Consider the following 56735-nt stretch of genomic DNA (forward strand, 5'->3'; position numbering starts at 1 on the left):
GCGCATGCGCTCCGCTCGCGGACTCGCTGCGCGGATGCTCCGGCGCCACCGTGCACGCCCACGCTCACCCTGCCCCCCGCGCCGCAGCATCCGCCGAGCGAGTCTTCGAGCGAAAGCGCATGCGGAGGCGAGGCGGCCCCCCGCCGCCCGGGCGTCAGCCCGCAAGCGAGTCTTCGAGCGCCTCAAGAAAACTACCTTTGGTCGAGCCCCGGCGCAGCGTCCCGTCTTCGGGGCGCTCCGCCGGGGCGTCGAACTTCGGCGCACCCCCACAGCACGGTGCGCCCAACCCACCGCGCCCCCAGCGCAGCACGAAGGGCGCACCCATGCGCGCCCCTCGCACCACACGCGACGTCGGTGACCGGGCGTCTACGACGCCTCGCTCTCCACCGCCGGCCCCTGGGCGATGATGGTCGCCTGCTGTGCTTCGCTCTGGTTGCCCGCCCCGTAGCGGACCGTGAAGCTGGCGGCCAGGCCGTCCTTGGTGGTCGTCTGCGCCGTCACGCGGTAGGCGATCACCGTGCTGGTGCCAAGGAAGGTCGAGTCCTCGAACTCGCGCTTCTTGGCGTTGAGCAGGAACTCGAAGGGCCCCTGGGGATCCTGCTGGCGCTCGACCTTGTAGGTCACCGCCTTGACCCCCGCGGGGTGGTCGCAGGTGAAGGTGAAGCGCAGGCCCCCGCCGTCGAGCAGCTGGCGCGTAAAGCCCTCGGGCGTGCCGGGGGCGGGGCTGGGGCCGGGGTCGGCCGGCAGGGGGATCTGCGCGGTGGTGAAGATCGAGTCCGGGTTGCCCTTGCTGCGGGCGAAGCCGCGGATCTGGGTGACCTGGCCCGAGGCCTTGGCGCGCATGGCCTTGACCCCCGCGCGGTAGTCGGCGCCCTTGGCGTCGGCCAGGGCCTGGGCGGTGAGCCACTGCGTCTTGAGGTCCTTGGCCTCCGAGAGCAGGGTGCCCAGGTCGGCCACTTCGAGCGGATCCAGGCCGATGGTCAGCCCCGCGGCCGACCACACGGGCACGCGCGTCTCGACCCAGTCGATGGCTTGCAGTGCGTTGTGCGGCACCGTGCTCATGACACACCTCCTTCACGGGTCGCCTCGGCGGCGGGCCCATGCGCCGCGAGCGCGGCGCGAACATAAGAACGGGTAATGCGGCCACGAGCGCCGCCCGGCGTAACAAGAGCGCTGTTCATCGGAACAACTCCTCGCGAGCGTCGTGGCCCGCTGGACCGGCGGCCACCATGGCCCCGGCGTGGGAACGTCATCGAGCCGTTGCGAACGCGCCTGCACGAAAAAGCATCACAATCCGAAAAATCGTCATCGCCCGCGCACGCCGCACGGTCCCAGAACCGGGCGAACCGCCCCGGCGCGGCCCGGGGCGGGGCCCAGCGTCCGAAAAGCCAGCGCGCACGCGCCGATCACGGTACCGAGATCGTCCATCACGGTACCGAGATCGTCCATCGCGGCACCGGGATGGGCCATCGCGGATGCGTCAAGCGCCAACATGGATGCGAGGTGGGGCGATCGGGATGCGTCTTCGGCCATCACGGATGCGTGCCGGGCGATCGCGGGTGCGCGATCGCCCGATCGGGAGGCGCGATGGGCGGTTGCCGATGGGCGTTGGGACGATCGGGATGCGCATGGGCCGCCACGGATGCGGGACGCGGCGGCCCCGGGCATCCGACGACCCGAGATCCGGCAAAGCAATCTGGGCAATCTGGGGAACGGCTGGCTAAGCTAGCCTGTACGCCGGTCGACAGGGAGGTTCGATGATCAGGACGATCGCCCGACACGCGCTCTGCATCGCCGCCGCGGCCACTGGGATGGCTGCGAGCCCGGGCGTCGCGCAGACCGTCCCCCCAAGCTACGGGTTCGACTTCGTGATGGTGGGCGACCCCGGGAATCGCGGCGCGACCGCCGCCGAAGCGCCCATGTGGAACCGGGATCTCTACGGGCCGCTGGGAGCCGTCGATCACGCCTTCCGCATCACACGCACCGAAGTGACGAACGCGCAATACCTCGAGTTCCTCAACGCGTACAGCGCCACGCCCGGCTACGTCTGGGACCCCAGCATGGTCAGCACGTCGATCGCCATCGAGCGCTTCGGCCCCTCGGGCAACCCCATCTACTACGTGCTCCCGGGCGCCGAGAACTACGGCGCCGACGTCGGCTTCCGATACGCCGCGAGGTTCGCCAACTGGCTGCACAACGACAAGGGCAGCGACCTCGCGGACTTCGAGGCCGGCGTGTACGACACGAGCACGTTCCGCGACGATCCGGTGACGGGCCTCCCCCTCGATCAGGTCGATCGATCCCCCGACGCGAAATTCTTCATCCCTTCGATCCACGAGTGGATGAAGGCGGCCCACTGGGACCCCAACCGCGACGGACCCGGCCAGGGGGGCTTCTGGCAGTACCCCAACGGCGGCGACGAGCCCCTGGTCACCGGCATCCCCGGCGAGCCGGGGTCCGAGACCAGTGCCGGGCTCGCGCTGTTGTTCGGCGAGTACACGCGCATTGACGTCGGCCTATATCCAGACTCGGCCAGCCCGTGGGGCATGCTCGACGCCTCCGGCGGCTTGTCGGAGATGACCGAGTCGGTCTCCGACTTCACACGCTTCAAGTTGTTCCGGCCCGGAACGAGTACCGCGGCGCTGGATCCTGCGCTCGAAGACCGCCTCGATTACTTCTTCTCGCAGACCCGCCCCACAAGCTTGAATGGCTTTCGGATGGCCGGCGTCGTCCCCGCGCCGGGGAGCATTGCGGTCATGCTCGGGTGCGCGATGGTGTGCGGTCGCAGGCGTGCGTGACCGGCTCGTGAAGAGCACCTCCGCGTCCTCTGCGACCTCCGCGTTCGAGCACTTCCTCCGCTCATCCCCTCGCTCGCGCGAGGGGCTCGTGGGTTCTTGGTGCGCGACCTCTTCGCGTCCTTCGCGTCCAATGCCTGACGTGAACCCGCCCTCATCACCCCCCCACCACCCGGCGAGCGTCCATAGCCTTGGGCGATGGCACGGCCCCCGATCGATCCGCAGCACGCCGCCCGCGCCCTGGAGCGCGTCCGCACCGTCTCGAGCTGGATGGACACGCGCTATCGCGTGCCGGGGACGAGCTACAGGTTCGGCTTGGATCCTATCATCAGCCTGCTGCCGGTGGTTGGCGACACGGCGTCGCTGCTGATCAGCGTGTACCCGATCCTGGAGGCCAAGCGGGCGGGCGTGCGGCGGCGGACGCTGGCGAAGATGCTGGCGAACCTGGGGCTCGACTGGCTGGTGGGGCTGATCCCGCTGATCGGCGTCATCCCCGACGCGTGGTACAAGGCCAACACGCGGAACCTGAAGCTGCTGGAGAAGGAGCTGGGCGGTCCCAAGGGCGGTCCGGATCGGAGCACTCGGCATACGGTTGGCCCATGAGCACCCACACCGGCAGCACCCCCACCAGCAAGAAGCGCCGCACCTTCATCGGCGGCAACTGGAAGATGAACACGACCAGGGGCCAGGCCCTGGAGCTGGCCGCCGACGTGGGACGGGCGGTGAGCGGCGTGGGGCAGCGTGAGGCGCAGGTCGCCATCTACCCGCCCTTCGTGTGGCTCGAAACCATCCGCTCGAGCGTCGGGGCGACGGGCCTGTTGCTGGGCGCCCAGGACTGCTCGCCCGAGGCCAACGGCGCCCACACCGGCGACGTGTCGCTGGCGATGCTCACCGAGTGCGGCGTGTCGACGGTGCTGGTCGGCCACAGCGAGCGGCGGCACGGGCTCAAGGAAGCCGAGGGGCGCATCGCCGCCAAGCTGCGGGCCGTGCTCGACGCGGGGCTCACTGGCGTCCTGTGCATCGGCGAGACGCTCGAGGAGCGCGAGGCCGGCAAGACCGACGCCGTGAACGAGGCCCAGCTCCGCAGCGCGCTCGAGAGCACCAAGATCGTCCGCCACGACCACCTGGTCGTCGCCTACGAGCCGGTCTGGGCCATCGGCACCGGCAAGACCGCCAGCGCGAGCGACGCCCAGGCGGCGCACGAAAACACCCGCAAGGTCCTGGACGACCTGCTTGGAAGCGACGCCGCCACCGCCATCCGCATCATCTACGGCGGCTCCATGAAGCCCGCCAACGCGAAGGAGTTGATGGCCCAGCCCGACGTCGACGGCGGCCTCATCGGCGGCGCGTCGCTGAAGGCCGAGGACTTCCTGGCCATCGTCGACGCCGCCAGCGCATAAGACAACCGCGTGCCTGAGCACGCGGTCTCGTTCAATCAGTCACCCCACGAAGCCAACGCGTCGGGCTACGCCCGCGCACGGCCCCGCCGGCGAGGCGACAAGATGACTCAATAACGATAGTGATCGGGCTTGTACGGGCCCTCGACGGGAACACCGAGGTACTCGGCCTGGTCCTGGCTCATCTTGGTGAGCTTCACGCCCAGCTTGTCCAGGTGCAGGCGGGCCACCATCTCGTCCAGGTGCTTGGGCAGCACGTACACCTTGTTCTCGTAGTTCTCGTTGTTCTCGTGCAGCTCGATCTGGGCTATCACCTGGTTGGTGAAGCTCGCGCTCATCACGAAGCTGGGGTGGCCGGTGGCGCAGCCGAGGTTCAGCAGGCGGCCCTCGGCGAGCACGAGGATGCTCTTGTCCTGGCTCTTGAAGTAGAACTCGTCGTACTGCGGGCGGATGTTGCGGCGCTCGACGTCCTTGTCGCGCTGCAGCTTCTCCATCTGGATCTCGTTGTCGAAGTGGCCGATGTTGCCGACGATGGCCTTGTCCTTCATCCGCTTCATGTGCTCGTGCGTGATGATGTCCTTGTTGCCGGTCGTCGTGATGAAGATGTCGGCCGTCTCGATGAAGTCCTCGAGGGTCTTGACCTCCAGGCCCTCCATCGACGCCTGGAGCGCGCAGATGGGGTCGATCTCGGTCACGATGACGCGGCAGCCCTGGCCGCGGAGGCTCTGCACGCAGCCCTTGCCCACGTCGCCGTAGCCGCACACGACCGCGACCTTGCCGCTGAGCATGACGTCGGTGGCACGGTTCAGGCCGTCGATCAGGCTGTGGCGGCAGCCGTAGACGTTGTCGAACTTGCTCTTGGTGACCGAGTCGTTGACGTTGATGGCCGGGAAGGGCAGGGCGCCCTTCTCGGCGAACTGGTAGAGGCGGTGCACGCCCGTGGTGGTCTCTTCGCTCACGCCCTTGACGGCGGGGGTGACCTTGCTGAACCAGCCGGGGCTGGTCTCGATGGTCGAGCGGATGGTGTTGAGGATGTGGCGGTACTCCTCGGGGTCCTTGTCCTCGTTGAAGTCCGGGACCTTGCCGGCCTTCTCGAACTCCTGGCCCTTCAGGAGCAGCAGCGTGGCGTCGCCGCCGTCGTCGACGATCTGGTCGGGGCCCGAGCCGTCCGGCCAGGTCAGCATCTGCTTGGTGCACCACCAGTACTCGGCCAGCGTCTCGCCCTTCCAGGCGAAGACGGGCGTGCCGGCGGGGTTCTCGGGGGTGCCACCATCTTCGGGGCGACCGACCACGACCGCGGCGGCGGCGTTGTCGGCGGTGCTGAAGATGTTGCACGAGCACCAGCGGACGTCGGCGCCCAGCTCGACCAGGGTCTCGATGAGCACGGCGGTCTGCACGGTCATGTGCAGGCTGCCGGCGACCTTGATGCCCTTGAGGGGTTTCTTGGCGCCGTACTTCTCGCGCAGCGCCATCAGCCCGGGCATCTCGTCCTCGGCCAGACGGATCTCCTTGCGGCCGCTCTCGGCCAGCGAGAGATCCTTGACTTTGTATTCGAGTTGGCCCCGGCCGGTCTCGGCCACGTCGGTGGTCAGCGTCGTCATGTTTCGTTCCTCTTCCTTGACAGTTGGTTCGTTGTTGCGGTTTCCACACGACCCCCGGCATTGCGGGGCCCGATGCTCACGTTAACTTGGTTTTTTGCGTATGGGCCTGGCCGTCGCGGCAAATACCTCCGGCCCGCGCGCCACGGGTGAACTGCGGAGCACGCGATGGCCGCTGATCTGCAGCCCGGCCGCGGCGGCCCACTCGTTCAACTGGTCCTGCGAGATGCCCAGCCAGCGATGGCCCATCTCCAGGCGAAATTCCTCGCGACCGTGCGGCTGCATATCGACGATGAGCACGCGTCCGCCTGGCTTGAGCACGCGGGCGGCCTCACGCAGCGCCGCCTCGGGGTGCTCCAGGTGATGGAGCACCAGGCCCAGCACGGCCAGATCGATGCTGGCATCCTCGAGCGGCAGCCGCTCGGCGTCGCCCAGCTTCAGTTCGACGTTGTCCGGCGTGCCCAAGCGGTTGCGCGCCGCCTCGAGCATGGTCGGCTCGCGATCGATGCCAATGACTCGGGCCGCGACCGGCGCGAGCATGCCCGCGAACACGCCCGTGCCGCAGCCGATGTCGGCCACGACCATGTCGCCCGGCAGCAGTGACGCGAGCGCTTCGCCAGCGTACCGCTCGCCGAAGAGCTCGCGGCTGACGTCGTCCCACTCGGCGCCCACGCGTCCAAAAAACGCGGCCGAGCCGGGCCTGCGGTCGGCAATCACGGCGCGAAGGCGGCGCGTGTCGGCGTCGAGTTCGGCGCTACCCGTGGCTTCGCGAACCTGGCTCCACACGCCGCGGAGCTCGGGCGGCAGGTCGTCGCTGACGCAGCGGTAGAGCGTTGCCGTTCCGGCCGCACGACGCTGCACCCAACCATGCTCGGCCAGCAGTTTCAGGCGCCGGCTGACGGTCGACTGCGGGAGTTGCAGGACCTGGGCGATCTCACCGACGGCCAGTTCCTCGGCCTCGAGCACTCTGAGCATGCGCAAACGCACGCCATCGGCGATGGCCGAGAGCGCGGCGGCAATGTCATTGAGTGCGTCGACGGTCTTCATCCGTTTACCCGGATGAAGTGTAGAAGGCATCAGGGCGTGAGCCAAACCGATGCCTGAAAATCAGGGATTACCCACGAGGCTCGGGCTCCGGCGGAGCTGCATCCGGCGCCAGGACGCCCTCTTCCACGGCCTCGCGTGGCACGCGGACGAACGTCCGGCCCGGCGTCTCACCCAGGGCCCGAATGCGTTCGGCGATGACCGGATCGGAGTAATCGAACCACAATGCCATCGCGTACCGCTCCAATGCACGCTTGGTGTCGCCGATGCCGTGATAGAACTCGGCGAGTTTCAACTGCGGCTCCCTGCTCATGCCGCGATCGACGCGGGCCGCCGCCAGCAGGGCCCGTTCGGCTTCGTCCGGATCACCGATTTCCTCGGCGTATCGCGCCAGTCGCAGATAATCCTTCACGGTGCCCGGCTGGCGGGTGCGATCACGCAGCAGTGAAATCAGCCGATTGTCCTCGCCGGCGCCCTGCAGCGCGGCAATGAGCAGATTCAGCTTTTCCTCGTCCATCGGGTCGTCGCGGTAGACCCGCTCGAGCGGGATGATCGCATCGCCCGGCCGTTCAAGGGCCAGCAGGGCCTTACCCCGGCCCAGGTCCGATGCCAGCGGCACCGGATAGACCCGGGCGTACTCCTCCCATTCGGCCAGCGCCGTGGCGTAGTCGCCCCGGTCGTACGCGAGGTTTGCCGCCTCGCGGATCTCGCCGGCGGAGCGTTCCTTCGCACACCCGCTGAGCAGCAGGCCGAGCATGGCAAGGATGGACAGGACGGCAACGGTGTGGAATGGCTTGCTGGGCATAGGTCCGATTATCGGCGCTCCAACTCGCCCTTGGCTACCCCCGGGCCCAACGATTCGCACGGCATGCTCGAAACCGACCGCTTTCCAACCGTGCTCCTCCGCCACGACCTGCCCGATGGAACGCACCACTACGACTGGATGCTGGCGACCGACGAGGCAGGTCCGCTGCTCACCTTCCGCCTCGATCGGGACATCAGTCAGGACAACGAACCGTTTGAAGGCCTCCGCCTGCCCCACCACCGACGCCACTACCTGACCTACGAGGGACCGATTTCGGGCAATCGCGGCTCGGTGCGACGCGTCCACTCCGGCTGGTGCCGCGTGCTCGAGGCCAACGAAAGCGACCTCCAGGTCCGCCTCCAACTGGGCATTCGTGACCATGTGCTACGTGGTATCCACGAGGGTTCCGATCGGTTTGTGTTCGGAGAGTGAGCAAATTTTGTTTCGGATTTGATGGTCCTTCGATTAGAATCAATTCAGAACCGCTGGCATGACGCCAAGGTGGGCATCGTGCCGCCCGGCCACGTGGGGTAGTCGGGCCAGTCCGGGGGTATGCCACGGGCGGACGGCAACTCTCGGGAGCATGCACAATGCTCGACCAGAACCACGCGTCGACCGGCCGCGCCGAAGCCGAAGAGAGCAAGCCCAAGATCCGCACGCTGGCCAAGCTCGGCGTGACGCCCGAGGATGATTCCGGCTGGCGCCGGCATTCTCAGCTCACCGGGCAGGGCGCTACGCACGTGAAGAGCTTCCACTGCAAGCTCCAGGGCGATGCGCTGAGCCACCTCGACTCGCAGATCAACGCATGGCTCGAGACCCACGAGGACTGCGAGATCAAGCTGGTGACCACCCAGGTGGGCGAATGGAGCGACACGCTGGGCAAGGCCTGCCATCTGATCGTCCAGGTCTGGGTATAACGACTCGGGCAATTCTCGCCATCGGCTGAGCCTGGCTGCCATGACACGCCGATATCCCCGGCGTGTGTGGTATCGTTGCAATTGCACGCGGCGCGGGCGTGGACATTTCGGTGTCTCGGTCGCAAGCCGTGCGCATGCGGGATGCGCTGGCTCATCGAGGCCCCGACGGCGCTGGGGTGTGGCATGCGCCGGGGGTCTTCCTGGGTCAGCGGCGGCTGGAGGTCATCGCGCCGGGTGAGGCCGGCCGCCAGCCGATGGCGTCCAGCGATGGGCGATGGATGGTGGTGTACAACGGCGAGCTGTACAACGACCCCGAACTGCGCGGCCGATTGGCGCTCGAGGGGCACGCTCCCGACTCGCCCAGCGATACCGCCACGCTCTGCCAGGTGCTTTCGGCATGGGGGCCTCACGGCCTCCGCCGATGCCGGGGCATGTTTGCAATCGTCGCCTACGACACACTCGAAGAGCGTCTGGTCCTGGCGCGCGATCCGCTGGGCATCAAGCCGTTGGTCTACGCATGGGCCCAACCACCCGATGGGAGCGGGCCGGAACTCGTGGTGGCCAGCGAAGTCACCGCCCTGTTCGAACACCCCCACCTTTCTCCAAGGGTCGACCCGCTCGGGCTGGCCGCGTATCTGTGCACGATCCGGCTGAGCACCGAAGGGCGGACGCTGTTCGACGGCGTGTCGATGCTGCCGCCGGGCCACGTGCTGGAGTTTGATCTCCGCGATTGCGCCATGCCGCGTCGGCAATGGCAGCTTCCCATCGAAGGTGAGCCCGCGGACGACCTGCGCAGCATCGTTGAAGATTCGGTCTCCCAGCACCTGCGATCGGACGTGCCCGTGTGCCTCCTGCTGAGCGGTGGATTGGACAGCACCATCATCGCCGCGACGACGCGGGCCCACCGGAGGCGACTGCCCACGTTCGCTGCCGGCGGAGAAGAAGACGGCACCGAGAGCGATACGGCATACGCCGCCCGACTGGCCGAACAGTGGCAACTGCCCCACCACGCCATCCAGATGACGCCCGATCGATTTGTGTCTGGCGTCCGGACGCTCATCGAACGAACCGGCCAGCCCGTCAGCACGCCCAACGAAATCGCGATCCACGCACTGGGCTGCGCCATCCGAGCCGGTGGCTGCAAGGTCGTATTGACCGGTGAGGGAGCCGATGAACTCTTTGGCGGCTATCACGGCCCGCTCATGCAGGCGGCAGCGTACGTTGACGCCGGTGGAGATGATCCGGCCGTCGCGTTCCTGGTGCAGAATGCCTGGGTCCCGCCACAATTGCTGCCAAGGCTGTTGAGTCCGAAGCTCGCGAGGATCGCCGAGTTCGGCGGCTGGCTCGTCCAGGCATATCGCGATGCGTACGAGCACGAGGCGGCGCGACCGGGGCCAACGCTCGGCCCGCGCGACGAGGCGTTGCGTGCGCACATGCGTCTGGTTCGTCGCACCAACCTCACGGGCCTGCTCCAGCGCGTCGACAGCACGCTCTCGCAGTCGGGCGTTGAAGGGCGCACGCCCCTGGCCGATCGCGTCGTCGCCGCCATCGCGGATCAACTGCCGATGGACCAGAAGTTCGATCCCACGCTACCGGCCCATCAGGGCACGAAGGTGGCTCTACGGGCTGCCTTTGCAAACGTTGTTCCGCCGGAGATCCTTCGACGTCCCAAGGCGAGCTTCCCGCTGCCCTTCCAGAACTGGCTCGCACCCTTGCTTGCGGATCTGGCCGATGATCCCCTCGTCGAGGAGTTTTTTGATCGAGCCACGTTCGAGCGTGTGGCGAGCGATCCCGGGGAGCACTGGCAGTTGGCCTGGCCCATGGTGAACGTCGGGCTCTGGGCGAGGCGGTGGTTCGGCTAAGACCAACTAGGAGGCCTGGGCCTTGGTGAGGTCCTCGCAGGCGGCAAAGAGCCCCGCCAATGCGTGCTTCGCGTGATCGCTCAGGTCTACGAATTTGAGGCCGATCTCTCGCGTGAACATCGTGGGGCGCGTCGACCAGGCCAGCGTCACGCGGAGCGGGAGCACCTCGGTCATGCCGTGCAGCTCGACCTCGAACGGTCCATAGGTCTCCAGGGGCGGCCAAGGCTTGCCGCGCACGCGAATGCCCCCCGGCCCGATATCCATGACCCGACCAAGAGTCGTACGCAGGTGGCGGATCTCGATTCGACCGACGCTGCGGCGATCCGAGGCCTTGAGCCAATGGGCATGAGAGCGGTAGACGTCGTGCATGATCCTTGCAGATCGACACGCCGTGGCGGATTCGTCGGTTGACGCGGTGCGCCACCGCCCCCATGGGTGGATTTGAACCGGTTGTGACAGCCGTGCCGGCTTGATCGGCCCCGGCGTGTGGTCTATGACAGGCGATGCCCGATCCGAGCCTGCTCGAAGCCTTCCCAACGCCGGTTGACACGCCCTTCACGGTGGAGCACGTGGCCGAGGAGTTCACATCCCTGTGCCCGAAGACGGGGCATCCCGACTTTGGCGAGGTCGTGGTCGTGTTTCAGCCCGCGGCGGGCAGTTCGGGCGGGCTGTGCGTTGAGTTGAAGAGCTTGAAGATGTACCTGCAGTCGTTCCGCAACGAGGGCATCTTCTACGAAGCCGTCACGAATCGCATCCGGGACGACCTGTCCGAGTTGATGCAGCCGACCTGGTTGCGCGTCACCACCCACTGGCGGGGCCGCGGCGGAATACGTTCAGTGATCAGGGCCGATCACGGCACGGTCCCTCCCAACGTCGCCTGACCGTCCCCCGACCGAAAGCGAGTTTGCATCCCATGAGCGGTACACCCAAGCGAGTCCTCCTCTGCGACGTCTGCGAGGGCGAGCACGTCAGCGGTCCGTTTGCGATCATCAACGCGCAGCTCGGCAAGACGCGCACCGACAAGCTCTACCTCCGCTGCCTGCTCTCTGACAAGTCAGGCACGGCTCCCGGACGCATGTGGTCGATCGATGAGTCGGCGTACAACCGGCTGCCGGCGGAAGGGTTCGTGTGGGTGGAAGGCGATGCCCAAGCCTACCAGGGCGAGATGCAGATCATCATCCAGTCGATCGATCCGTTCGATCCCAACGAGGAGATGATCCGCGAGTTGCTGCCCGCCTCCAAGCGAAACCCAGACGAAATGTTCGCCGAGTTGGGCGCGATATTCGATACCCTCGAACATCCTTCCGCACAGAAGCTGGCGCGGGCGTTCCTCGATGACCAGCCGCTGATGTCGGCGTTCCGCACGGCTCCGGCGGCCAAGGTATTGCACCACGCCTATCTGGGCGGCTTGCTCGAGCACACGCTGCAATTGTGCAAGCTCGCCGACCGCATGCTGCCCTTGTATCCGGACCTCAATCGCGACCTGATCCTGCTCGGACTGTTCCTGCACGACATCGCCAAGACCCGTGAATTGAAGTATGACCGGGCGTTTGACTACTCCGATCGCGGCCTGCTGGTTGGCCACATTGTCGATGGCGTGATCCTGCTGCGCGAGAAGGTGTATCAGGACGGGATCGACATGCCCCCGAACGCCATCATGGTGCTCGAGCACATCATCCTCTCGCATCATGGCGTGCCCGAATACGGCGCAGCGAAGATCCCCTCCACGCCCGAGGCCATCTTCGTATCCAACTTAGACGATCTGGACGCCAAGACGGAAATGGCCCTGGTGGCCGCCAAGAGAGATCGCACCGATGGACCGGACCTGCGCGGGCCCTTCACCGAGAAGCACTGGGCCCTGAATACCCGCGTGTATCGCCCCGATCCGCTGCGCGAATAGTGCGCCCATTGCCGGGGATACCATTGGGTATGAGCGACGAGATCGCCATCCAGGTCAACTTCGGCAAGCCCATGCCGCTCTTCCCGCTGGGCGTCGTGGCCCTCATGCCCCAGCAGGTGGCGCCGTTCCACATCTTCGAGCCGCGCTATCGCCAGATGATCGGCGATGCCCTCGACGGCTCGGGTCAGATCGCCATGGCCACGTACGACACGAGCAACCTGCAATCGTTCGACTACAGCGGCGAATCATTGCCGCTGCGTCCGGCGGTGTGCATCGGGCAGGTGTTCCAGCACGAGAAGCTCCCCGATGGGCACTACAACATCCTGCTCCAGGGCATCTGCCGGGCCAGAATCGTCGACGAGCATCCGCCCGAGGGTGAGCGGCGGTATCGCACCGCATACCTCGAGCCGCTCGACCTGCCGGGCCAGAGCGTCGAGAGCCTTGAAACCGCTCGGCAGAAGCTCACCGAGCACCTGACTGCGTGGCCGCTCCAACAGCTCCGCACGGCCTCCTGGGTGGTGGAGCGACTGGAGAACGAGCAGATCCCCGACTCGGCGGCGTTCGAGCTCGTGTGCTTCTCACTCTTTACGGATCCTGAATTGCGATATCAGCTCTTAGCCGAGCCCGATGCGCAGCGACGCGTTCAACTGGTCGAGCTTGCGCTCCGCGACATGGCTCGGATTATTCGCAACGCCGCGGCACAGCACCCCGAACGCTGGCCCAAGGGCGTGAGCTGGAACTGAGCGTTTCCCCGCAAGCGTCGGAATTACACGTTGAACAGGAAGTGGCAGACGTCACCGTCACGCATGACGTAGTCCTTGCCCTCCACGCGCATCTTGCCCGCTTCCTTGATGGCCTTCTCGCTGCCGTACTGATCGAGCACGTCCACGCTGTAGATGTTGGCGCGGATGAATCCTCGCTCGAAGTCCGTATGGATGACACCGGCCGCCTGTGGGGCCGTCGCACCCTGACGCACCGTCCAGGCCCTGATTTCCTTCTCGCCGGCGGTGTAGAAGCTCTGCAAGCCAAGGAGCCGGTAGGCCTCGCGCGCCAGCTTCGCCAATGCCGGCTCGTCCATCCCGTAATCGGCCAGCATTTCCACCTTGTCGGCTGGATCGAGTTCGGCCAGTTCGCTCTCGATCTTGGCGCAGACGGGTACGAACGCGTTTCCTTCGCTGCGTGCATGCGCCGCGACCAGTTGTGCCATGTCTCCCTGGCCGGCGGCATCGCTTTCGTCGACGTTGGCGATGTACAGGATGGGCTTTGCGGTGATCAGACCCAGGCCCCTCCAGGCCTTTCGCTGCTCGGCATCGATGATGCTTTCGGCAATCACCCGTGCGGGCCTGCCTTCATCCAGGACGGGCTTGATCTTCTGCAGCACCGCGAACCGGGCCACCGCCTCGGGCTCGCGACTCTTGGCGGCGCGCTCGGCCTTGGACAGTGCGCTCTCGACGGCCTGGAGATCGGCCAGCAGCAGTTCGCTGTTGATGGTCGCGATATCGCGCATCGGATCGACCGAGCCATCGACGTGCAGGATTTCCTCACCGCCGGGTGCCTTGGTGAAGCACCGCACGACCTGAGCGATGGCGTCGACCTCGCGGATGTTGCTCAAGAATGCATTGCCCTTGCCCGCGCCCTCGCTCGCCCCGCGCACCAGGCCGGCGATATCCACCAGCCGCATGACGGCGGGAATGACCTTCTGGGTCTTGATGTGCTTTTCGATGCGGGCGAGGTTCGGGTCGGGGATGGGCACGATGCCGACGTTGGGCTCGATAGTGGCAAACGGGTAGTTCGCCGCCAGAGCGCCGGCATTCGTCAATGCGTTGAAGAGGGTCGACTTGCCGACGTTGGGCAGTCCGACGATGCCTGCGTCCATGGGGTGGGGTTCCGGTGCTTGGGGCGTTTCGATCTGAAAGGGGCAAAGGTATGCGCGCCCGCGTCCATCTTGCGGTTATCTGGCGGCCCAATCCGCCCCGCGCCTGGCCCGAGGACCGATCTCGTGGTCTACTTGCCGGTGAGGTCCGGGGTACACTGTCGCCTGAACGCGAGCGCTCGTAGCTCAGCAGGACAGAGCAACGGTTTCCTTCGGCAAGAGGGGCCCGGCCCGGAAACGGGCCGAGGCGAACCGGGTGAACTCGGGGAAACCCCACCCACGATCTGGTCGTGGCGGGCAATCCCGAGCCGAGCCGTCGGCGGGGCCCGGGCACGCTCCGAGAGCGAGTCTGGTGCTGGCGGAAGGTGTAGAGACCAGCAGGTGAGCCGCCCCGGCAATACCCCTGCACCGGCGGTGGTTGATGCCACCAACGGAAGCGCCCGGCGCCCTCCCCGGCACGCAACGACGCGCCGGCGGGCGAAGAGATGGTCCGGTCCGTGGCGAAAGCCTCGGGGTTACCGAAACCGTAGGTCGGAGGTTCGAGTCCTCCCGGGCGCGTTGTACCAGGAAGCCGGCGAATGGAATGCCGGCGACACACCAGGACGGAGCCACAGCCTCTCGCGGAGGCGGGCATGGCGCGGCATCGATTCTTTCTTCTCAGCCTCACGGGGCTTGCGCTCGTGGTCCAGGGCTGCACGGCGACCCGCACCCACCAACGAACGCCCCGGCCGACCTTCGCGCAGGCTGCGCCGGCCTCGAGCACCGAGTCGTGGGCCAGCGTGATGCCCATGCCGGGCGTCGAACAAGACTCGACGGCCCTGGCACGGCGCGACGTGGCGCTCGGCCTCCCGCCTCCGGGGTTCACCAGCGTCTCTGGTTCGTGGCGGCAGAACGAGCGACCATCGATCGATCGGTACTGGCTGGTGCCGTTGCCTCGTTCTCCACGAACGCTCCTGTTCTTCACCAGCCCGGCGCAGCGCGAACGCCGTGCGCCACGGGTCCCCTACGGGGCCCATCCGTGGCACACGGCGTGGTAACGAACGGCGTGTCGGCCTCCCGGTGAGGCCGGCTGGTGAACGCTGGATCAGTCGAACGCGGCGCTGTTGCTGGGCAACTCGACGGTGCGCAGACGCAGCGTGGTCTCGATTCGGAAGTTCGAGCGCGTGTAGTGGCGTTCGGCAAAGAACACCTTCAACTCGTACTCCCCACCGTCTTCCAGGAAGTTCAGGCGGCTCAGGTCGACCGTCTGGCTGACGGCGCCGTGGACGCCGCCGATGTCGATCACCATCTTGCCGTCGATGAACACCCAGACGTCGTCATCGCCGAAGAACGTGAACGTGTTGTCCGCGTCTGCGTCGTAGACGAACTTGGTGGCCAGTTCGTAGGTGAAGTGGTAGTTGTGGCCCCACTGGTCGCCCGCGGGGTTGCCGTACAGCTCACCATCGATGGGGAAGAACCCCTGGATGCCCTCCTGGCCGCTGTCGTCGTGCGCATGGAACACGTACCGGTCGGTGCCCGGCTCGCGCGTCAGCGTGATATCCACCGGCTTGGACAGGTTAACGCCCGGCACGTTGCGGAACCACTGGCTGAAGCTCTCGGCGCTCGTGAAGACGTTACCGCTCTGGGCGTCCAGCGTGCCATAGCTATCGCCCTCGCGGTTCTCCATGTAATCCACGTTGGACGCGAAGGGGAACATGCTGCGGCCCTGCTCGTCCTTGAACGCTCCGCTGATCTTGAAGCCCTTGTTGCCATCGCGCAGGGTGGGCTTGCCGTCCGAGTCCAGCTCGAAGGCGACCCAACCGACGCGCAGGCCGGTGTTGTACCGCTGGAAGTCCGGGTGCCCGCCCTCGGTGCTGGGACGGAAGTCGCGGACCGTGCCGGTCAGGACCAACTCGGTGGGCAGATCGGCGTAGGGATCCGAACTCTGCCCGTCCTGAGCGCTGGCCACGGTTGTGCCGCAGGCCAGAGCGACGATGCCGGCCACGCCGACCGCGCCTGCGGCCCGCACGATCCGGCGAGAAGATTGACCATTTCGCATCGTTGCCTCCATGCCGGAACATCCGGCGTACGTCACGCACCCCCACACGGGGTGCTGGAATCCACGCCTACACCCTCGATTGCGCGCTCGCAGGCGGCCACGCGTCGCACGAAATTCCTGCCTGCGAGTTGGCCGGATGTGCGGGATGGGAAACCCCGCCGGATCGGCCTGGGCCGATTCCAACGTCTGGGGCCGCCAACCGTCGATGTAAACGACAGGCCGTAGCCGTTCCCGGACGCCGTGCTCGCGTAGGCTGGGGCCATCCAATCGGGTCGGTCGAGATACATCGGAGACGCACGCATGGACGCGTTTGTAATCGAGGGCGGCAAGCCCATTTCCGGCAGATTCGAGGTTCACGGCTCGAAGAACGCAGCCCTTCCGATGCTGGCGGCGGCCCTGCTCACGGACGAGCCCGTCGAACTCTCGGACGTCCCCAGGCTCGAAGACATCTCGAACATGCTCCGACTGCTGGCCGAGTTGGGCGTGGACGTTACCGAGCAGGACGGCCCCAGCCGCGGCGGACGCCTGGTCCGCACGGTGGTCACCGATACGAGCCTGAGCCACGCCCGATACGACATCGTCCGCACGATGCGCGCCGGTGTGTGCGTCCTGGGCCCCATGCTGGCGCGTCGCGGCGAGGCTCGCATCTCCATGCCGGGCGGCTGCGCGATCGGTCCTCGCCCCATCGATCTGCACCTGAAGGGCCTGGCGGCCCTGGGAGCGTCGATCAGCCTTTCTAATGGCGATGTCGTTGCCAAGGCCCCTGCGGGCGGCCTGAAGGGCGCCACGGTCTTTCTGGGCGGCCCCTTTGGCTCCACGGTGCTCGGCACGGCGAACATCATGAGCGCCGCCACCCTGGCCCATGGCCGAACCGTGATCGAATCGGCGGCCTGCGAGCCCGAAGTGGTCGATCTGGGCCGGCTGCTCCAGAGCATGGGCGCCCGCATTTCGGGCCTGGGTACGCCCCGCATCGTTATCGATGGGGTCGAGCAATTGGACGGCGCCACCCGGCGGATCATGCCCGATCGCATTGAAGCGGGCACCTATGCGATGGCGGCGGCCATGACGCGGGGCGAACTGACGATCGCCAACTGGCCCGTGGATGCTCTTGTCGGTCCCTTCGAGATGCTCCGGGCAGCGGGCATCGAGCTCGAACTGAGCGAACACGCCCCGCTCGAGACCACCGGGGGTGATTCGATCCGTGCGACCGCGTTCGTTCGTCGGACGGGAGCGCTCAGGCCGGTGGAACTGACTACCCAGCCGTTCCCCGGATTCCCGACGGACCTGCAGGCCCAGGCTCTGGCTCTGCTGACGTTGGCCGATGGAAACTCGATCATCACCGAGAAGATCTTCCCCGAGCGATTCCTGCACGTGGCCGAGTTGCTACGCATGGGCGCCCAGATCATCCGCCACGGCCCCACAGCGGTCATCAGCGGCGTCCCGAAGCTCGTGGGCGCGCCCGTCATGGCGAGCGACCTGCGAGCGTCGGCTGGCCTGGTCCTGGCGGGGCTGGCCGCCCGCGGACGCACGATCGTGCGACGCGTGTACCACCTCGATCGTGGCTACCAGCGCATGGACGAGTACCTCAACGGACTGGGCGCCGACATCCAGCGGGTGAACGAGAAGTCGCTCGAAGAGGTCGCCGTGCCGGTCTAGGCCTGAAGCTTCTCGGCAGCCGAGGGAACGAGGACCGGAATGCCCCCGCGAACCGGGTATCGGAGGGGTTCGCCCACGACGCGGATCCAGCATCCGTCCGGCTCGAGCTGCAAGGGCTTCCCCGTGACGGGGCAGCGAAGTTGCTCGGGTAGCTGCGCTTGGTCGGCGTGGTCTTGAGGTTGGTTACTCTTCATCGAAGCCTCGCGCGAACAGATCCGAAAGGGCCTTGCAGGCCTCGTCCGCGTCGTCGCCGCGTGCGATGACCTCCAGTTCGACGCCCTGCGTCGCGGCCAGGAGCATGATCTGCATGATCGACTTGCCGTCGATCTCCTGATCGTCGCGCTTGAGCGCAATCTGGCTCTTGAACTGCTGGGCGCAGTCGGCAACCGCCGTCGCGGGGCGTGCGTGCAGCCCGAGACGGTTGACGACCTTCACCTTGGCGGCGCACTCCTTGGCCAATCCGTATCTCCGTGGCGAAGCGGTGCTCAGCCGGGCAGCTTCTGGTGGTCGGCCTCGTGGAGCAACTCGATGATCTCCTCGCGCGTGGATGCCTGCCTCAGGAATCGCCGGAAGGTCTCATTGCCCAGGCTCTTGAAGATGACCTCCATGGCCTTGAGGTGGTCTTCGGGGCTGTTCTCCGGGCTGAGCAGGAGCACGACCGAATAGACCGGCTGCCGGTCGAGGGCGCTGAAGTCGATGCCCTTGCTGCTCCGCGCCACGCCCGCGGCCATCTTCGAAACGCCCGGGTGCTTGACGTGTGGGACGGCTACGCCACGCCCGAAGCCGGTCGAGCCCTTGCGCTCACGCTCGAGCACCGCCGCCACGAGCTCGTCGCGATGTTCGGCCTTGGCGGCCCCCGCGGCCACCAGGGCGTCGATGATCTCGACGATGGCGTCATCTCGCTCGGTTGCCTCCAACTCGGGCAACACCGCTTCGGGATTCACGATCTCGGTAAGCTTCATGGCCATAACTAGTGCGCCTGCCTCTTCTGCACCTTGACCTTGTCGTGCAGATCGCTCAGCTGGCGGATGCCCTTGTGCTGCACGGAATCGATCACGCCGTAGAGATCCCCACCCTTGTCCTTGCTGACCAGGTCGCCGTGGTGCTCGACGTCGACGATCAGTTCGACGTCGAACGAGTCTCCGGTCGAGGTCGTGTGGTGCTCGATCGTCCAGGTCACCGACTGGATGCGGTCGTAGAAGCGAGTGAGCTTCTCGGACTTCTCCTCGGCGTGCTGGCGGATCGCGTCGGTGATCGTGATGTGACGGCCGACGACTTCGATGCGCATGGTGTCTATCCCTTCTATCCGGCTGTTCGTGCCGGTGTGCTCAAGCATACCCACCCGGGCGATCGGGACGCGTGGCGGGAGCCTGGGACGCCGTCTGCGGCGTCCGGGACTGGGCCACCTGCGGCTCGACGGTCGTCGGGGGGGTAAACCGGTCGGGAACCAGCGTCCCGCCGGTGATGAAGAAACGGATGGCCTCGTCGATGGACATCGGCACGTCGATGGCCTCGTCGCGGGGCACGGTAATCGCAAAGCCGGTAAAGGGCGTGGGCGTGGAGGGAATGAAGACCGCAATGCACGGGACGCCGGTCGCCTCGTGGATGGTCGAAATCGAGTCGCTGGTGACCAGCCCCATGGTCCAGATGCCGCGACGGGGGTACTGGACCATCACGACGCGGCGAAAGGCGACCTTGCGTTCGCCCATGATCAGTTCGACCACCTGCTTGACGTGGGGATAGACCTGCTTGAATCCGGGAATCTGGGCGATCAGACGCTCGACGCGCGCGTAGACCCGGCGGCCGAGGTAGTTTCCCAGCAACAGGCCGGCCAGGTAGATCAACATGATGGCCACCAGCAGGCCGGCCGCCTGGAGGTACCAGTGCTGGTTCCAGAACTCGCCCAACTGCTTTCGGACCAGGTGCTCGCGCACCGCGGTGGTCGATCGGCCGCGGAAGGGCCTGCCCTCGGGCGACGCGAGGAATTCGTCGATCTCGCCCGGCTCGACCAGCATGAACTCGGGCCGCTGGTCTTCGGGCGTCACCCTTGGGGCAATCTCCACCACGACAACGCGGATGCCGCGATTGATGGGCTCGGCGACGTTGTTGAAGAGGAAGACAAACGCCTGCCAGAGCAACCACAGCGTCAGGATGGAGGGAAGGAGCACTGCCAGACCGCGCCCGAAGAACCGCTTGAAGTCCTCCATGAAGCTTTCCTGGCGTGCCACGCGACAGATCCCCTTCAGCGTTGGACCGTTCGGCGACGCAGGATTCGGCTAGGGAGTGCTGGGCTTCGAGCCCCACTGACGGCGGGGCCGCGCGGGCGGGAACGCCGACGCTCCGTGCCGGCTCCTGGTCCAGGCGGATCGGGTCCGGAGGAATGGGCCTGACAGGATTCGAACCTGTGACCTCACCGTTATCAGCGGTGCGCTCTGACCAACTGAGCTACAAGCCCGGACCGCCGAGTGTATCGGCTCTTCGGCGTGAGTCAACGATACGCAACGCCCCTTCAGGCCGACCCACCGCGTAGCCTTGGGCCCAAGGAGGGACGCACCAGCGTCCGAGTACATGCCGAACACCATGCTCAGTCGATTGCGGAGGGCCCTCCCCCTCGCCACCCGCGTCCTGGCCGGGATCCTGCTGCTTGGCGGGGCGATCGGCCTGTTCCAGATTCTCAAGGCCACCAAGGCCGATCCCGCCCTCAGCGAAGAGGCGGGGCTGCCGCCGTTGGTTCGAACCGTCGAGGTCCAGCGGGTCGAGACGGCCCGTCCCTGGACCGGCTACGGCACGGTTCGAGTCATGACCTCCGCCCGTGTGGCCGTCCAGGTGGCCGGCCGGGTCGTCCATCGGCCCGATTCGATCGAGGCGGGACTGTCCGTCGAGCGGGGAGACCTGATCGTCCGGATCGATGCCAGCGACTTTGAGCGGAGGGTGACGGCTCTTGAGGGCGCGGTGGCGGCGCTCGACGCCCAGCTCGATCAGTTGGACGTCGAGGCCGCCTCGCTTGACGAGCAACTCACCCTGGTCCTCGAGGAAGCTGAGATCGCCCAGCGGGAGTACGAGCGTGCCCGCGACATCTACGAGACCCGCGGCGCCGGCACGCCCACCGAGGTCGACCAGAAGCTCGCTGCCTACCGGCGGGCCGCCCGCGAAGCTGCGGCCCTGGAGCAGCAGTCCAAGTCGATCCCCGCCCGTCGCGCCGCCCTTGAGGCCAATCTTTCGTCGCAGCGGGCCGAGTTGGGCCTCGCACGCCAGGACCTGGAACGGGCGACCGTCAATGCTCCTATTTCGGGGATGCTCCAGGATGTCTCCCTGGATGAAGGCGACTTCGCACGCGTGGGTGACCCGGCGGTCCGCATCGTCGATCTGCGTCGCCTTGAACTGCCGCTGCTGCTGCCGGCATCGGCCGCCGGCGATATTTCGATCGGCGACGAGGTCGAGATCAGCCTCGAATCGGGTTCGGATGCCCGTTGGAACGGGCGCATAACCCGACTGGCGCCAGAGGCGGATGCGCAGACGCGATCGATCCGGGTATTCGTCGAGATCGTTCAGGAATTGGAGCGCGACGACCGCGGGATGCTGTCGCCCACCAACGGCGTCATCCTGCGACCGGGCATGTTCGTCGTGGGCCGGGTGCTGCCGAGTCGGCCCACGGCACACCTGTTCGTGCCGCGACGCGCGGTCGTGCAATCGGGTGTGCTCGTCGCGGAGCTCAACTCGCCCGCCCGTGCCCGCCGGGTCGACGTGCAGACGCTCTTTGCGCTCGAAGGGCAGATCGAAGGTGGCCCGACCGACGAGCAGCAGTGGCTGGCCGTGCAGGCCGACCTGCGTGAGGGCGAATCCGTGCTGGTCTCGAACCTCGACGACCTTCGGGATGGCTCTCCGATCCGCGTCGGCGAGCCCAAGGAATCGCCATGAGCCTGCCTGCCTTCGGTGTCCGCAAGCCCGTGGTGGCCAACCTGGTGATGTTCGCGATCATCGGCGCCGGCGTGTTGCTGGGCCTTGGTCTGCGTCGGGAATTCTTCCCCGAAGTCAGGCCCAACCGCGTCGTCGTGTCTGCGCCATATCCGGGTGCATCTCCCGATGAAATCGAGCGTTCACTGGCGATCAAGATCGAGGATCGAGTCGCTGACCTGCGTGACGTGGTCGAGATCAATACCACGGTCACCGAGGGCAGCGCGCAGCTCATCATCGAGTTCGAAGACTCGATCGATATTGACGAAGCGGTCAGCGACGTCAAGCGCGAGGTCGACGCGCTCCAAGACCTGCCCGAGCAGTCCGAACGAATCATCGTCGACAAGCTCGAGCCCAATCTACCCGCCGTCATCCTATCGATTTATGGCGACACGAGCGAGCGGGCCCTCAAGGAAGCCGCGCTGGCGATTCGCGAAGACTTGCGTGCGCTGCCGGGCATGGCCGACGTCACGATCGACGGTATTCGGACCGATGAGATCCGCGTCTCGGTCAGGCCGCAAGCCATGGTCGAGCATGGCCTCAGCCTGCCGATGATTGCCGACCGCGTGCGCGCTGCTATGCGCGAGTTGCCCGGCGGTACGGTTCGCACCGGCACGCAGACGCTTTCGGTTCGCACCGTTCGTGTCGAAGAAGACGCTCAACTGGTCGCCGACATCGTGGTCAAGAGCGAGGGCGGTCGCGTGCTGCGGCTGGGCGACATTGCCGACGTTGTCTACGGCTTCCGCGATACGGACCTGATCACCCGGCTTGAGGGCAAGCCCGCCGTTTCACTGACGTGCTTTCAGGTGGGCGATACGGACGTGGTCAAGATTGCCGAGCTCACGAAGGCCTACACGGCCGGCATGCGTGGTGAATCGCTGGAACTCACGATCGGCGAGCGCATTGCAAGGGTGATGCGAGACCTGCAAAACCAGCGGCTGGAGGCGCAGGGCAAGCCACTGGATCTCAGCCCTGTCTCGGATCGATTGCTTGCCTACGAAGCAGGGCAGAAGTGGATGGGTCGCCTCCCGGGTGAGGCTCGTATCACCACCGATCTCGCGCGATTCGTCACGGGTCGGCTCGAATTGCTCACGCGAAATGCGCTGCAGGGCGGTGCGTTGGTGTTCCTGGTGCTCGTGCTGCTTCTGAACTGGCGCGTGTCATTCTGGGTTGCCATCGGGCTGATTATTTCATTGGCCGGGACGATCGCCATGATGCGCATGACCGGCATCACGCTGAACCTGCTCACGATGTTCGGGCTGATCGTGGTCATCGGCATCCTGGTCGACGACGCCATCGTGGTCGCCGAGAACATCGTGGCGCGGCACGAAGAGGGCATGCCACCGATGCAAGCCGCCATCGAGGGCGCCGGGCAGGTCAGCTGGCCCGTGGTGACGACCGTGCTCACGACGGTGTTCGCCTTCCTGCCGCTCGCACTGATCGAGGGCCAGATCGGCGACTTCCTGGCGGCCCTACCCGTGGTCGTGGCCGTCGCGTTGCTCGTGTCGCTGGTTGAGTGCCTGTTCATCCTTCCCAGCCACATGGCGCACACGTTGCGCGCCACCGATCGAGCCGAACGCTCGGGCAAGGTCTCCAGGCTGGAACGATTCGAGGCGCGCTACGACCACTGGCGAGACAGGCTCTTCTCGCGGCTGCTCATCCCACACTACACCCGCATGCTCGTACGATGCATCCGGTACCGATACCTGACTCTCTCGGCCGCCATTGCGATCGTGATCGCCTCGGCTGCGATGGTCGCCGGCGGCCGCCTTGAGTTCATCTTCTTCGAAACCGAAGACGCCGAATCGGTGAACGTCACGCTGCGCATGCCCATCGGCACGCCCGTGGGAGAAACCGATGCCATCGTACGCCGCATCGAGCAGGCAGCGTTCGACCAGCCCGAAGTGGCCAGCGCCTATTCGTCGGTGGGCTCCATCGGCGACGTCAACGGCGAGGGCGGGGACCTCAGCCAGCCACACCTGGGCCAGATCTTCCTGGAATTGAACCCGGTCGAACAACGCGACCGCACCAGCAACGACGTCATCCTGGCCATCCGCGAACAACTCGGTGAACTGCCGGGCGTCAAGAGCCTGCGATTCGAGCCAATCGGCGGCGGGCCGGGCGGCGTCGCAATCAGCCTGGGCGTGGTCGGCGACAACACCGAGCGGGCCACCGTCGTGGTGGAACGGCTCAAAGACATGCTCGACGAGATCGAGGCCGTCTTTGATATCGAAGACGACGCCGATTCCGGCCAGCGGGAGCTGCGATTCGAACTGAAGGACGGAGCAACGGAACTGGGCTTCACCCGGGCATCGCTGGGCGAACAGATCCGCGGCGCAGTATTCGGGCTCGAGCCGCACACGTTTGCCGGCAACCGCGAGGACGTCAAGGTTCGCGTGACGCTGCCAAAGGAGACACGCTCGAGCCCGGTCGCGCTGGAAGATACCTACGTGTTCTCGCCCGCCGGCCAGGCCGTGCCGCTCATCGAGGTGGCGAGCATCGAGGAGGGCCGCGGCTATGCCACCGTTCGCCGGCTCGACCGTGAACGCATCATAACGGTGAGCGCCGACGTCAACCGACAGCTTGGCAACCCCGAAGAGATCGTGGCGTCGCTGCGGCCAAAGCTCGTTGCGCTCGAGCGCGAGTTTCCCGGAATTCGCATCGTCGAGCGTGGCCGGCAGAAGGACGTGGCCGAGAGCTTTGCCACGCTCCCGCTGGGCATGGCCGTGGCCGCAGGCTTGATCTTCGTGACGCTTGCCTGGCTGTTCTCCAGCTACCTGCAGCCGCTCATCGTCATGGCGGCCATTCCGTTCGCGACGGTGGGCATGATCTGGGGCCATCTCGCGCTCGGATTCGCCATGACCTTCCTCTCGCTCATCGGCTTCGTGGCGCTCTCGGGCATCGTTGTCAATGACTCGCTGATTTTCATGGAGTTCTTCAATGAGCGCAAGAGGCGATCCGCGAGCCTGCCCCTTGCACTGATCCGCGCGGGACGGGCGCGTCTGCGGCCCATCCTGCTCACGACCATCACGACCGTCCTGGGCTTGACGCCGCTGATGCTCGAGCAGTCGTTCCAAGCCCGATTCCTGATCCCCATGGCCATTACGATTGCGTGCGGACTCATGTCGGCCACGGCCATCATCCTGCTCGTTCTGCCGTCGATGCTGGCCATCCTCAACGACGTTAAGGTAGCGGCGCGAATGGCGTGGACCGGTTCCAGATCGAAGGTGAGCAACGGCAATGACGCGCTCGATGAGCCGACCTCCACGGCTTCGTAGGATCGCCCGTGGCGCGATCCGCCTGGGCATCATCGTCACTACCATGGGAGCGGTGCTCATGGCCGTTGGCCTGATCTTTTCGCCCGATCGGGCAATGATCTTTCCCGCGGCCATCGCCGGTCCGTTGCCACCCCCGCCAAAGGGCGTCGAGGCGTTGCAAACCGACGCGGGCCAGGTCTGGCTGCTCCCGGCATCGGCCGACGAACCCGCGCCACTCATGCTGCTGTTCCACGGCAACGGCGAGAACATCGCCAACCTGCTGCCGACGGCCAAGGCCTACCAGGCCCGGGGGTTGGCGGTCGCGATGGTCGAGTATCCCGGTTATGGCGGGACGGCTGGTCGCCCCACGCAGGCCTCTGTGACGAGGGCCGCGATTGCCGGCTACGACGAACTCGTGGCACGGAAAGACATCGATGGCGGGCGGATTCTGGCCCATGGTTTCTCGCTCGGAGGGGCGGTTGCAGCACAACTGGCGGAACAACGCTCGATTTCGGGGCTCATCCTCGAGTCAACGTTCACGAGCATGCCCGCCATGTACCGCTCCATGCGCATCCCCGGATTCCTGTGCCGAGACCCTTTCCGCACCGATCGAGTACTCGCAGGGTTCGATCGCCCGGTGCTCCTGCTGCATGGGCGAAACGACACCATCGTGCCGCCGTCGCACAGCGCCGAATTGCTTGCCATCTCGCCCGACGCCACGCTCCACGAGATGGACGGAGGCCACAACGACGGCCCGTCGGATCCCGCCGCGTACTGGCGCGCCATTGACGCCTTCGTCGGCCGCGCTCTCGATCGGTAGGTCAGCTCCGCAGACGCACGACGGCGCTCTTGCGTCGCCCGCCGTTGGCGAACTCGACCCGCACTCCGGTATCGAGATCGGCGCGCTCCATCACGGAGATGAGCTGCTCGACCGTGCGGACTTCGCGGTCGTTGATCGAAAGGATAACGTCGCCCGGCTTGAGTCCCAGGGCACTCGCGGGCGTCTGCGGATCAACGGCGATCACGTACACGCCCTGGCCGGGCATGCCCGGGAGATTCAAGGGCATGGACTCATCGATGGTGAGCCCCTGCACGCCAAGCGTCTCGACGGCCTTCGCACGCTCGTCGAGGGCTCGCTCCAACTCGGCCTTCTGCGCCTCCTGGGCCAACCGAATGAGTTCGTCGCCGCCGGTCACTTCGGCTTCGAGCCGCAGGGTCTGGCCATCGCGGATGATGTCGAGCGTAATCGGCGTGCCCGGCCGCGTGAGCCCGACGAGATTCCGAAGCCGGTTAAAGTTCTCGGTCTGTCGCCCATTGATCGCGATGATGACGTCGCCGGGCAGCACACCCGCCAAGTCGGCCGGCCCATCTTCGATCACGGTCTGCACGTAGACACCCACGGGCAGTTCCCGCCCTGTGTCGGCAGCGAGGTCGGTGGTGTTCACGAGATCGCTGACGCCCAGGAAGCCTTGTTCGAGCCGGCCGGTTTCACGCACGTTCTCGAAAACGCTGGTCGCGATGGCGCTCGGGATGGCAAAGCCGATGCCCACCGAGCCGCCGCCCGACGAGGCGATCATCGAGTTGATCCCGACCAGTTCGCCGTGCAGGTTGACCAGTGGCCCCCCGCTGTTGCCCGGATTGATCGCCGCGTCGGTCTGAATGAACTCTTCGAATCGGTCGACGCGTTGCCGGCTGGCGGTGCGAGGCGTGAGACCGCTCCGCCCCTTCGCGCTCACGATGCCGGCGGTGACGGTGTGGTCAAGGCCAAACGGACTCCCGACCGCCACGACCCAATCGCCCACCTGCAGCTCGTCGCTGTCGGCGATGCGCGCGGGCGTCAGGTCGCTGGCGTCCAGACGGAGCACGGCCAGGTCGGTACCGGGGTCCGACCCCACGATCTGAGCGGCCACTTCCCGTCCATCGGCGAGGGTGACGACGACTTCATCGGCGCCCTGGATCACGTGATGGTTGGTCAGGGCGAAACCGTCTGACGTCACGATGACGCCCGAGCCCACGCCCGAGGGCAGCGTCTCTTCCTGGCGCACGATGCGACCAAATCGATCGCGGACGCGACGGGAGACCTTGCGAGCAGTCTGAATGTGGATGACCGAAGGCTCGATGGTCTGGGACGCGTGGCGGAATACGCGACTGAGGCTTCCGGCGAAAGCCACATCGGCGCGCACCTCATCAGGGAGATCCTCATCCTGCACGCGGTCCTGGGAATGGGCAAACACCAGCCCGGACTGCGTGCCGCTGGGTTCCTGCTGAGCGCCCGCATCCGTGGGAAGCATCGAAGCGGCGATCCCGGTGACAGCCGCCAGTGTGGCGGCGCACAACACGGTCATCCTGATCGACATGCGCACCTCCTTGTAGGTCATGACCAACACTATTGACCGCGCCCGGCCCGTGTTCACTGTATCTTGGGACGCGCACCCCGAACATTGCCTGCGTTTGGTTTTTGCAAGGCATGCGATCCAGATCTAGGTACCGCGTGTATTGCCGAAGAGCTCGATTTGCAGCCGGTGGCAATAGCGCCAGCCTCGCGCCACGCAGGCGTCCACAAGCCATCCCAATGATGCCGGATCAGGGCTGGCGACCCCTTCGGGCATGAGCAGCACATCGCCCGACTCGACTTCGCGAAGCTGGCTGAGCAGTTGCTCGATCTCTGGCAGGTCGGTCTCAGACGCCACCACGAACTTCAGCTGGCGCTGGGGATGGTCGGCAAGCAACGCGTGTAGGGCCTGAAGATTGAGGCGCTGCCGCTCGTGTCGCACGGCAATGGCTCCGGAGGGGTCTCGCGGGTCATCGTGCGGCGTGCTGTTGGCCAGTTTGGGACTCAGGCTCAGCAGATCGCAATGAACCGAGCGATGGACGGTCCCGGCGGTTTCGATGGTGACGTGCACGCCCAGGTCCGCCAGGCCGCGCGCGAGATCGGCAATGGGTTCGAAGATCATTGGCTCGCCGCCGGTCAGCACCGCATGCCCGATGCGGCTGTCCCGCGCTTCTCGAAGGAGCTCGTCGATCGTGCGCCGGTCGCCCTTGGGCTCCCAGCTTGCATAGGGAGTATCGCACCAGCCGCAGCGGAGGTTGCATCCGGCCACGCGCACGAACCACGAGGGCATGCCCGTGAGCTTTCCCTCGCCCTGGATTGAGACAAAGGTCTCGGCAATGGGCAACGCAGCGGACGTCATGCGTACCTCGTGGGGTCATGCACGCCCGCGGCCTCGAAGCCTCGCCGACGAAGGATGCAGGCTTCGCAACGGCCGCAGGCGATCGGACCTGCACCATCGTCCGCAGGGTCATAGCACGAAGTCGTGAGCGAAAAGTCAACGCCCGCAGTCGCGCCCGCGCGCACGATGTCGGCCTTGCTCAACTCAAGAAGTGGCGTTCGCACCCGGAGCGGGCTGGCTCCCTGCGTGCCCCGGCGGGTTGCAAGCGTCGCGGCGCGGGCGAACGCATCGATGAAGTCTGGGCGACAATCGGGATACCCAGAGTAGTCCACGGCATTCACTCCGATGAAGACGTTCTGCGCCTCGTTCGTCTCGGCGTATGCGGTGGCAATGGACAGGAACACGAGGTTGCGCGCGGGCACGTACGTCGATGGGATTCCTTCGCTGCCAGGTTCGGCCTGGTCTTTGGGAACATCTCCGCCGGTGGTCAGCGAGGACCCTGCAAAGGGCCCCACGTCGAGGGTGTACACGGTGTGCGAGGCGGCGCCGAGGCTGCTGGCAACGGCGGCCGCACACCGCAATTCACCTCGATGACGTTGACCGTAGTCGAAGGAGAGCGCGTGGCACTCGTATCCCTCCTGGCGGGCCAGCGCGAGGCAGGTGGCGCTATCGAGCCCGCCACTGAGCAGGACGACCGCCCGGCTCATCTGGCACCGTCCTGCTTGACGAGGATCGCACCGCGGGGCGTCGCGCCGAGTTCCTTGAACTTGCGCTCGAAGTTGCTTCCGATCAGCCCGCCCTCCGGGGCCGACGGAAGCTTGGGCAGTGCATTCCGCTCGAACGGGACGTGGTGAAACCCCGACGGCACGGCCTCGCACCATGCCGCAAACTGTCGCTCGTAGAACGCCCAGAGCTCGTCGTGATCGGTGGCCAGGCGAAGTTCGCCACCCGGTCGAAGCACGCGCCAGGCATCAGCCAGGAATCCGTCCCGCAACACGCGATTCTTGTGGTGCTTGCGCTTCGGCCACGGATCGGAGTAGTACAGGTGGAGCGTGTGCACGCACGCGTCAGAGACGCGCCATTTCAGGAACGCGACCGCATCGCCTCGCAGCACCCGGACGTTGGACAGCACGCCGGACTCGCGATGACGCCGAACGCGATCGGCGGTGTAAAAGTAGACGTCCGGATCTTGCTCGATGGCAAGGAAATTGCTGTTCGGGCGAGCACGGGCAGCCTCGACGAGGTAGCCACCCTTGCCCGGTCCGACCTCGACCTCCAGCGGGCGATCAGGGTGCTCGAACCAGCGGGAGGGGTCGGCCTTGGCCGCATCGGGCCGTTGCAGCAAGTCGTCGGGCAGCGGGCCCAGTTCATCCCTGGTAACGCCCACGGCACCCGGGGCGTCGTCGAGCGTTCTTCCTCTCCCAAGATCGCTGGGCATCAGACCGGCTCCCTGGGTTGCAGCGTCTTGCTCATGATCAGGCTGAGGTAGTTCGTGTAGGGCCACTGCCACGTCTGCACGACGCGATAGCCGCGACGCTCGTAGTACTCGCGCAGCGGGGCATCGGGCTCGGCCATGCTCAGGGCGAGTTCCGTGGCGCCGAGCGCCAGGGTCTCCTGTTCCACGCGATTCAGCAGCGCCGAACCCACGCCACCGCGCTGAAGAGTCGGCTCGACGGCAAACTGCGAGAAGTGGGTCACGTCCTTGCGCAAGAACCATGGGGGGAAGGCCGCGTCTTCGCGTTCCTGAAACAGGATGGCGCCAAGCAGCCGCTCGGCCAGCCGAGACGACGGGGCCCCGCCTGCGGGCGTGAGCGCGAGGAACGTCTGCCCTCGATAACAGCGCTGGCGGGTGATCTCGACGGACTGGCGGCCCGCCAGCGGATCCATGCCGCGGTCCCGCTGGCTCTGGTAGGCACGGTGCAACAGCGCCGTGATCGGTGCAATCGGGTCGGTTGCCAGCAACGGCCGCACCGACACGGCGGGTGCGCTGGAGGGACCAGAATCGGGCTTCGGTTGGCTTGTGTCAGGCTGGGACATCCGGCAGGGGGTCGCTTCCGTGGCTTGGGGCGTACGGGGAACTGTAACGCTAGACTCGCCGCGTGCCCGTTACGCCCCCACAGCCAGCCCAATCGAGCGGTCCTTCGTCTTCGACCGACCTCCGCGTTCGGTATTGCGAGTGCGACCCGATGGGGGTTGCCCACCACGCGAGCTTCGTACCGTGGCTCGAAATGGCCCGAACAGAGGCCCTGCGCGCCAGCGGCAGGACCTATGCCCAGATGGAGGCCGACGGCGTGTTCCTGGTGGTCACGAAGCTGGATCTGGCTTTCAGGCGTCCTGCGCGGTACGACGACGTGCTCCGCATCCGCTGCCGGGCATCGGTCGCCGGCCGGGCCCGCCTTCGGCACGACTACGAGATCGAACTGCTGGAGGCGGGCGATGGTAAAGAATCCCGGCTCGACGGCCGACCGCTCGTGACGGCCAATACGGAACTGGCGTGTGTTGATGCGACCGGCCGGCCCACGCCGATGCCTCAGTGGCTGATCGAGGTCGTGCAAGGGCGCTCATAGCCGCTCTGGCCTGGCCCGGAGAACGCATGACCGAGCACCCCGACGAAGCCAGCCCCCAGTCAAAGCCCAGAGCGCGGCTGCGGCGGTGGTTCGTTCGGTTTGTCCTGCTCATGTGCCTGGCCGCGATCGCGGGGGCTGTTGCAATCGGCCTGCTGCTCACGTCTGCCGCGGGCGTCATCCTTCGCCCCAAACTCGAGCAGGAACTCGGCGTCCGGGTGGAGGGCGGCTCGCTCAAGCTCGACATGGGTGGAGACATCATCATCGAGAGCGTCACGTTCCGAACGCCCGAGCCCACCGACGCGCTCGACCCACGAGGCGAGGCATCGCGGTTCCTGCACGTCAAGCGAGGCCGGATCCTGCTCGGCTGGCGTGGCAAGCTGCGAGGCGGCGCCCTGGTGCGGCGGGTGGAAATCTTCGATGCCGACGTCCGCCTGACCAAGCCCCTGGAAGACTTTGACCTCAATATTCTGGCGGTCGAGCCACCGACGAGCCAGGGCGCCGGCGCCGGTTCGCTGCCGAGCATCATCGTGCACCACGCCAGCGTCCTGCTGGGCGAGCACGATGGGAGCGGCAACATCTTCGAGCTTCGAACGCTCCCGATCGTCGCATCGTTGCGAAGTTCGAGAGAGAGCCCCGGCGCCTTCGACGTGACGGCCTTCGAAGACCCCAAGCTCAGTACGAGCGTCAAGCCACTTCGCTTCGAGGGCCAGCTTGGTCCGGACGGTTTCTCGGGCACGCTTGGCGGCATCGACATGGCAGACTTCCCGCCCGACACGATCCCCCTCCAACTCCGCGAGGTCTACGAGGAGCTGCGCGTCGGTGGGCGTACGCGCGGGGCCACGGTTCGCTACGACCAGTCAACCGACGTGCTCGAACTCGTGCTGGACTTCCAGGCAAGTTCTGCGCAGCCCGCGCCGTTCGAAGAGGACTCAGCCATCGACGCACGCCTCGACCTGCGCGTGCCGGTTCCGGTGGATGAAGCGGGCACGCTGAGGCCACTCATTCCGACCAGCGGCAGCGGGCGGGTGCGACTCGTGCAGCGGCCGGCACCCGAGAGCGGGGACTCGATATCGTGGCGCGCGTTGCAGGCCCCGTCGGAGCCAGGGGAATCAACCCCGGGCAAGCGCACGCTCATGGTAGAGGGAAGCCTGACCAGTACCATCGAAGACCTGAAAGTCTACATCGATCTGCGGCTCTGGCTGGGCAATGCCGAGCCGCTGTATGAATTCCAGGTCGCCACGCTCGAACCTTATGCGTTCACCACCGATGCGCCGTGGCTGAGCCGGCCGACGCCTGTTCTTGAGAAGGTCTCCCAGGTCCTGGAGATGTTCGAGCCCGCTGGCACGGTGTCGCTCTCGGCCCGCGTGGCCCAGGTTGCCGAGGGTGAGGGCGTGCGGCAAGAGGTTTCCGGCCGGGGCACGATCCGGGACGCGGGGATGCAGTTCGAATACTTCCCCTATCCCGTGTCGGGCGTCAGCGGATCGATCGAGATCGACGATGGAACGATCGGCCTGATGAACCTGCGCGGGGCCACGCGCGCGGGCACACCAGTTGCCGCTTCGACCATCATTATGCTTGACGAGGTTGCCACGGGCGTTGACGTCGACGTGCGAGCCCTTGGCGTTCCATATGACGACACCTTGCGCCAGACGCTTGACGCGGTGGCACCGGAGATCCGGCAGATCATCCTGAACGAGGACGCGCTGGCCGATCTGTATACTCAGGGTTTGGCGCGTGAGCCGGGCACGCCTGGCCGATCGCCAGCCTTCGCCCTTGGCGGCCAGGCTGATGCACGCGTACGGGTGACGCGCACCACAGGCGTGGACAACAGCACGACGGTGCACGTGGATGTTCGCAGCAGCAAGTTTGGTCTGCTGCCCGAGGCCTTCCCGCTCCCAATCATCGGAACCGATGTTCTGCTGACCGTCGATCTGCCCTCGGAGCAAGACACCATTCTCAAGGGCAAGCCTCGCTTCCTGCAAGTCGCAGCGAACCAAGCCAAGGCCACGACGCTGGCCGGTGGCGATGCCGTGGCGGACGTCGTCGTTCGAGTGCCCCTGGATGAACCACCCGGCGAAGAACGCTCGACTACCGTACACGTCGACGTCGACGCTACGGATGTTCCCATCCAGCCTGTGTTGTTGTCGGCCATCCCGACGGGCGAACCACGGGAAGGGTCGTCATTTCCCGATGGTCCGCGCGGCATTCTTTATGACCTGCGGCCAAGGGGCGACATCGACGCGCAGGTCGAGGTCACGCGGGATGATCGCGGCGAACTTGACTGGTGGGCCCAGATCCAGCCGCAGGAGGCCACCCTTTCGCCAGTGGCGCTCGAACTGCGCCGTCCATTGGTCATCAATGACGTTGTCGGCGACATTCGCGTCGACGATGCCGGCCTTCGCGGCGAACTGAACGGCCGGGCGTCGGTCGGCGGCGAGGTGAGCGCGACGATTCGTGCTGACTTTCAGAGCGACGCCGTTCTCGCAGTGGTCAATACCCAGGACCTGAATCTTCAGGCGCCCGTCGAAGACGCCGTGGCCGTCTTCGCACCCGATCTCGCCCGTGCGCTGGCCGAGGCTCGGAGGACGTTCCAGGTGCGGGGCGTCGCAGACATCGCCACGAACGTGCGCTCCGCCGAGGCGAAGACATCGGCCGAGGTCCGCATCGCCGGCGTCGACCGGCTGCGATTTGACTGGCTGGGTGGTCGCATGGGCCTCGACGCCGCCCGCGGATCGGTCATCGTCACGACCGGCCAGTCGGGACCGCTCGTTTCGTTCGACAGGGTCGTGGGCGAGGGAAGCTTCGATGGCGAGTCCATCGGGCGCGTCCGGATGCGGGGCGAGATCCCGCTGGATGCCCTGCGCGAAGCTGGGAGCCGGCTCGAACGACCAACCACGCTCGATATCGAGATCCAGGGCGGCCGTCTGGAATCCAGGCTCTTGCGCACCCTCGCCGGCAATCGGACGGCGACTGAGTCGGGTTCATTCCTCGACCGCTGGGACGTCCAAGGGGAGTACGACGCACTGGTCGCGCTCCGCACGCCAGCGTATGAAGGCAATGGCACGGGCGCACGGCCGTTGCGCGAGTTCGAGCTTTCGCCCTATGACGCATCGTTTGTTCGCGAGGGCACCCGCTGTTTCGTGCCCTGGATCAGCGGCGTGATCGCCGGCAAGGAATTGGTTGCCAGTCCCTTGGGGCCGGGCGGGGCTTCGCAATACGCGGGCGAAGTGGACTACCTCACGCTTGGTGGCGACGACTGGTGGGTATCGCTGGACGGCTTCTGGCGCTCCGAAGGTGGTGTCCAGAGCGAAATCGAGGCGGATCTGGACGGACGAATCCGGGCGAGCGATGCAGAAGAGTCACGGGTGAGGGGCGTACCGGTTCCATTGCTGGGCATCTTCCCGGCAGGCGTCGAGCGATCGTTGGAAGCCATGAATGCCACGAGCGATGGCGACATCACGATCCCGCGCGGCAGGCTCCGGATCGTCTCGAAGGAACAGGCCGACCCACGCATCGAAGTGGATGCCCTGCTCGGCCTGGAGCGCCTGCTCCTTGGAACGCGTGCCGACGATGACGCTCCCGACGCCGATCGCCCCATCGCGATCCTCGAGCGGGCGGCCATGAGCGTCCAAAGCGACACGGAGCACCCACTGCTGCGCGCAACGCTGGACCTTTCGGCCGCGGAGGGCCGGGTGTGGGGCCTGGCGGTGAATGATGCGCAGCTGCTCGCCGACGTACGCCTGGATGGCACGATCTCCCTGCCGGTCATTCGAGCCGTTGCGGGTGGTGGTCGCGTGGCCGGCAGGGGGTCGGTGACGCTGGGGCAGGCCGACGGGGAGCGCGCGCGTTATGCGCTGGATCTGTCCGGATCGGGTCTGTACACCGAACAAGTCGTCGCGGCCCTTCAGGATCGCCAGCCCGAGATGGTGCGGGGCGCGGGAGACCTCGATCTCTCGCTGGGCCTTGAAGGCACGGTGGGCGAACCCGACCGGTATCGAGGCCGGGGATCGATGCGGATTCGGGGCGGATCTCCGGTCGAACTTCCGCTTGCCATTCGGGCCGCCGTCGAGGCCATGAACGTGAACTTCGGGGCCGATCAGTACGACGCGATGAACGGCGACTTCTACATCGTCGGACAGACGTTGACGTTTACGCGGCTGGCGGTTAGCTCCGACGCGGTGATCCTGGACGGGCTCGGTACCGTTGATCTGGGCAGCGGCGCCCTGGACATGAGCATCACAACCCGCCCAACCCGCGACACGGCCCTTCGATCGATGTTCCGAGCGCTGCGGGACGTCATCGTCTCGGTGAATCTGAGGGGCACGCTCGACGACCCCGCGCCGGCGCCAAAGCCCCAGGCCCTGGTTGGTCCGCTGGATCGCCTGCGGCGGATGATCCAGGGCGGGCTCGATTACGAGGAATGGTCGAAGGAACGCCTCCGACGATACTCGCGTCAGCGGGGCGAGCCGGACAGCGGCTGGTGACCGCCTTCGGGCCAACCGGGGGCCCATGTGCTGCTACCCTATGGGCCCATGCAGGACGGCACGGACCCCACCACGACGGACGACCTCCAGACGCCAAACCCGCGGGCCGACTGGCAAGCCATCGGCAAGCGCATCGACGAACTGGTCGAGATGGTTGCGCCGGACAACGCACAGGCGTTTGACCGCAAGCTCGTAGCCGAACTGGTCGCCGCGGGCCTGAAGCTCTTGCCCGACGGCCGCAACCGCGGCGAACTCAAGCTCCTGACGGCGGCGATGAAGGAGCTTCGCTACGCCTACCGGGTGTTTGGTCGCTACGAGCAGGCGCAGAAGATCACGATCTTCGGCTCCGCCCGCACGCCCGAGGATCATCCGGACTTCGAGTCCTGCGTCGAGTTCTCCAAGGATATGGCCGAAGCGGGCTGGATGGTCATCACCGGAGCGGGCGACGGCATCATGAAGGCCGGCCACGTGGGCCCGGGCAAGGCGGCCAGCTTCGGCGTGGCGATCCGCCTGCCGTTCGAGACCACCGCGAACACGGTCATCCACGGCGATGAGAAGCTCATCCACTTCCGCTACTTCTTCACACGCAAGCTCATGTTCCTTTCCCAGGCACAGGCCGTCGCCCTGTTCCCAGGCGGCTTTGGAACCATGGACGAGGCCTACGAGACGCTGACGCTCATCCAGACCGGAAAGAGCGGCATGATCCCGATCGTCATGTTGGAAGGACAGGGCGGCGGATACTGGGACGAGTTCCACGCGTTCGCTCGTAATGCCCTGTTGAGCCGGCAGATGATCAGCGAAGACGACACCTCGTTGTATTACCACGCCAAGTCTCCGTGTGACGCCGTCAAGCACGTCCTGGACTTCTATCGAAACTACCACAGCTCCCGGTACGCGGGCGACGAGCTCATCATCCGCGTCCGCAGGCGCCTGGAGGCCGAGCACCTGGACACGCTGAATCACGAATTCGCCCGTCTGGTCAAGGAAGGGCAGATCCGCCAGGGCGGTCCACACGAATACGAGGATGAATTCCTGGATCTGCCGAGGATCAGCTTTACGCACACGAGGCGAGACTTCGGGCTGGTCCGCAAGCTGATCGATCGAATCAACCAGCTCGACGCGTCCTGAACGCCATGCCGCCATCGCGCACGGACATTCTGCGAAGATCTACCGCCGCTCTGGCAGCGCTGTCGACTTGTCTTTGGATGGCCGGTTGCGCACGACAGGTTCGGATTCCTGATGCTCCGCCACCCGTCGATACCACGCCGGTCACCCAGTTGGCCGGGTATGGCATGGAGTTGCGCGTCTGGGCGCTCGATGCGACTTCCTGGAAGCGGATCCGCAATAACGCCGAACTGGAGCGTCTGTATGGCGAGTGGCTGGCGATCGAAGCCCAGCGCACCGCCGACGCAGCCGAGACGAAATCAGAATCAGACAGCCAACGCGAGACCACGGGGCCGTCGCCCGTGCCTGATGACGGTCATCCGGCCACGTTTGAAGCGTTCGTTGCCGCCCGCTCGGAGTCGACGCCCGAGCAACCCGGCCTGGATGCGCTTTCCAGCTACGCAAGCACGCACGGCGTGCTCGACGCGGCGGCTGAACGTATCTGGATCCAGAACGGGCTGCGTTTCGCACTCGTTCCGATTGAGGAACTCGCCGCGCTCCGCGACGCGCTGGGTGTTCCCGGCCCGCTGGAACGCACCTGGTGGGGCGTGACGACCACCTGGTCGCACATGGCCAAGGGCGTGCCATTCTCAAGCCACCGAATCGACACAGACGCGGGGCCGTTGATGCTGGGGCCGGGCCGCCTGGCGCTGATCGGGCGAGCCTGGCCGGCCCCGGGAACGAGCGACCCAGTCTTGCGCCTGGAGTTTTGCCCGCAGTTCATTCGCGCCGACGATGCGAGCAAGAGTTTCCGCGCCCGACTGACGTCCAGGCTCGAAACCGATCAAGGCCCGCCGAGCGATCTGGACGCTGGCCCAGTGTTCGAGCGATTGCTCCTGCGAGGCTCGATTCCGCTCGGCTCGGCGCTGATCATCACCGCCGGTCGCGACGCCGAGAAGCCCCAGCAGATCGGTCCGCTGCTGACCGGCTCGAACATTGGGCAATCCACGCTGTCGACTGTCGGGCCCGATGGGCAGGTCCGCCCAGTCGCGCTGGTGGTGGTCCCGGTTCTGCCCGAGTGGTTCTCGCTGAGCGGGGACTGACCCGTACGCAGGCCCGATGCTTCGAAGCCGCGGGCCGCCACCCCTACCATCGCACCCCGTGGGCGGCCTCTAGGGGCGAACCCGTACACACTCTCTCCCGATGGAGCACGGCTGCATTGCAGAACCTTGTGTCGATTCACCTTGTGTCGATTCTCTGGTTGATCCTTGGCATCGCTTTGCTGGTCGGCGGCGCCGAGGTCATGATCCGTGGCGCTACCGAATTGGCCCGTCGGCTGGGCGTGCCCACGTTCATCATCGGCCTGACCGTCGTGGCCTTCGGCACCAGCATGCCGGAAATGGCGACCGGGGTGGGCGCAGTGCTCAAGGGTCAGAGCGATCTGATCGTCGGCACGGTCATCGGTTCGAACATCGCCAACATCGGTCTGGTGCTGGGGCTCGCCGCGGTGATCAAGCCCGCACGTGTTCGCGGCGGGGTGGTCCGTCGCGAAGTGCCGATGCTCATCATCGTTTCGCTTGCCCTCGTGGCCACGCTCTTCGGCGGGTCGGTGAGCCGGCCCGAGGCCGTCCTCCTGGTCATCGGCTTCGCGGCGTTTATTGCGTGGACGCTGTACGCCTCCAGGCACCTCGATCCCGAAGACTCGGCGCTAGTCATCGAAGCCGAGGATGAGCAGGCAGAAGGAAAGCCGCCGATGAGCGTCGGCCTCAGCCTGGTGCTCGTTGGGATCGGGCTCGGTGGCATGGTCATCGGTTCCGACCGGGCAGTTCTGGGCGCGACCGACCTGGCCTCAGCGATGGGCGTGCCGGCATTCATTATCGGCCTGACGATGGTCGCCCTGGGCACGTCGCTTCCCGAAGTGGTGACCACCGTCATGGCCGCCCTGAAGGGGCACTCGGATCTGGCCGTGGGCAACGTCCTTGGGTCCAATATCTTCAATGTGCTCTGCGTCGTGGGCGTGAGCGGCCTCATCGGCGAACTTCAGGTTCCCGACATTGCCATCCAGCGCGACGCCTGGGTCATGCTCGGGCTCACGCTGGTCCTCCTGCCCATCATGGTGACGCAGTTCACGGTGAGCCGGACCGAGGGCTGCGTGCTGCTTGCCGTCTATGCGGTCTACGTTGGCCTGGTTGTCGCCATGTAGCCCCATAATCACGGAATGAGGCCCTTTTGCTCGTTTCCGGGGCCTTGTGGCACGCTGGATGCCAATTGCCGCCTCGATGCAGCCGATGGAACGGGTACGTCTCACAGACACCCGGAGATCGACCATGCTGCGCGTATCGATGCACGAAGCCACCGAAGGCATGCGTCTTGCCTTGCCTGTCTACCACCCCCAGCGCGGTGGACCCGTGTTGCTCAAGGCCGACGTGACACTCGATTCGCGGCTGATCGCTCGATTACGCGAGATCAATCTGCGTGAGATCTACATACATTATCCGGGGATGTCGTTCCTGAGCCGGTTCGTCAGCCCTGCCATCATGCAGGCACGTGCGGAATTGAGCCAGCACGTCCTGGCTGCGCTGGACGAGGTCGCAGCCAATGCCGTCGCGCGTCTGGACTACACGGCTTACAAGCGGGCCATTGTCGGGCTCATCGAGCAACTCGTACATGCTCCGACAGCGGCCTACTACCTGGAAGAGCTTGCCACGGCCGACACCCCGCAGGGCCGGCACGCCAACGCGGTGTGCTATCTGAGCGTGCTGATGGGTCTGAAGCTGGGCGACTACCTGATCGCAGAGCGGCCGAGGCTGCATCCCAATCACGCTCGGGACGTGACGTCGCTAGGCGTCGGCGCCATGCTGCACGATGTTGGCATGCTCCGGCTTCCTCCGGAGACACTTCGACGCTGGAATCGCGAGCATGACCAAAGCGACCCGCATTGGCAGCGACACGTCAAACTGGGCTTCGACATGGTGCGAGATGGCATCGATCCCTCCGCCGCAGCGGTGGTATTGCATCACCACCAGGCGCACGATGGGTCGGGGTTTCCGAGGCGCAAGCAACTCGGTGGCGGCTCTGTCCCGTTGAAGGGCAAGGAGATCCACGCGTTCGCACGAATCGTCGCGGTGGCCGACGCGTTCGATCGGTTTCGAAATAGCAGCGATGCGCCCGGTGCTGACTCGGTGCCGCAGGTCCGCCGCTCGACGGTGGCAACGCTGCGGGAGATGGTCCTTGGCGAGTCTGCCAAGCGATTCGATCCGACCGTCCTCAAGGCGCTGATCGCCTGCGTCCCGGCATATGCACCCGGATCCATCGTGACGCTCAACGATGGCCGCAGAGCGGTGGTCTGCAACTGGCGCCACGACGACCCCTGCCGACCCCGTGTGCTACCGATCGACACCCTTCAAGCCGCCGTGAGCGCTTCGCGACAAGGTTCAAGGTTCGTCGAAGACGATGAGCCCAAGCAGTTGACGGATCTGGCCTCCTCGCCCGATCTGTTCATCGTCGAAGCCGAGGGCCTGGACGTCTCGAAGGAAAACTTCGTCCTGCCCAGCGCCAAGTCGTTCGACCTGCGTCAGGCCGATCGCGACCGGATCAATCGAGCCGAGACGCTCGAGACGACCTGACGGCTGAATCAGCCAGCCGGCTGCTGCTCGGGTTCCGTCGGTTCCTCATTGGCCGTCGCCACTGGCGTGGCCTCGCCCAGCGCGGCTTCGGTTTCGTCCGCAGCGTCACCGCTCTCGTCGGCAGCCTGGGCGACCTCGGTTTGGTCAGCCTGCGGCTCCGTTCGGGCAGAACGACTGGACGGCGCGGCCGGGCGATCCGGAACCGGCTGACCGTTCTCATCGAGGGTGAAGCCGACCGTTTGCAGACGAGCCTGATCCCACGGCTGCTTGAGCACCTCACCGGGCTCGGGCGCGCGAACCAGAACCGCGTCTCCGGCCGACAAACCGGCCAGAACCTCGGCCTCGGTCTCGCTGCGACGACCCAGGCGGATCGGCACGCGCTCGTAACGTGTCCCGTTGGGCTTGTACACGTAACGCAACCGCCCCTCGCTGAAGACAGCCTGCACCGGGATGGTCAAGGCGTCGTCGACACGGTCCATTACGATGGTGGCCTCGGCCCGCATCGAAGGCTTGAGCTCCTTGGCGCGTTCGCCGGGCTGAAGCAGAATGCGCACGGTGTATTCGCGCAGGTTCGGATCGCGCCAGTTGCCGCTCTCGGCCAGGACACCAATGGATTCCACCGTGCCGGGGAGGATGGCGGTGCCCAAGGCCTCGATCTGGACGTTGGCAGCCTGACCGGGCGTCAGCCGGCCGGCCAGTGATTCATGCACGCGGACCGAAGCGACCATTTCGGAGGTATCGGGCAGGATGATGAGCACCTCGTTGGGTGAGACTTCCATGCCGGGCTCGGGCGGATCATCGTTCCAACGGCCCCGGCGAGTGCTCGAGTTATAGACGACCAGCCCGTCGTTGGGAGCCTTGATCTCGCAGTAGCCCAGCTGCTCGCGGTGCTTGGCAAGGCGCTCCTCGCGGAGCTCGAGCTGCCGGCGCGCGTTCTTGCGGTTGGCGTCCTTGCTCGCTAGCTCGATGGCGTTCTGCTTGCGGACGCGATCAACCTTCGCCTCGGCCTCTTCGACGGCACTGGTCCGCTGCTTCTCATCGCGCGGACGCTGGTAGTCGCGGTACGTGTCCAGCGCCAGGCGAGCCTGCTTGACGCGAGACTCGGCCTCGAGCAACTGGATCTGTTCCTGATCGAAGTCGTTCTTGCTCTTGAAGTTCTTGGCGAACAGCTCCTTGCTCTGCTCGAACTTGTCCTTCAGCCGATCGAAGTTGCGCGTTGCGCTATCCAAGTCAGCCTGCAGGCGCTCGAGTTCCTTAGGGTCGTCGCCATCGCGCCACTGCTGCAGCGCCAGTTGCGCGAGCTCAAGCTCGAGGTTGGCCGCACGAAGGTTCGATTCGTTGTCGCTAACCTGGATGAGGTAGGCATTCTCGGCTGCTTCCAGATCGGCCCGCGCCGTTTCGACCCGGCTTTCCTCTTCGGTGATCTCCTGTTCGATGGCTTCGCTGTTGAGCGTGAACAACACATCGCCCTTGGTCACCCGGGTGCCTTCGTCGACGATGGTCGTCAAGGTGGCCCGGCTATCGAGCTTGTTCCTTATCTCGACCTGCTGGCGGGCCTCAAGCTCGCCGGTCGCGATGGTCTGGATCTCGAAGTCGCGGATTGCGGCGGCCACGACGTCGCTGGTCTGGACGGTGTCCATACCGTCCAGTTGGGTCGCGGCGTACCAGCCCCCGCCGCCGATGACCGCCAAGGCCACCACGGCCCCGGCTGCCTTGACCAGCAACCCACCCCGCCTCATTCGTGCCTGTCCCATCGATCACCTTCCCCAGGGTCCTGCCCGTGAGATGTTCCTCGAGTCCGATCCGGCTGATGCTCGCATTCGTCTTGGAGCCGGTCCATCGGCATCCGAGCGAGTTGGACACTAGCGTTGAACCACTCAGAGCCCCGATTGGTTCCCCCCCGTCGCCGAAAACCCTGAAAATCGTGGGCCAGTCCCGGGAGAAAACGGCCACATGAACAAAGGCGCCTCCAGTTCCGGCGATGCCCCGTGGCTCATGGCCGTCGCGGCGCCGGCCGAAGCCGTGGCCGTTCTCAACGGCCTGGCGGTGGCCTCATCGCCGCCACCGGAATGGCAGCCAGTGGAGGTCTCCGACGGCCTGCACCTGCTGGTGACCGGCGTCGGGAAGGCCAACGCCGCCGGCGCCGCCGCTCTTGCATTGGGTGCAGAGGGTTTTGGTGCGTTGCTGAACTTGGGCATCTGCGGATCGCTGCCCATCGTCACCCCGCTGGCTATGGGCGATTCGATCGGGGCCACTCGATCCATCTATGCGGACGAGGGGCTGCAACTGCCCGACGGATCATTCGTGGGCTGTGCCGATATGGGTTTTCCCCTAGGCCCATTCGATGACTGGGGTATACGGGCAGACGCCGACTTGTTGGATCGACTGGCGTCCTTGGTGTCCGTCACCGCTCCGATCGCCACGGTCTCGACGTGTTCTGGGACCGACGCGCTGGCTCGGACCGTTGTCGAACGGACGTGGGCGGTTGCCGAGGCGATGGAAGGAGCCGCTCTCGGGCAGGTTGCCGCGCGGCTTGGCGTTCCGTTCCTGGAGATGCGTGTGGTCAGCAACACGACCGGCGATCGCGACCGCCAGACGTGGTCGATCGGCAAGGCCCTTGAGGGCGTCAGCCGCCTGGCTCGCGGCGTGCGAGACATCGCCGCTTCGCCCCGATAACCGACCGATCGCACCGACGAGGCGGGTTGCGCCGGCGATACGGGTGTTCATGTTCGACAAAGTCGGACGGTCTCCTGAATTGGATGTCTCGAAGGACCGATTCCTTGGGCTGCGGCTCGGAAATCGCGCGGCCGTGCTGCGCGTAATGGACGGTTCAGGGCAGGTCAGGGGGCCACTGTGGGCATCTCTCTGAAAACACTCTCGGCGATCGGTTCGACGCGGCTCATCGGGGGCTCGATGTCGCCCATCGCGTTTGAATTTGGGACGGCCGAGTTGAAGGTGCTGCAGATCGCCACCGGCCAGAACCCGCATCTGATTGCAGCCGCGGCGCTCGAGATGCCCTCGCGGCTTCGTCGGGACGCTCAGGCACGGCTCGCGTTCCAGATCGAGGCCCTGCCGAAGCTGGTGAAGGCGGGCGGCTTCAAGGGCAAGCGGGCTGTGTGCTCGATGCCCAGCGCGATGTCGTTCTGCAAGCACCTCAAGATCGTCCGGGCCGAGGGCGTGGGCATGGACACCCTGGTGCGAGCCAAAATCCAGGCTGCGATGGGCTGTGATCCCAGTGCATTGGTCTACCGCTGGGTGCCCGTGGAGAATGCCGCTTCCAGCAACCGCGGCGAAGTGATCTGCATGGGCGCCGGCCGCGACGTGATCCAGCGCCTGATGCGGGCCTTGAAGGCCGCAAAGCTCGAACCCGTGGCGATGCACAGCGACTTCCAGGCAATTCTGACGGCCATGCACGCCTGCACGCGACACCTGGAAGATCACGAGGACAAGCCCACCCTGTACCTGGAACTTGGCGCCGGCGGCTCACGGGTGCTGGTGGGTGACGGCGAGCGACTCGCGTTTGCCAAGTTCGTGGAGATCGGCGGCAAGCACCTGGACGAGGCGATCGCCCGCGAGCAGAACATCGACATGGAGATGGCCCGTTCGGTCCGCCTGAACCTGCAGACGCTGGTACCCGAGGCCGTGGCGTCACCAGCCGCTTCCAGGGACGAGAGCGCGGATCGCCCCGGAGCCGGTTCGGGTCTGGCAATGCTTGAGGCAGCGCTGAAGCGCTCTCGCGCCACGCCTAGCAACGAAGAGAACGGCGGCAGCGCGGTCATGGCTGCTCTTGATGAGAGTGCCGTCGGCATGGAAACGCTCGACGAGACGATGTCGCGCACCGGAACCGATCTAACCGAGCCGCTGGAGATCCTGACCGACGAGGTCCAGATGTGCGTCCGGTATTACAACGGCCTGTGTCCGCAGCGCAAGATCGAACGGGTCGTGTTCCTCGGCGGCGAGTCGCGTCAGATGGCCCTGTGCACCCACATCGCCCGACGCCTGAACCTGCCGGCCCAGGTCGCCGACCCGCTGGCGCGTGTTACCCGGACCGGCAATGAACCCTGCATCGGCACGGACCTCAGCGGCAGCCAGCCCGGATGGGCGGTTGCATTGGGCTTGTGCCTTCGTCCAACCGATCTTTGAACAGGCACGGAGCTACGGAGGATCGCATGCTCGGACCATCCAGTGATCAGAATCAGCAAGGCGGCGCGCTCGGCGGAGGCTTCCTCCCCGAGGACTACGTCCAACGCAAGGCCGAGGGACGGGCCAACATTATCGGCCTCACGCTGTTCTGCGCGGTCATGGGCACCGTGGTCGCTGCGTTCTTCGTCACCAACCGAAACTGGAAGTCGGTCCACGAAGAGCGCGAGGCAATCGCGGTCCAGTACACCGCTGCCGAACCCGAGATCGAGTTGCTGATCAAGCTGGAAGAACAAAAAGAGCAGATGCTCCAGAAGGCCGAGATCGTGACGGCTCTGATCGAGCCGGTGCCGCGCAGCATCCTCATGGCTGAGTTGGTGACGCGGATGCCCGAGGAGATGACGTTGCTCACGGTGGAGCTCAAGGGCCGACGTGTCGCCGACGCGGCGCCGACCAAGACCGCCGATGCGCAGCAACGTCGCACGAGCGTCCGAGGTCGCCAGGCCGGTTCTCTCGGAGGCACCAAGACCGGCGCCACGGCCGAAGAGGACGAGAAGAAGGTGATCCTGCCGCCGCGGTACGAGTACACGCTCACGCTCACGGGCGTGACGGCAGAGAACGGTGAGATCGCCGACTATCTGGATGGGCTGAAGCTCTCTCCGCTCCTGCGGCGCGTGGAGCTGCACTACGCCGAAAGCCAGAAGATGAAGGACCGGGAACTGCGCAAGTTCCAGATCAGCGCCGAGATCGACCCCAGGGCCGACGCTCGCGGCATCGAGCCGCTCGCTTCCCCCGAGGCCCTGGCGGGCGGAGAGCCGACGCCGACCGAAGAGTCCAACGAGGAAGAGGGCGGCGAGGCGATGGTGATCGAGCCCGACAACGGAGAGGGGCTGTAACATGAAGTTTGGCATTCGAGAGTTCGTGCTCCTTCTGGTGCTGTTCGCGGTCCCCCTTGCCAGCTACTGGTTCGTGTTCCGTCCGCAGAACACGCAGATTGATCGCGCCCGCGAGGAGATCGCTCTGCGACGCGAGAAGCTCGAGAAGCTCCAGCAAGAGAGCGCCCGTCGCGGCACGCTGGAAGCAGCCACCACGCAGATCGCCGAACGCATCGAGGCAATCGAGGCTCGGCTGCCGACCAACAAGGAGCTGTCGGACGTCGTCCGTCAGATCTCCGAACTCGCCAACAAGGCTGGGCTCCAGCAGCCTTCCATCGTGGCCGAGAAGCCCGTCAAGGCGGCCCTGTACATGGAGCAGCCGCTGAAGATCGAGATGACCGGCGACTTCCGGGGCTTCTACAAGTTTCTGCTGGAACTCGAACGGCTGGATCGCATCACGCGGCTCCCGGAGATGACCGTCCGTCGATCGGACAAGGTCGATGGACACATGGTGGCCGAGTTCACCCTGAGCATCTACTTCCAGGATGAGGAGGCCTGATGAGCACCGACCCTTCGATGACGTCCGAGCCAACGGGCGAGGAAGCGAAGATCACCGAGTCCTATTCGGCTGAGACCCGCAGCCGTCTGCCCATCCAGGTCGCGGTCGTCGCGGGCGTCCTCCTGGTCGCCGGCGGGGTGATCTATTGGATGCACCACCGTGGCATCGCGCCGGCCAAGCTGCTCAAGCCGATGGAGATGCGGTACACCATCGAACAGACGCAGGCGCGGCACTACGAGGGAGAGGATCGCATCCTGCGATCGCTGGCCCAAGCCGGGCCGCCGCCGCAGATCCCGCTTGAAGAAATCCAGGAGAATCCCTTCCGCCTGGAGCGGACTCCCGAGACCGAAGACCCCATCATGCCGGTCGAGCGTGCGCCCGTTCGAGACCAGGTGCTCGTGCAGGCCGAGCAGATCCTCGACTCGATGCGCATCGAGATGGTGCTCAACAGTGACACTCGGCCGCTGGCCAAGATCAATGGTCGCGTGTACCAGGTCGGCGAGAAGGTCGACGGCGTCCTCGAGATCGTTTCGATCTCGGGTCGCTCGGTGACCTTCCGCGCCAAGACGCTGATGCGGACCATCGAGATGAAGGGCAACAACTAATCGACTGGCCGGGGATGCGCTTCAGATGAGCAAGTACAACATCGATGACATCCTCAGCGAGTTGACCGACTCGGGCTCTCCCGAGGACAAGGGCAAGCGCAAGGGCAAGGCTGCCCGGCACCGCATCGACGAGTCGGAGCAGGCGTTCAGCCCGCTGCCCTCGATGCCCGCACACCAGGGCGAGGGCGGTCGCGCCTCGGTCGAACATGATCCGGCCGTCAAGCAGAAGCCTCAAGGCGCCCCGAACGCCCGGGTCGGCAAGGCCATCAGCGACGTGTACGCACCGGATGCCAGTTCGGTGGGCGACGAGTACGACACGACCGAACTTGCCCAGTTGCTCATCGACAAGGGCGCCGTGTCGGCCGAGGACATGTCGCAGGCGCAGGCCATCGTCAAGCAGACGCCCGGCCGCCGTTTGGTCGAGGTACTGCTGGAGCGCGGGGCCGATGAAATCGCGGTGCAGCGATGCGTGGCAGAGAATGCCGGGCTCGCATTCGAGCGCATCGATCTGGATGCCGGCCTGGATGGCGGCTTCGATGGCGCGATGTTGCAACGACTTGGCGGCGACTACTGCCGGGACCACCTGGTGCTGCCGCTACGCAGCGAAGGCCAGCGTGCCGTCATCGGAGTCGTACGCCCGGACGACGTGTTCCTGTTCGACGAGCTCCGCGAGATGCTGGGTGTCGTCGGCGTCAAAATCATCGTAGTAACAAGCTTCGACATCAAGGGCGCGCTCGAAGTGGCCGGGTTGGGCGAGCACGAGGAAGAACCCGAGGACGTCGATCTCAGCGAGATCCTCGACCAGGTCGACGAACAAGACGTCCAGGTCGAGAAGAACGACAGCCAGGAAGTCGACCTGGAGCAGAAGGCCGGCGAGAGCCCGGTCATCCGCTACGTGAACTACATCATTCAGCAAGCGATCAAGGATGGGGCCAGCGATATCCACATCGAGCCGGCCGACAAGAAGCTCAAGGTGCGCTTCCGTATCGATGGGGTGCTGTTCGAGGCCATGAACCCGCCGGCGTCGATGTCGGCGGCCATCACCAGCCGCCTGAAGATCATGGCCAACCTGGACATCTCCGAGCGGCGCATTCCCCAGGATGGTCGCATCCGCTGCGTGGTGGCGGGTCGCAAGCTCGATCTGCGTATGTCGACGCTGCCCAATACGTATGGCGAGAAGACCGTCATGCGTATCCTGGACACCAAAAGCATCAACGTGCAGCTCGAGGATCTTGGCTTCAGCGAAGACGCCTTGCAGGTCTGGCGTGGCCTGGTGACGGCGCCGCACGGCATCACGCTGGTGACCGGCCCGACCGGTTCGGGTAAGACAACCACGCTGTACGCTTCGCTGCGAACGCTCGACAAGAACAAGATGAACATCTCGACCGTCGAGGATCCGGTGGAATACCATCTGGACGGCGTCACGCAGACGCAGACGCACGAAAAGATCGGGATGACGTTTGCCAAGGCCCTCAAGGCCCTCTTGCGTCAGGACCCCGACGTCATCATGCTGGGCGAGATCCGCGACATGGAGACCGCCATGACGGCGGTGCAGGCCGCCCTCACGGGCCACCTGGTGCTGAGCACCCTGCACACCAACGATGCGCCATCGAGCATCACGCGCCTGGTCAACATTGGGCTTGAGCCCTTCCTCGTGGGCGCCGCCGTGAATGGCGTGCTGGCCCAGCGCCTGCTCCGCCGCCTGTGCAAGCATTGCAAGGCCGAAGAACGCCCCAGCGAGGAAATGGCCGAATACCTCGAGATGCAGGGCATGGCCGCGGACAAGATCTGGACGGCCAAGGGCTGCGACAAGTGCCGCGGCACGGGGTACTCGGGCCGTGTGGGCATCTACGAGTTGCTTGCGGTCGATGACCGGCTGCGCGACGTGGTCGCTGGCAACCCCAACGTCAGTGAGTTCCGGCGAATGTGCCTGGAACGCGGCATGGTCTCGCTGCGCATGGACGGCATGAACAAGGTCCGCCAGGGCCTTTCGACCGTCCAGGAAGTGCTCCGCGTGACCGACGGAAACCACTGAGGCTCTTCGCCGAACTTGACGCCCGCCACCGGGGCACTATATTTGCATCATGGCGTCAGTATCCAAGCCTCGTAGTCCTGCCTCCCCCCGCCAGGCCGTCCGCCGCAAGGCTGCGGTCGATGGCCTGCTGGACCCCGAACTGTTCAAAGCCCTGGGCGATCCAACCCGCGTTTTGCTGCTCCGCTGCCTGCTCAAGTGCAAGCGTGCCTGTTCGGTCAGCGAAGTCGCCGAATGCTGCGACGTGGACTTCTCCGTGGTCGCCCGGCATCTCTCCCTTCTGGCCCGTGCGGGCGTGCTCGAGGCACGGAAGGAAGGCCGCACGGTGTGGTATACCCCGCGGTGCGAGCGACTGGGCGAGACCTTCCGGGCACTGGCCGACGCCATCGACGACTGCGCCCCCACCACCACCTGCTGCGGCAGCGATTGCTGCAAGGAGGACTAACGTGGCCCGCTACGTACCACCCCGCGTGATGTTCCTGTGCACGGGCAACTCGTGCCGAAGCCAGATGGCCGAAGGCTGGGCCCGGCACCTGCTGGGCGACCGTGTCGAGCCGTGCAGCGCCGGCACGGACCCGCAGGGCCTGAACCCGCTGGCCGTGAAAGCCATGTCCGAGGTCGGCATCGACATATCCGGGTACGAGAGCAAGTCGATCGCCCAGTGTGAGCCCGACACGCTCGACCTGATCATCACGGTGTGCGGCGCTGCGTTCGAGCAGTGTCCCGTCTTCACGGGCGAGACACGCGTGGTCCACCACGGCTTCGACGACCCACCGAAGCTCGCGGCCAATACCGCAAACGAAGAGGACGCCATGCAGCACTACCGCCGCGTGCGCGACGAGATCGGCGAGTACGTCAAGTCGATCCCGAGCCTGTTTCCACGCAAGGACGATCGCGCATGAGCGAACTGGCCTGCGTCCCAACGCCCCGGAAGCGGCTGGGCGTGCTGGATCGATTCCTCACCCTATGGATCTTCATGGCCATGGGGGTCGGCGTGCTCATCGGCCGCTTCGCCGGCGGCGTTCCCGAGGCACTCGACGCGATGACCGTCGGCACCACCAACATCCCCATCGCCATCGGGCTCATCCTCATGATGTACCCGCCGCTCGCGAAGGTCCGCTACGAGAAGCTGCCGGAGGTCTTCAAGGACTGGAAGATACTGGCACTCTCGCTGATTCAGAATTGGGTCGTGGGCCCGACGCTCATGTTCGTGCTTGCAGTGCTGTTTCTGCGAGACCAGCCCGAGTACATGACCGGACTCATCCTCGTCGGCCTGGCCCGGTGCATCGCGATGGTGCTCGTCTGGAACGACCTGGCCCGCGGCAGCAGCGACTACGGGGCTGGGCTCGTCGCGTTCAACAGCATCTTCCAGGTACTTTTCTTCGGCGTGTATGCGTGGATATTCATCACGTTGCTCCCCCCCTTGATCGGGCTTGAGGGCGCCGTCGTGGACGTCTCGATGGCCGAGGTGTTCCAGAGCGTGCTCATCTACCTGGGCATCCCGTTTATTGCCGGCATGCTCACGCGGCTGTTGCTGAGGCCGCTCAAGGGTGAGGCCTGGTATAGCGGCGAATTCGTTCCCCGCATCGCGCCCGTCACCCTCGTAGCGCTGCTGGCGACCATCGTGCTGATGTTCTCTCTCCAGGGCCAACGCATCGTCGAGCTGCCACTGGACATCGTTCGCATCGCAATCCCGCTGACGATCTACTTCGTCGTCATGTTCCTGGTCAGTTTCTTCATGGCCAGGCGCGTCGGGGCCGATTACCCCCGCGCCGCCACGCTGGCGTTCACCGCCAGCGGGAACAACTTCGAGCTCGCCATCGCCGTTGCCATTGCCGTCTTTGGCCTGGGCTCGGGCGTTGCCTTTGCCACCGTCGTCGGCCCGCTGGTCGAGGTCCCCGTACTCATCGGCCTTGTATCGGTCTCGCTCTGGCTCGGCCGGCGCCTGTACTCTCCCGCCACACCCGTTGCCCAAGGAGGCACTCCATGACCACCACCGATCCCAACGCCGCCCGCGAGAACGTCCTGAAGGGCTACACCAAGATTGCTCAGGACGGCCAGTGGTCGGGCGTCCAAGCAAGCGACGCCGGCTGCTGCGGAGGCGGCGGCTGCTGCGGCCCCACGACGCTCACCGCCGACCAGGTCGCCAGCGCTGTCGGCTACGCCCAGGATGACCTTTCGGCCCTGCCACAAGGCGCCAACATGGGCCTGTCGTGCGGCAATCCCACCGCCATCGCCGCGCTGAAGCCCGGCGAAGTGGTCATCGATCTCGGGGCCGGAGGCGGTATGGATTGCTTTCTGGCGGGCCCGCGCGTGGGCGAGACCGGCCGGGTCATCGGCGTCGACATGACGCCCGACATGCTGTCCAAGGCCCGCAAGAACATCGAGGGCTACCGCCGCCAGAGTAATCTGGACAACGTCGAGTTCCGCCTGGGCGAGATCGAGCACCTGCCCATCGCCGACGCCAGCGTCGACGTGGTGCTGAGCAACTGCGTGATCAATCTCTCGGTTGATAAGGCCCAGGTCTGGCGCGAGGTTGCCCGCGTGCTCAGGCCCGGCGGGCGCGTGGCCGTCAGCGACCTGGCGCTGCTCCAACCCCTGCCCGCCGCCATGGTCGCCGACTTGGAGGCCCTCGTGGGCTGCGTCGCCGGAGCCGACCTGATCGACACGATCCGAGCGGACATGGAGGCCGCCGGCCTGACCGACATTGAACTGACCAGCAAGCCTGAATACGTCGAGGCCATGACCACGTGGCAGGATCCGTTGTACAAGAAGATCATCGCGTCGCTGCCCGAGGGCTCAAAGGTCAGCCAGTACGTGACCAGCCTGGACATCGCCGCCCGCAAGCCCTGAAGCGTCGGCTGCCCCCCCGTCCGCCGCGCTAGACTCGCCGCGTGAGGTTCGACACCAGCCAGCACATGCGTCTCGGGCAGCAGATGAAGCTGTCGCCCAGGGTCATCCAGTCAATGGAGATCCTGCAGATGCCCCTGGCCGACCTCGAGCAACGCATCGAGGAAGAGCTCGAGAGCAACATGGCGCTCGAGATCGTCGAGCCGCATGCGGACAAGGCAAAGAGCAAGGACGAAACGGACCGGCCCGACCGCGAGCTCACGATCGAGGACAAGGGCAACGCCGAAGAGGACTTCGCTCGACTCGACAGCTTCCAGGCCGACCAGCCTGACGCGGCGGACAATGCCTTCGACGGTCCGAGCCGCCAGAACCTCGAGCCCGGCTCGTCCAGCCGGGTCTCCGCTGGCGAGCGCGACGGGAAGATGGATGCGATGGCCGCCGCCCCGGCTCGTCAGGCGTCGGTGAGCGAGCAACTCCGTGACCAGTGGGCATTAGCCGAAATGGACGCCGAGCTTCGCGCGATGGGGGGCTATCTCATCTCGTTCATCGACGAAGACGGCTACCTCCGCACGCCGCTCGAGGACATCGCCCAGCAGGCCCCCGAACCGCTGGCCGAACTGGCCGGCGGTCGCGACGAACTGCTCGAACAGTTGCCATGGGTACTCGAGGAAGCCCAGCTCGTGCTCGAGCCCACCGGCGTGGGCGCCCGCGATGCCCGCGAGTGCCTGCTGCTGCAGCTCGATGCCGTCCAGCAGGACCCGGACTTCAACGAGGACGAAGCGACCGACGACGCCATCGAGGCGGCTCGCTGGCTGGTGACCGATCACCTCGATGACCTCATGAACAACCGGCTCCCCAAGATCGCCGAGGCGACAACGCTGACGATGGAGGAAATCAAGACCGGCGTGCAACTTCTGCGGCGACTGAGCCTGGCGCCGGGCAAGCGTCTTGCGCCAGATCGCAGCGAGCCCATCATTCCGGATGCCATCGTCGAGTACGACGAGGACAACGACCGCTACGTGGCGTACCTGAATGATCGCAGCCTGATGAATCTTCGGATCAATCGGGACTATTCAGAAATGGTCCGCACCCGCGAGTTGGATAAGCAGGGGCGGGACTTCGTCCGCAAGAACCTGAGCAACGCCCAGTGGCTCGTGGACGCCATCGGTCAACGACGGGACACGCTGCTCCGCGTGATCCATGCCGTCATCGACGCTCAGCGAGACTTCTTCGATTACGGGCCCGAAAGCCTAAAGCCGCTGCCAATGACGCAAGTGGCCGAGCAACTGGGCATCCACGTCGCAACGGTGTCGCGCGCCGTGGCGGACAAATACCTCCAGACGCCACGGGGCGTCGTGCCCTTGCGACGGTTCTTCACCGGGGGCACGCAGAACGACGCGGGAGACGACGTGAGCTGGGCCGCCATCAAGGCCGCCATGCAGGACGTGGTGGATACCGAAAACAAGGCCAAGCCGCTCAGCGACGAGGCCATCGTCCGCGAGTTGAAGAAGCGCGGCATCGAGATCGCCCGGCGAACCGTCGCCAAGTATCGCGACCAACTCGGCATCCCGGCCGCACGCATCCGAAAGACCTATTAGTCCCGCGTCTGCTTGTCAATCACCAGCCGGATGCGAATGGCGTTGCCGATCACCAGGAAGTCGCTGACGGCCATTGCACCCGCCGCGACCACGGGGCCGTGGTCGCCGAGCAATCCGAAAGCTGCCGCCGGAATCGCGATGGCGTTGTAAAGGAACGCCAGGAACAGGTTCTGGCGAATGCCGCGACGCGTTGACCGGCCGATGCGGACCAGGTCCACGACCGCCAACGGCCTGTCGCCGGGAATGATCACATCGGCGGATTCCAGCGCGACGTTGCTGCCCGCGTCGATGGCCACGCCGATGCCCCCGGCCGACGTCGCGGCCGCCATTGCGGGCGCGTCATTGATGCCGTCTCCCACCATCATGACGGTGTGCCGCGATGCGGCATCGCGTACGCGGTCGACCTTGTCCTGCGGCGAGAGACCTGCATCCACGCGCTCCCGCGAAAGTCCGACGCGATCGGCCAGCTTGTGCGCCGGACCCTCTCGATCACCGGTCAGGATGCGCGGCTCGATGCCGAGGCGATCGAGCTGGCCAACGAACTGATCCGCCCCGGACCGAAGTTCCTCACGAAACTGCACGACGCCTTCCACCGCGCCGTCGACCAGCACCGCCGATGCCGGTCCCTCATCCAGGGACACGTCGTCGAGCACGTGCCCCTCGCGGCGGGCCACGTCGATCGAGACCAGCTTCGTCGGACGACCTTGGATGACCCCCACCATGCCCTGGCCGGGCACTTCTCGGGCGTCCTGCGCAGGCTCGTACGAGATGTCGCGTGCCTCTGCCGCCCGCACGATAGCTTCGGACAACGGATGGCTCGAGCGACATGCGAGCGCTGCGGCCGTACGGATCAGCTCGTCGCTGGTTTCTTCGCGTACCACTGGATGGCCGCTCGTAATCGTGCCGGTCTTGTCCAGCAGGGCGACCCTGGCCACCGCGGCACGTTCGAGGGCGCTCGCCGAGCGCACCAGGATGCCACGCCGGCCAGCCGCGCCCGTTCCGACCATCACAGCCAGCGGCGTGGCCAGTCCGAGCGCGCACGGACACGAGATCACCAGCACCGTGGCCGCCGTGACCACGGCCTTGCTGATGCCCCCACCCGGCACCAAGAGCCACGCCGTAAAGCTCACGGCCGCGATCGTGATCGAGAGCGGCACGAAGATCGATGAGACCTTGTCGGCCAGTCGCTGGACGTCGGCCTTGCTGGCCAGCGCATCGGCAACCAGCGCAACCATCCGCCCGAGCGTGCCGCTGGCGCCATCGGTCGTCGCCCGAACGATGGCTGGCGTCCCCACCGCGACCGAGCCGGCCATGACCTCATCACCCTCTGTCTTTTCGACGGGCACCGACTCGCCGGTCACCGCTGACTCGTCGAGCGAAGCCGGGCCGAGCAAGACACCGTCAACCGGGCAACGCTCTCCCGACCTGACCAGCACCAGATCTCCTGGAAGCACTTCGCCCGCGGGAACGACGACTCCGGTGGCATCCTGCTCGTCGGCCAGCACCACCGCTTCGGTGGGTTGCATCGCCGCCAACTCGCGCAACGCCTTGGTGGTGCCTCGCCTGGCACGCCGTTCCAACCAATGCCCGAGCGAGATCAGTGTCAGCAAGCCCGTCGCTTCGATGAAGTAGGTCGGGCGCTCGCCGCCCCCGGCAAACGTGATGAATGCGTGCGCGAGCGAGAGCGTGTATGCCGACGCACTGCCGAGCGACACGAGCGTGTCCATGTTCGTGGTCTTGCGCCGAGCCGCGGCGATGGCCGAGCGATAAAACGCCGAGCCAATGAATATCTGCGCGATGGTACCGACTGCAAGGGCCACCGCCAGCCCAGGGCCATCGGTCATGTGCAGGCCCAGGCCATGACCGAACCAGTGGGCCAGTTCCATGGGCAGCCACAGCACGACGCCAAGGACCACCCGCCATCGCCATGCGTCGGCTTGCCGCGCGTCATCAGCGCCGAGTCGCTTGGCAAGGTCCGCTGCCGCATCGCCCGACGAGGCCGGAACGGCCTCGAATCCGGCATCGCGTACGCTACGGGCAAGCACCTGCGGGTCGAGCGATTCGCCCTTCACCAGCGCCGAGCCGCCGGCCAGGCTGACCATCGCGCTGCGCACGCCGGGCGTCTTGCTCAGGGCCTTCTCGACCCCGGCGACGCAGCCCGCACAGCTCATGCCATCGACCCGCAGCCGTACGACCGCGTTCTCATTTTCAACAGCTTGGCTCGTCGTTGTCATGGAAGAGGCCTAACCCTGAACTGCCCGATGTTCTTCGAGATGGGCGTGGGAAGAATCGACTCGCAGACGATTTCCCTCCCGGGTCTCGAGCACCAGCCGCCACTGCGAATCGATGTCAACGACCGTTCCGCCGACGAGCTTCGAACCGACCCGAAACTCGCAGTACTCGCCGCGCAAGACGCCCACTTCGCGCCATTTCCGGGCGATCGCCTCCTCGGATGCTTCGAGCCATCGAGAGACTGCCTGCAGGACTGCCACGGCGGTCGCGGGGCGACCGATGGTCACGCCGAGCTCTTCGAGGCTTGCGGCAGGACGGTCTCCAGCGATCGACCATCCCTCGGGAGGTCGGCAGACGTTCAGGCCGACGCCCACGATCGCCAGAGGCAACGCGCCTTCGATCAGTACGCCGGCGAGCTTACGCATGCCGGTCCCGCGCTGGACTACATCATTCGGCCACTTCAGCCCCAGGTCTCGGGCTCCGAGACTCTCGCAGGACTCCAGCACGCCCAAGCCCACGGCAAGCGAGAGGCCGGCGACAGGCAGCGCAGATTCCACGCACATGCTCATCGAGAGCGATGCGCCCTGGCCGTCATCCCACGTCCGGCCCTGCCGTCCTCGCCCGGCCGTCTGCCGCTTACCAATAACGACCAGGCCCGGGCGCCCTTGGGCACGCATCCGCGCTTCGCCCTGCGTGGATGGCGTCTCATCCATCAATGCCAGGCGATCGAAGCGTCCAATCGGCATGCGTAGAGCATGCCATGCCTCTTCGGTCATGCCGGCACGCCCGCATCCAGGCCGATGTCGAGCCACACGGCATGATGGGTGAGCGCACCGATGGCGATGCGATCGACGCCGGTGCGGGCAACGTCGCCCAGGCCCGACAGCTCGATCCCGCCCGAAGCCTCCAGCAGCGGGCGAGCGCCGCGTCCATTGCGCAACTGCACGGCCTTGGCGAGTTCATCGACCGTCATATTGTCCAAGAGGATGATGTCCAGCACGCCATCTTCCAGATCGAGCATTGCTTCGAGCTGTTCGAGCGTGTCGACCTCGACCTCCACGAAGGCCGGCTCGAATCGGTCGCGCGCAGCCGCTGCCACCGAAGCGACTTTCTCCGCGGCCTGCTTTGGCGTCATTCCGACCAGGTGGTTGTCCTTGATCAGCACCGCGTCGTGCAAGCCCATGCGGTGGCTGTGGCCGCCGCCACATCGGACGGCGTACTTCTCCAGTTGCCTCAGGCCAGGTGTGGTCTTTCGCGTGTCCACGATCTTGGATGTCGAATCCCCGACGGCGCGCACGTAGCGAGATGTCTGCGTCGCCACGCCGCTCAGCCGACTGAGGAGATTCAGCAGCGTTCGCTCGGCCGCCAGGATCTCACGTCGCGGCCCGAGCAGCGCCCCGAGGCGCTGGTCCTTCTCAATGGTTTCGCCGTCCTTGGCCAGTTCCCTGAAGAGCGTTGTTGGAGCCAGGACGTCGAGCACGTCGCCTACGGCTTCGAGGCCGCAGATGACGCCAGGCTCGCGAGCGACCACCCAGGCCTCCGAGCGTTCGGATGCCTCGACCATGATCGTGGCCGTCGGGTCCTGGTGATCGGGGCCCAGGTCCTCGTCCCGACAGATCTCCAGGAGTCGGCGGGTCAGGCCCGGGGAAACCAGTTGCTTGTACCAGTCTGCGGCGGCGGTGTTTGTCGCGTTCTCTGTCACGCTCGATCGTATCGCGAACCCGATGCCCGGGCACGGGCTTACACTGGGCGGCGGAGAATCACCGAACGGGCCAAGAGCTCTGGAGGCAGCATGGG

The 56735-nt window shown here is 65.9% G+C and carries 52 protein-coding genes and 1 tRNA gene (1 of these 53 running past the window's edge); 32 read left to right on the forward strand and 21 right to left on the reverse strand.

Translation table 11 applies throughout. The features are described 5' to 3' along the window. Positions 1-366 precede the first annotated feature (366 nt). Positions 367-1062 carry a hypothetical protein gene (locus tag RIE32_02180; protein ID MEQ9095052.1) on the reverse strand — a complete coding sequence of 232 codons (696 nt, stop codon included), beginning with the start codon at positions 1060-1062 and terminating at the stop codon, positions 367-369. Positions 1063-1757: 695 nt separating this feature from the next. Here RIE32_02180 and RIE32_02185 point away from each other — a divergent pair. The 3 genes from RIE32_02185 (at position 1758) to tpiA (ending at position 4195) form a co-directional block, all read left to right on the forward strand. Continuing rightward, a complete protein-coding gene (locus RIE32_02185; protein MEQ9095053.1) occupies positions 1758-2798 on the forward strand; it encodes an SUMF1/EgtB/PvdO family nonheme iron enzyme in 1041 nt (346 codons plus the stop codon). 195 nt (positions 2799-2993) lie between these two features. After that, positions 2994-3398 carry a DUF4112 domain-containing protein gene (locus RIE32_02190; GenBank protein MEQ9095054.1) on the forward strand — a complete coding sequence of 135 codons (405 nt, stop codon included), beginning with the start codon at positions 2994-2996 and terminating at the stop codon, positions 3396-3398. Next, the gene (tpiA, locus tag RIE32_02195; protein MEQ9095055.1) at positions 3395-4195 is read left to right on the forward strand and encodes a triose-phosphate isomerase; all 801 of its coding nucleotides are present in this window, start codon (positions 3395-3397) and stop codon (positions 4193-4195) included. The genes RIE32_02190 and tpiA overlap by 4 nt, the downstream gene beginning before the upstream one ends. Positions 4196-4302: 107 nt before the next feature. On the opposite strand, the gene ahcY is transcribed toward tpiA, so the two are convergent. The 3 genes from ahcY to RIE32_02210 all read right to left on the reverse strand — a co-directional run bounded on the left by ahcY (position 4303) and on the right by RIE32_02210 (position 7639). Then, positions 4303-5793, reverse strand: coding sequence for an adenosylhomocysteinase (ahcY, locus tag RIE32_02200; protein ID MEQ9095056.1), 1491 nt, complete (start codon positions 5791-5793; stop codon positions 4303-4305). Positions 5794-5874: 81 nt separating this feature from the next. Beyond that, on the reverse strand, positions 5875-6837 hold the full coding sequence (locus RIE32_02205) for a metalloregulator ArsR/SmtB family transcription factor (protein MEQ9095057.1): 963 nt from the start codon (positions 6835-6837) through the stop codon (positions 5875-5877). A gap of 67 nt (positions 6838-6904) precedes the next feature. Then, a complete protein-coding gene (locus RIE32_02210) occupies positions 6905-7639 on the reverse strand; it encodes a tetratricopeptide repeat protein (GenBank protein ID MEQ9095058.1) in 735 nt (244 codons plus the stop codon). A 63-nt stretch (positions 7640-7702) separates the two neighbouring features. Here RIE32_02210 and RIE32_02215 point away from each other — a divergent pair, with 63 nt between their 5' ends. From RIE32_02215 to asnB, 3 genes are all read left to right on the forward strand, one after another. Then, complete coding sequence (locus tag RIE32_02215) at positions 7703-8071, forward strand: hypothetical protein (protein ID MEQ9095059.1); 369 nt, start codon at positions 7703-7705, stop codon at positions 8069-8071. Positions 8072-8229: 158 nt separating this feature from the next. Further along, on the forward strand, positions 8230-8556 hold the full coding sequence (locus tag RIE32_02220; GenBank protein MEQ9095060.1) for a hypothetical protein: 327 nt from the start codon (positions 8230-8232) through the stop codon (positions 8554-8556). A 62-nt stretch (positions 8557-8618) separates the two neighbouring features. Then, complete coding sequence (gene asnB, locus RIE32_02225) at positions 8619-10418, forward strand: asparagine synthase (glutamine-hydrolyzing) (GenBank protein ID MEQ9095061.1); 1800 nt, start codon at positions 8619-8621, stop codon at positions 10416-10418. A gap of 6 nt (positions 10419-10424) precedes the next feature. Here the strand turns inward: asnB and RIE32_02230 are convergent, their stop codons facing one another. After that, the gene (locus tag RIE32_02230) at positions 10425-10787 is read right to left on the reverse strand and encodes a PilZ domain-containing protein (GenBank protein MEQ9095062.1); all 363 of its coding nucleotides are present in this window, start codon (positions 10785-10787) and stop codon (positions 10425-10427) included. A gap of 134 nt (positions 10788-10921) precedes the next feature. On the opposite strand from RIE32_02230, the gene queF reads away from it, so the two are divergent. The 3 genes from queF to RIE32_02245 are packed head-to-tail and all read left to right on the forward strand — an operon-like array spanning position 10922 to position 13061. Further along, on the forward strand, positions 10922-11299 hold the full coding sequence (queF, locus tag RIE32_02235) for a preQ(1) synthase (protein MEQ9095063.1): 378 nt from the start codon (positions 10922-10924) through the stop codon (positions 11297-11299). A 32-nt stretch (positions 11300-11331) separates the two neighbouring features. Further along, entirely contained in the window at positions 11332-12318 is a 987-nt protein-coding gene (locus RIE32_02240; GenBank protein MEQ9095064.1) for an HD domain-containing protein, read from the forward strand. Between the two features lie 29 nt (positions 12319-12347). Beyond that, entirely contained in the window at positions 12348-13061 is a 714-nt protein-coding gene (locus tag RIE32_02245) for an LON peptidase substrate-binding domain-containing protein (protein ID MEQ9095065.1), read from the forward strand. A gap of 23 nt (positions 13062-13084) precedes the next feature. On the opposite strand, the gene ychF is transcribed toward RIE32_02245, so the two are convergent. Then, on the reverse strand, positions 13085-14194 hold the full coding sequence (gene ychF, locus RIE32_02250) for a redox-regulated ATPase YchF (protein MEQ9095066.1): 1110 nt from the start codon (positions 14192-14194) through the stop codon (positions 13085-13087). Between the two features lie 629 nt (positions 14195-14823). Here ychF and RIE32_02255 point away from each other — a divergent pair. Beyond that, positions 14824-15228 carry a hypothetical protein gene (locus RIE32_02255; protein ID MEQ9095067.1) on the forward strand — a complete coding sequence of 135 codons (405 nt, stop codon included), beginning with the start codon at positions 14824-14826 and terminating at the stop codon, positions 15226-15228. Positions 15229-15275: 47 nt separating this feature from the next. Here the strand turns inward: RIE32_02255 and RIE32_02260 are convergent, their stop codons facing one another. Then, positions 15276-16241, reverse strand: a complete 966-nt coding sequence (locus RIE32_02260; protein MEQ9095068.1) for a fibro-slime domain-containing protein — start codon at positions 16239-16241, stop codon at positions 15276-15278. Positions 16242-16529: 288 nt separating this feature from the next. On the opposite strand from RIE32_02260, the gene murA reads away from it, so the two are divergent. After that, positions 16530-17885 (forward strand): UDP-N-acetylglucosamine 1-carboxyvinyltransferase, encoded by a 1356-nt coding sequence (gene murA, locus RIE32_02265; GenBank protein ID MEQ9095069.1) that lies wholly within the window; start codon positions 16530-16532, stop codon positions 17883-17885. Between the two features lie 183 nt (positions 17886-18068). Here the strand turns inward: murA and RIE32_02270 are convergent, their stop codons facing one another. From RIE32_02270 to RIE32_02290, 5 genes are all read right to left on the reverse strand, one after another. Continuing rightward, positions 18069-18344 (reverse strand): HPr family phosphocarrier protein, encoded by a 276-nt coding sequence (locus RIE32_02270; GenBank protein ID MEQ9095070.1) that lies wholly within the window; start codon positions 18342-18344, stop codon positions 18069-18071. A 26-nt stretch (positions 18345-18370) separates the two neighbouring features. After that, positions 18371-18853: a PTS sugar transporter subunit IIA gene (locus tag RIE32_02275; protein MEQ9095071.1), complete on the reverse strand. Its 483-nt coding sequence runs from the start codon at positions 18851-18853 to the stop codon at positions 18371-18373. Between the two features lie 2 nt (positions 18854-18855). Then, the gene (gene raiA, locus RIE32_02280) at positions 18856-19173 is read right to left on the reverse strand and encodes a ribosome-associated translation inhibitor RaiA (GenBank protein ID MEQ9095072.1); all 318 of its coding nucleotides are present in this window, start codon (positions 19171-19173) and stop codon (positions 18856-18858) included. Positions 19174-19213: 40 nt separating this feature from the next. Continuing rightward, the gene (locus tag RIE32_02285; GenBank protein MEQ9095073.1) at positions 19214-20113 is read right to left on the reverse strand and encodes a DUF502 domain-containing protein; all 900 of its coding nucleotides are present in this window, start codon (positions 20111-20113) and stop codon (positions 19214-19216) included. Between the two features lie 153 nt (positions 20114-20266). Then, a tRNA-Ile gene (locus RIE32_02290) sits at positions 20267-20340 on the reverse strand. Between the two features lie 113 nt (positions 20341-20453). On the opposite strand from RIE32_02290, the gene RIE32_02295 reads away from it, so the two are divergent. Genes RIE32_02295 through RIE32_02305 form a run of 3 tightly spaced genes read left to right on the forward strand, consistent with a single transcriptional unit; the run spans position 20454 to position 25916 of the window. Next, positions 20454-21803 (forward strand): HlyD family efflux transporter periplasmic adaptor subunit, encoded by a 1350-nt coding sequence (locus RIE32_02295; GenBank protein ID MEQ9095074.1) that lies wholly within the window; start codon positions 20454-20456, stop codon positions 21801-21803. Continuing rightward, positions 21800-25117 (forward strand): efflux RND transporter permease subunit, encoded by a 3318-nt coding sequence (locus RIE32_02300; protein MEQ9095075.1) that lies wholly within the window; start codon positions 21800-21802, stop codon positions 25115-25117. The genes RIE32_02295 and RIE32_02300 overlap by 4 nt, the downstream gene beginning before the upstream one ends. Positions 25118-25175: 58 nt before the next feature. Beyond that, complete coding sequence (locus RIE32_02305; GenBank protein MEQ9095076.1) at positions 25176-25916, forward strand: alpha/beta hydrolase; 741 nt, start codon at positions 25176-25178, stop codon at positions 25914-25916. Between the two features lies 1 nt (position 25917). On the opposite strand, the gene RIE32_02310 is transcribed toward RIE32_02305, so the two are convergent. The 5 genes from RIE32_02310 to RIE32_02330 all read right to left on the reverse strand — a co-directional run bounded on the left by RIE32_02310 (position 25918) and on the right by RIE32_02330 (position 30303). Further along, positions 25918-27453, reverse strand: coding sequence for a trypsin-like peptidase domain-containing protein (locus tag RIE32_02310; GenBank protein MEQ9095077.1), 1536 nt, complete (start codon positions 27451-27453; stop codon positions 25918-25920). 123 nt (positions 27454-27576) lie between these two features. Continuing rightward, positions 27577-28287 carry a radical SAM protein gene (locus RIE32_02315; GenBank protein MEQ9095078.1) on the reverse strand — a complete coding sequence of 237 codons (711 nt, stop codon included), beginning with the start codon at positions 28285-28287 and terminating at the stop codon, positions 27577-27579. Continuing rightward, the gene (queC, locus tag RIE32_02320; GenBank protein ID MEQ9095079.1) at positions 28284-28973 is read right to left on the reverse strand and encodes a 7-cyano-7-deazaguanine synthase QueC; all 690 of its coding nucleotides are present in this window, start codon (positions 28971-28973) and stop codon (positions 28284-28286) included. The genes RIE32_02315 and queC overlap by 4 nt, the downstream gene beginning before the upstream one ends. After that, positions 28970-29704: a hypothetical protein gene (locus RIE32_02325; protein MEQ9095080.1), complete on the reverse strand. Its 735-nt coding sequence runs from the start codon at positions 29702-29704 to the stop codon at positions 28970-28972. Before RIE32_02325 ends, queC begins: the two co-directional genes overlap by 4 nt. Then, positions 29704-30303 (reverse strand): GNAT family N-acetyltransferase, encoded by a 600-nt coding sequence (locus tag RIE32_02330; GenBank protein ID MEQ9095081.1) that lies wholly within the window; start codon positions 30301-30303, stop codon positions 29704-29706. Before RIE32_02330 ends, RIE32_02325 begins: the two co-directional genes overlap by 1 nt. A 62-nt stretch (positions 30304-30365) precedes the next feature. Here RIE32_02330 and RIE32_02335 point away from each other — a divergent pair, with 62 nt between their 5' ends. The 6 genes from RIE32_02335 (at position 30366) to RIE32_02360 (ending at position 40047) form a co-directional block, all read left to right on the forward strand. Beyond that, the gene (locus tag RIE32_02335; protein ID MEQ9095082.1) at positions 30366-30833 is read left to right on the forward strand and encodes a thioesterase family protein; all 468 of its coding nucleotides are present in this window, start codon (positions 30366-30368) and stop codon (positions 30831-30833) included. Between the two features lie 26 nt (positions 30834-30859). Then, on the forward strand, positions 30860-35317 hold the full coding sequence (locus tag RIE32_02340) for an AsmA-like C-terminal region-containing protein (GenBank protein MEQ9095083.1): 4458 nt from the start codon (positions 30860-30862) through the stop codon (positions 35315-35317). Positions 35318-35365: 48 nt separating this feature from the next. After that, a complete protein-coding gene (locus tag RIE32_02345; GenBank protein ID MEQ9095084.1) occupies positions 35366-36445 on the forward strand; it encodes an LOG family protein in 1080 nt (359 codons plus the stop codon). Positions 36446-36609: 164 nt separating this feature from the next. After that, positions 36610-37524, forward strand: coding sequence for a hypothetical protein (locus RIE32_02350; protein MEQ9095085.1), 915 nt, complete (start codon positions 36610-36612; stop codon positions 37522-37524). A 116-nt stretch (positions 37525-37640) separates the two neighbouring features. Further along, positions 37641-38624 carry a calcium/sodium antiporter gene (locus RIE32_02355; protein ID MEQ9095086.1) on the forward strand — a complete coding sequence of 328 codons (984 nt, stop codon included), beginning with the start codon at positions 37641-37643 and terminating at the stop codon, positions 38622-38624. Between the two features lie 124 nt (positions 38625-38748). Further along, the gene (locus RIE32_02360) at positions 38749-40047 is read left to right on the forward strand and encodes an HD domain-containing protein (GenBank protein MEQ9095087.1); all 1299 of its coding nucleotides are present in this window, start codon (positions 38749-38751) and stop codon (positions 40045-40047) included. An 8-nt stretch (positions 40048-40055) separates the two neighbouring features. Here RIE32_02360 and RIE32_02365 read toward each other — a convergent pair whose 3' ends face one another. After that, positions 40056-41801 (reverse strand): HlyD family efflux transporter periplasmic adaptor subunit, encoded by a 1746-nt coding sequence (locus RIE32_02365; GenBank protein ID MEQ9095088.1) that lies wholly within the window; start codon positions 41799-41801, stop codon positions 40056-40058. Between the two features lie 199 nt (positions 41802-42000). Between RIE32_02365 and mqnB the strand changes: the two genes are divergently transcribed. The 11 genes from mqnB (at position 42001) to rpoN (ending at position 52706) form a co-directional block, all read left to right on the forward strand. Beyond that, the gene (gene mqnB, locus RIE32_02370; protein MEQ9095089.1) at positions 42001-42723 is read left to right on the forward strand and encodes a futalosine hydrolase; all 723 of its coding nucleotides are present in this window, start codon (positions 42001-42003) and stop codon (positions 42721-42723) included. A 177-nt stretch (positions 42724-42900) separates the two neighbouring features. After that, positions 42901-44190, forward strand: a complete 1290-nt coding sequence (pilM, locus tag RIE32_02375) for a pilus assembly protein PilM (protein ID MEQ9095090.1) — start codon at positions 42901-42903, stop codon at positions 44188-44190. Between the two features lie 26 nt (positions 44191-44216). After that, positions 44217-45083: a PilN domain-containing protein gene (locus RIE32_02380; GenBank protein MEQ9095091.1), complete on the forward strand. Its 867-nt coding sequence runs from the start codon at positions 44217-44219 to the stop codon at positions 45081-45083. A 1-nt stretch (position 45084) separates the two neighbouring features. Next, positions 45085-45621, forward strand: a complete 537-nt coding sequence (gene pilO / locus RIE32_02385) for a type 4a pilus biogenesis protein PilO (protein ID MEQ9095092.1) — start codon at positions 45085-45087, stop codon at positions 45619-45621. Further along, positions 45621-46226: a hypothetical protein gene (locus RIE32_02390; GenBank protein ID MEQ9095093.1), complete on the forward strand. Its 606-nt coding sequence runs from the start codon at positions 45621-45623 to the stop codon at positions 46224-46226. The genes pilO and RIE32_02390 overlap by 1 nt, the downstream gene beginning before the upstream one ends. A gap of 25 nt (positions 46227-46251) precedes the next feature. Next, on the forward strand, positions 46252-48261 hold the full coding sequence (locus tag RIE32_02395; protein MEQ9095094.1) for an ATPase, T2SS/T4P/T4SS family: 2010 nt from the start codon (positions 46252-46254) through the stop codon (positions 48259-48261). 49 nt (positions 48262-48310) lie between these two features. Next, the gene (locus RIE32_02400; protein ID MEQ9095095.1) at positions 48311-48703 is read left to right on the forward strand and encodes a metalloregulator ArsR/SmtB family transcription factor; all 393 of its coding nucleotides are present in this window, start codon (positions 48311-48313) and stop codon (positions 48701-48703) included. A 28-nt stretch (positions 48704-48731) separates the two neighbouring features. Then, the gene (locus RIE32_02405) at positions 48732-49160 is read left to right on the forward strand and encodes an arsenate reductase ArsC (GenBank protein ID MEQ9095096.1); all 429 of its coding nucleotides are present in this window, start codon (positions 48732-48734) and stop codon (positions 49158-49160) included. Next, positions 49157-50248: an ACR3 family arsenite efflux transporter gene (arsB, locus tag RIE32_02410; protein MEQ9095097.1), complete on the forward strand. Its 1092-nt coding sequence runs from the start codon at positions 49157-49159 to the stop codon at positions 50246-50248. The genes RIE32_02405 and arsB overlap by 4 nt, the downstream gene beginning before the upstream one ends. Then, complete coding sequence (arsM, locus tag RIE32_02415) at positions 50245-51111, forward strand: arsenite methyltransferase (GenBank protein ID MEQ9095098.1); 867 nt, start codon at positions 50245-50247, stop codon at positions 51109-51111. The genes arsB and arsM overlap by 4 nt, the downstream gene beginning before the upstream one ends. Positions 51112-51152: 41 nt before the next feature. Further along, a complete protein-coding gene (gene rpoN / locus RIE32_02420; protein MEQ9095099.1) occupies positions 51153-52706 on the forward strand; it encodes an RNA polymerase factor sigma-54 in 1554 nt (517 codons plus the stop codon). On the opposite strand, the gene RIE32_02425 is transcribed toward rpoN, so the two are convergent. Genes RIE32_02425 through nadC form a run of 3 tightly spaced genes read right to left on the reverse strand, consistent with a single transcriptional unit; the run spans position 52703 to position 56640 of the window. Further along, a complete protein-coding gene (locus RIE32_02425) occupies positions 52703-54940 on the reverse strand; it encodes a cation-translocating P-type ATPase (GenBank protein ID MEQ9095100.1) in 2238 nt (745 codons plus the stop codon). The genes rpoN and RIE32_02425 overlap by 4 nt on opposite strands. A gap of 9 nt (positions 54941-54949) precedes the next feature. Next, positions 54950-55684: a biotin--[acetyl-CoA-carboxylase] ligase gene (locus RIE32_02430; GenBank protein ID MEQ9095101.1), complete on the reverse strand. Its 735-nt coding sequence runs from the start codon at positions 55682-55684 to the stop codon at positions 54950-54952. A gap of 26 nt (positions 55685-55710) precedes the next feature. Next, positions 55711-56640 (reverse strand): carboxylating nicotinate-nucleotide diphosphorylase, encoded by a 930-nt coding sequence (gene nadC, locus RIE32_02435; GenBank protein MEQ9095102.1) that lies wholly within the window; start codon positions 56638-56640, stop codon positions 55711-55713. A gap of 90 nt (positions 56641-56730) precedes the next feature. Here nadC and RIE32_02440 point away from each other — a divergent pair, with 90 nt between their 5' ends. Then, on the forward strand, positions 56731-56735 hold the 5' end (the start) of the coding sequence (locus RIE32_02440; protein MEQ9095103.1) for an enoyl-ACP reductase. It continues 787 nt past the right edge of the window; 5 of the gene's 792 nt are visible here — the first part of the coding sequence; its start codon is at positions 56731-56733; its stop codon lies off the right edge, out of view.

The sequence above is a fragment of the Phycisphaerales bacterium genome, from assembly GCA_040221175.1.
Classification (GTDB): domain Bacteria; phylum Planctomycetota; class Phycisphaerae; order Phycisphaerales; family UBA1924; genus JAHCJI01.

What these genes read in the sequence shown, in the direction of transcription:
- RIE32_02180 (MEQ9095052.1), bottom strand. Translation starts at nt 1,062, where the DNA reads ATGAGCACGGTGCCGCACAACGCACTGCAAGCCATCGACTGGGTCGAG.
- RIE32_02185 (MEQ9095053.1), top strand. Translation starts at nt 1,758, where the DNA reads ATGATCAGGACGATCGCCCGACACGCGCTCTGCATCGCCGCCGCGGCC.
- RIE32_02190 (MEQ9095054.1), top strand. Translation starts at nt 2,994, where the DNA reads ATGGCACGGCCCCCGATCGATCCGCAGCACGCCGCCCGCGCCCTGGAG.
- tpiA (MEQ9095055.1), top strand. Translation starts at nt 3,395, where the DNA reads ATGAGCACCCACACCGGCAGCACCCCCACCAGCAAGAAGCGCCGCACC.
- ahcY (MEQ9095056.1), bottom strand. Translation starts at nt 5,793, where the DNA reads ATGACGACGCTGACCACCGACGTGGCCGAGACCGGCCGGGGCCAACTC.
- RIE32_02205 (MEQ9095057.1), bottom strand. Translation starts at nt 6,837, where the DNA reads ATGAAGACCGTCGACGCACTCAATGACATTGCCGCCGCGCTCTCGGCC.
- RIE32_02210 (MEQ9095058.1), bottom strand. Translation starts at nt 7,639, where the DNA reads ATGCCCAGCAAGCCATTCCACACCGTTGCCGTCCTGTCCATCCTTGCC.
- RIE32_02215 (MEQ9095059.1), top strand. Translation starts at nt 7,703, where the DNA reads ATGCTCGAAACCGACCGCTTTCCAACCGTGCTCCTCCGCCACGACCTG.
- RIE32_02220 (MEQ9095060.1), top strand. Translation starts at nt 8,230, where the DNA reads ATGCTCGACCAGAACCACGCGTCGACCGGCCGCGCCGAAGCCGAAGAG.
- RIE32_02230 (MEQ9095062.1), bottom strand. Translation starts at nt 10,787, where the DNA reads ATGCACGACGTCTACCGCTCTCATGCCCATTGGCTCAAGGCCTCGGAT.
- queF (MEQ9095063.1), top strand. Translation starts at nt 10,922, where the DNA reads ATGCCCGATCCGAGCCTGCTCGAAGCCTTCCCAACGCCGGTTGACACG.
- RIE32_02240 (MEQ9095064.1), top strand. Translation starts at nt 11,332, where the DNA reads ATGAGCGGTACACCCAAGCGAGTCCTCCTCTGCGACGTCTGCGAGGGC.
- RIE32_02245 (MEQ9095065.1), top strand. Translation starts at nt 12,348, where the DNA reads ATGAGCGACGAGATCGCCATCCAGGTCAACTTCGGCAAGCCCATGCCG.
- ychF (MEQ9095066.1), bottom strand. Translation starts at nt 14,194, where the DNA reads ATGGACGCAGGCATCGTCGGACTGCCCAACGTCGGCAAGTCGACCCTC.
- RIE32_02255 (MEQ9095067.1), top strand. Translation starts at nt 14,824, where the DNA reads ATGGCGCGGCATCGATTCTTTCTTCTCAGCCTCACGGGGCTTGCGCTC.
- RIE32_02260 (MEQ9095068.1), bottom strand. Translation starts at nt 16,241, where the DNA reads ATGGAGGCAACGATGCGAAATGGTCAATCTTCTCGCCGGATCGTGCGG.
- murA (MEQ9095069.1), top strand. Translation starts at nt 16,530, where the DNA reads ATGGACGCGTTTGTAATCGAGGGCGGCAAGCCCATTTCCGGCAGATTC.
- RIE32_02275 (MEQ9095071.1), bottom strand. Translation starts at nt 18,853, where the DNA reads ATGGCCATGAAGCTTACCGAGATCGTGAATCCCGAAGCGGTGTTGCCC.
- raiA (MEQ9095072.1), bottom strand. Translation starts at nt 19,173, where the DNA reads ATGCGCATCGAAGTCGTCGGCCGTCACATCACGATCACCGACGCGATC.
- RIE32_02295 (MEQ9095074.1), top strand. Translation starts at nt 20,454, where the DNA reads ATGCCGAACACCATGCTCAGTCGATTGCGGAGGGCCCTCCCCCTCGCC.
- RIE32_02300 (MEQ9095075.1), top strand. Translation starts at nt 21,800, where the DNA reads ATGAGCCTGCCTGCCTTCGGTGTCCGCAAGCCCGTGGTGGCCAACCTG.
- RIE32_02305 (MEQ9095076.1), top strand. Translation starts at nt 25,176, where the DNA reads ATGGCCGTTGGCCTGATCTTTTCGCCCGATCGGGCAATGATCTTTCCC.
- RIE32_02310 (MEQ9095077.1), bottom strand. Translation starts at nt 27,453, where the DNA reads ATGTCGATCAGGATGACCGTGTTGTGCGCCGCCACACTGGCGGCTGTC.
- RIE32_02315 (MEQ9095078.1), bottom strand. Translation starts at nt 28,287, where the DNA reads ATGACGTCCGCTGCGTTGCCCATTGCCGAGACCTTTGTCTCAATCCAG.
- queC (MEQ9095079.1), bottom strand. Translation starts at nt 28,973, where the DNA reads ATGAGCCGGGCGGTCGTCCTGCTCAGTGGCGGGCTCGATAGCGCCACC.
- RIE32_02325 (MEQ9095080.1), bottom strand. Translation starts at nt 29,704, where the DNA reads ATGCCCAGCGATCTTGGGAGAGGAAGAACGCTCGACGACGCCCCGGGT.
- RIE32_02330 (MEQ9095081.1), bottom strand. Translation starts at nt 30,303, where the DNA reads ATGTCCCAGCCTGACACAAGCCAACCGAAGCCCGATTCTGGTCCCTCC.
- RIE32_02340 (MEQ9095083.1), top strand. Translation starts at nt 30,860, where the DNA reads ATGACCGAGCACCCCGACGAAGCCAGCCCCCAGTCAAAGCCCAGAGCG.
- RIE32_02345 (MEQ9095084.1), top strand. Translation starts at nt 35,366, where the DNA reads ATGCAGGACGGCACGGACCCCACCACGACGGACGACCTCCAGACGCCA.
- RIE32_02350 (MEQ9095085.1), top strand. Translation starts at nt 36,610, where the DNA reads ATGGAGTTGCGCGTCTGGGCGCTCGATGCGACTTCCTGGAAGCGGATC.
- RIE32_02360 (MEQ9095087.1), top strand. Translation starts at nt 38,749, where the DNA reads ATGCTGCGCGTATCGATGCACGAAGCCACCGAAGGCATGCGTCTTGCC.
- RIE32_02365 (MEQ9095088.1), bottom strand. Translation starts at nt 41,801, where the DNA reads ATGGGACAGGCACGAATGAGGCGGGGTGGGTTGCTGGTCAAGGCAGCC.
- mqnB (MEQ9095089.1), top strand. Translation starts at nt 42,001, where the DNA reads ATGAACAAAGGCGCCTCCAGTTCCGGCGATGCCCCGTGGCTCATGGCC.
- RIE32_02380 (MEQ9095091.1), top strand. Translation starts at nt 44,217, where the DNA reads ATGCTCGGACCATCCAGTGATCAGAATCAGCAAGGCGGCGCGCTCGGC.
- pilO (MEQ9095092.1), top strand. Translation starts at nt 45,085, where the DNA reads ATGAAGTTTGGCATTCGAGAGTTCGTGCTCCTTCTGGTGCTGTTCGCG.
- RIE32_02390 (MEQ9095093.1), top strand. Translation starts at nt 45,621, where the DNA reads ATGAGCACCGACCCTTCGATGACGTCCGAGCCAACGGGCGAGGAAGCG.
- RIE32_02395 (MEQ9095094.1), top strand. Translation starts at nt 46,252, where the DNA reads ATGAGCAAGTACAACATCGATGACATCCTCAGCGAGTTGACCGACTCG.
- RIE32_02400 (MEQ9095095.1), top strand. Translation starts at nt 48,311, where the DNA reads ATGGCGTCAGTATCCAAGCCTCGTAGTCCTGCCTCCCCCCGCCAGGCC.
- RIE32_02405 (MEQ9095096.1), top strand. Translation starts at nt 48,732, where the DNA reads ATGTTCCTGTGCACGGGCAACTCGTGCCGAAGCCAGATGGCCGAAGGC.
- arsB (MEQ9095097.1), top strand. Translation starts at nt 49,157, where the DNA reads ATGAGCGAACTGGCCTGCGTCCCAACGCCCCGGAAGCGGCTGGGCGTG.
- arsM (MEQ9095098.1), top strand. Translation starts at nt 50,245, where the DNA reads ATGACCACCACCGATCCCAACGCCGCCCGCGAGAACGTCCTGAAGGGC.
- RIE32_02425 (MEQ9095100.1), bottom strand. Translation starts at nt 54,940, where the DNA reads ATGACAACGACGAGCCAAGCTGTTGAAAATGAGAACGCGGTCGTACGG.
- RIE32_02430 (MEQ9095101.1), bottom strand. Translation starts at nt 55,684, where the DNA reads ATGCCGATTGGACGCTTCGATCGCCTGGCATTGATGGATGAGACGCCA.